Here is a 57,343-nt window from a genome sequence, read left to right as displayed (position 1 = left end):
TGGAGCAGCGCAAGCCGCGCACTGACATGCGCACCCGCGACCTGGTCAACCAGGCCGTGGCTTCGGTCCCGAGCCTGGGCCTGCAGCGTGCCGCGGAATTCCTGGCGGCGATGAATGTACCGGCCGAGATCGCCGTGCGCACGCTGGTCTATCCCCACCGCCGCCGCAACGCCTGAGCGACACAGGACGCGTCTAGCGCGGCTGCGGCTCCTGGGCGGCGATGTCGGCCAGCGATTCGCGACCACGCGCGGTGAGCGTGTAGCCACCTTCTTCGCGCGCGGCAATGTGCGACTTGCGGCTCAGGAACTGCACCACGTCGTCATCGATGGCGGCGGACGGATCGGCGTCGAGCGCGCGCAGCGCCTGCACGCAGCGGCGCAGGAACAGCACTTCCTGCCCCTTGGGCGTCAGCACCAGGGTGCCGTTGCGCTCGTACTGCGCCATCTTCAGGCCCGAGAGGCGCTTGGCATTGCGCCCGATGCAGGGGTTGGTGCGCGTACCGCGGCGGATCCATTCGAGGGCGTCGTATTCGTCGCCCGTCAGTTTTTCGTTCTTCATTACGGCTTTCTACGGAAACAAGCCCGCCATGGTAACGTCAGCGGGCTGGTCCGGCAACCTGCAAACTGCCCGGCCGCTCAGCGGAGGGCACGGCGCGCAAACCACACGAGGCCGGCACCGGCCAGGACGCCCAGCGTCAGCGCGGCCAGTTGTACCTGGCGCGAATCGAGCAGCGAGTTGCGGCCCAGGTAGATCTTGTTGTGCAAGGTGGTGCTCATTGCGGCTTTCTCCTCCAGTAAATGGCCAATAAGCCATTATAAAAACTCCGTCGCCGGCTTGTGTGCGCTGACGTACGAATATTGCATATTTTATCCATTCAGCAAGACTTCCGTCGCACGCATTGCGCATACCGTGACATCTATTGCGCGCCGGTTGCTGCGATGGACTGTTAGGATCAGGTCAACATGACAACGCAAGGAGCAAGCCATGAACACCTCGATTCCAAAACCCGACCCGGCCGCCAAAGGCAGCGGCATGCTGCATGAATCCGACATCGGCAGCGGCGAACGCTCGCCAGCCCAGCATGAAACCGATCAGATGATCAAGGAAATCCCGCCGCTGCACGGCAAGCTGCCGGATGACAAGGACGCACCAGCCAAGAGCTGATGCCTGTCCTCCCCGTCAGGCTGCCTGGGCGGCCTTGACGGGTGCCGTCGGCGCATCGGGCTCCTGCACCGGTGCGCGCGACGGTGCCGGCACATCGTCCGGATCCGGGCTCGGCGGCGGCGAATCCGGATTGGTCGGATCCGGGGATTCCGGGTCCGGCGTCGAATGGGCATGGATGCCGGCGTATTGCGGCCACCCTCGTTCTTGTAGGCTCATCTTCGTCCCTCCTAAATAAAACGCGGCAGCATGACGGCGCACTGCCATGCTGCCGGCGCACTCACGATTGCTCGATAGGGTCAGTGGTTCTGCTTCTGCTTGGCACCACCGCCGGCGCCTTCACCGGTGCTGGCCTTGACGCGCGACTTGTTGTCGTGGCTGCTCTTGTCCGCCTTGCCGGCGCGCTGCTTGGCCAGGTCTTGTTCAGACTGATTGTCGGACTGCTTGTTCTGGGTACCGCTGGATTTCGACTGGGTCATGGCGTTCTCCTGTGTGTGAAACCGTTGACGTTTTGCGCAGACTAGCATGGAAGATCGGGAGCGGTTTTCAATCGTGCGCGGCTGCTGTTCCTGGCGCCCCGCGATTGGTATAGTTGCGTTTTGACACCCTGGAGTCCCCCCATGCCGCGCCCCACCGCTTCTGCCCGCGCCCTGCTCCTGAGCGCCTGTCTTGCCGGCGCGGCGCCGGCCATCGCCGCCGACAGTGCCGCCGGCGCCCCGGTCCCGGCCGTACCAATGAAACTGGCCGGCTACATGGCCCTGAGCGGCCCGGCGCCGAGCGTCACCTTCGCCTACGGCAGCGCGCCTTCCCAATACGCTGAACTGTTCCTGCCGCCCGGCAAAGGTCCGTTCCCGGTGGCGGTGCTGGTGCACGGCGGCTGCTGGACGAAGGAATTCGGCGGCATCACGCAGCTGCGCAATATCGCCGGCGCACTGGCGGCGCGCGGCATCGCATCGTGGAACGTGGAATACCGCCGCGTCGACGAAGCCGGCGGCGGCTACCCCGGCACCTACCAGGACATGAATGCGGCGCTCGACACCCTCGCGGCCCAGGCCGGACGCTACCCGCTCGACCTCGAGCGCCTGGTGGCGGTCGGCCACTCGGCCGGCGGCCAGCTGGTGCAGTGGATGGCGGGCCGCTTCCGTGTCCCTGCGACCAGCCCGCTGCACCCGGCCGGCACGCTGCAGGTGCGGCGCGTGGTCAGCCTCGGCGGCCTGGCCGACCTGCGCCGCGAAGCGGCCCTGATCGAATCGAGCTGCGAGCGCACGACCGCGCAACTGGCCGGCAACCCGAGTGCCACCCGTCCCGACGTGTTCAGCGACACCAATGCCGCCGAGCTGCTGCCGAACGGCAGCCGCACGATCCTCGTCACCGGCGAGCTGGACAAGGTATCGCCGCCGCGCGTGGCGCACGCGTACGCGCAACGCGCCCGCGCCGCCGGCGATGCGGCCGAGGCCGTGATCCTGCCGGGCGCCAGCCACTACGACGAGGTCGCGGCCAGCTCGGCTTCCTGGCCGCTGGTGCTGCAAGCGATCGAATCGTCCCTGAAATAATCCGTCCTGGCCTCAATCGGGCCAGTTGATTTGCCTGGCCAGGCGCTGTTCCAGCGTCAGGTCTTCCAGCGCCACCGCGATGCATGGCAGGATAGTGCCGTCGCGTTTTTCTTCCAGGGACAAACCCGGCCATTCGACCAGGTGGCGCACCCGGCCCGCGCCCTCGGCCACGCGGCAGATGCAGGTGCGGCAGGTGCCGTTGCGGCAGGAACTGGGCAGCTCGAAGCCGGCCTGTTCGGCCGCGCGCAGCAGCGGCGTGTCGGCGTCCGCCTGGAAGGTCCAGCCGGACGGCTGGAGGGTGATGGTCGATGTCGGCATGTGTCGATTGTAGCCCCATCCATGCCGTGGCGGCCTGCGCCGGCCTGCCCAATCTTGGGTTCGTTCCCGCACAGACCATGCTTGAAGGCAGCTTTAGCCTGAAACTTCCGAAGCAAGAACAGCAGGTGCCCCATGAAGAATCAACATCTTTCCCTTCTCGCCGCCCTCCTGGGCGCGACCCTGTCCGCTGGTGCCCAGCCCGTTACCGCAACCCAGCCCGCAGCAAAGAAACAGCCCACTGGCATGACGGCGCCGGCCGCCGCGCCCATGGCCAAGCCGGGCTACACGGCGCCCACCGCGCAAGCCACGCTAGTCCCTGCCACGCCCGCCCCGGCAGCGGCGCAGGACAACCCATCCGCACAGGCACCCGCCGCCGCGGTGACGACTGCCGCGGTAACGACCGCCGCGGTAACGACCGCCGCACAGGATCCCGCCGCCAAACAAGCTGAATTCGAGCGCCTGCTGCGTGCCCAGGTGCTGCTCGACCGTGCCCACTTCTCGCCCGGCGAAATCGACGGCGCCTTCGGCTCCAACATGCGCCAGGCCCTGTCCGGCTTCCAGAAAGCGCGCAATCTGCCCGTTACCGGCAAGCTGGACGAGGCCACCTGGAACGCGCTGAACGCCGACACTGCCCCTACCCTGGTCAGCTACTCGCTGGCCGAGGCGGATGTCGCCGGCCCGTTCCGGCCGATTCCGGAAGAGATGATGGACAAGGCCAAGCTGCCGGCGCTCGGTTATGCGACCCCGGCCGAAGGCCTGGGCGAGAAATTCCACGCCAGCCCGGCATTGGTGGAAAAGCTAAACCAGGGCAAGAACCTCGGCCAGCTCGGCACCCAGATCGTGGTCCCGAACGTGGTCGGCACGCCGCCGCTGCCGCCGGCCGCGCGCGTGGTGGTCTACAACGACGCCCGCATCCTGACCCTGCAGGACGCTTCCGGCAACCTGCTGGCCCAGTACCCGGCCTCGACCGGCAGCGAACACGATCCGCTGCCGATCGGCGAGTGGAAGATCCAGGGCGTGCTGCGCAATCCAACCTACCACTACAACCCCAAGCTGTTCTGGGATGCCAAGGAAGGCGACAAGAAGGCCACCGTGCCTGCCGGTCCCAACAATCCGGTGGGCGTGGCCTGGATCGACCTGTCCAAGCCGCACTACGGTATCCACGGCACCCCGGTGCCGGGCATGGTGGGGAAAACCGAGTCGCACGGCTGCATCCGCCTGACCAACTGGAGCGCGGCCGAGGTGGCGGGCCTGGTCAAGGCCGGTACCCAGGTCGTGCTGCAGGATTGATGGCGAAACCGGTTCGGATATAGATATAACAAGGAGAATGCGATGAGATGGCTGATGACCTTTTTGCTGGGCATCGTGGTCGGCGCCGGTGGCCTGTTCGTCTGGCTGCGCCAGGTGCCGCACGACACGGCCCCTACCGTGGCCGCGAATACCGGTTCGCTGCCGGCGCCGGCGGCGGGGCACAACCTGGACGGCCAGCTGCCGCCGGCGCCCAAGGTCATGCCCGATCTCACCGAACTCGACTTGCCGCTGCGCCCGGGTACCATCGACCAGTCGGCGGCGCCGGCACAATCATCCGCAACGCCATCCGCACCAACGCTGCCGGCCGGCAAGCTGCTGGTGCCGGTCGACGGCATGGCGCTGAGCCAGATCCACGACACCTTCGACCAGCCGCGCGGCAACGAACGCCACCACGAGGCACTCGACATCATGGCGCCGAAAGGCACAAAGGTGGTGGCGGCGGCCGACGGCAAGATCGCCAAGCTGTTCACCAGCAAGCCGGGCGGCCTCACTGTCTACGTGTTCGACCCGAGCGAGAAGTACGCCTATTATTATGCGCACCTCGACCGCTATGCCGATGGCTTGCAGGAAGGCGCGACGGTCAAGCGCGGCGACCCGCTCGGCTACGTGGGCGTGACCGGCAATTCCGATCCGAACGCGCCGCACCTGCACTTTGCCGTGTTCGAATTGACGCCCGAAAAGCAATGGTGGAAAGGTACGCCGGTGAATCCCTTCCCGCTGCTGGGCCAGTGAGGTGCGCCTGCACTTCGACCACCATGTAGTGCCATGAACGGCACTCCAGCAAAATAAGCTGATATCCCGGCCCAGGCTGGGGATCAGGTCCGGCACAGTACCTCTCCGCAGGTGTGCACCCCGCGCCTCACAAGCCATCCTCCCGACATCTTTGTTGCGGCAGAATTTCCCAAGTGCATGTATACTGGCGGCAATACTTACCGTGTGACACATTGATCGCACGATGTCCTGACTTGCCAGATTTTCCAATGAAATTACGTAACCTTGCCGTTTTCCTGGGTGGCTACCTGGTAACGGTACTTGTCCTCGCCCGTCTGTACCACAGCTTTTCCGGGACTGCCTCGATCGACATCATCGCCACCTGCACCGCCATTGCCCTGCTGATCGGCTTCGGGGCCGGCACCTCGGAAACAGCCGCCAGGCATGCGACCAGCTTCTCGCTCGCCTCGTTCTGTGGTGCGCTCACGATCCTGCTGTCGTTTTCTAACGGCAAGGCCGGCATGGCCTTCGTCGCCCTGCCTTATGTGTTCCACTGGACTGCCGCTACGAGCATCGGCCTTTACGCGGCCCGGCTCTGCCGGACTACCCTGAACGCACCGGTGGCGCAGTAAGGCGCGTCAACAGCCGTGCGACACGGCTGGACGGTGTCCGGTCGCTGGCCGCAGTCTGCATGCCAACCTGCGCCTTCAATGAAAACACCCTGCGGGCCAGGGCTTCGCAGGGTGCGGGAACTTCGCCTCGGCCTCAGGCAGCGGCCTTGTCGAACCGGGACTACATGAATCAGGCGCGCTTGCGGCGGGCCGCGGCAGCTGCGCCGAGGCCGCCCAGCGCGAGCAGGGCCAGGCTTGCAGGTTCAGGCACTTCGGCGGCGGCGATATAGGTCGGCACGCGGTGCGGGACGAACTCTGCATAGCCACCGAGCGAATCCAGGGCGCTGGCATAGCTCGGCGCAATGGTGCCGGCGCTCACGGTGCCGGTCAGCGAACCCGAGAACGGCAGGAACTGCAGGCCATTGCCCGTATGGAACAGGAGGCTTGCCGAGTACTGCGTAGAGTAGCTGTATGTGCCATTCGCTGCGCGCGTGATGTCGAAGCGGAAATTCGCATAGCGATCGCTCCCGAAGTTATCGAAAACAGCGAAGCTGGTCGGTCCGCCATCGCGGAAATACGTCCATTCCGAAGTGATGGTATCCACACCTTCCGCCCCCAGGGGCTGAACGTTGAAGCCGAAGGTGTAGGCTGTCGGCGTGCCCGCGATCGGCACCGTCAACCGGTAATCCGCAATCGACTGATCGTCATCATGCTGGACGACATAGCCACTGATCGGGCCGGTAAAGTTATATTGAATGTAGCCTGCGGAGGCGTTCAGTGAGAACAACGCGGTGCAAGCAAGTGCCAAGACTTTTTTGAACATGATGGTCATGAGGTTGGTTGATAACGCAGGGTTATATCAGCAACTTGCGTGCCATCAAAAAAAGTGCAATTTAATCAAATACTTAAAAAAAATTCACATTGTTCAAATAATTTTTTGTAAATATTTCCGACAATACAAGATGTCGGTCGAGCGTCCTCCATATTGCCGAGCCAGACCGGTAATGAAAAAGCCGCCCGCAGGCGGCCCTGGTCCGGCACCGTCGGTTTCATTCGTCGACATCGGCCCCGACATTGATCGCAGCATACGCCCGCTGCACCGCAACCGACTCCTTGCTTCCCTTCCCGTACAACTCGTCGGCCGACTCGATCATCTTGGCACGCGCATCCGCATAGTTGGTGCTCGACGTGAACTTGGTCGTGTTGGCCTTGAACCAGATCCGGTAGGCCTTGTCGAGGCCGATACCGCTCATGGCCGCCGGCGTCTTGACCAGGTATTTGCTGTAGTAGTCGCCGGTCTTGTCTTCCTTCGATCCCTGCGCCAGGAAATAGAACATCCGGTTGTTGGGACCGCTGCTGTAGTGGACGTCGAGGCGCTTGATCGAACTGCTCCAGGCGTCCGGACTGCTGCCGTCCTTGCTGGGGCGGTACATCCAGCGCAGCGGCGTGCCGCTCTTGCTGATTTCCTTGCCCAGCATCCAGTCGTTGCCGGTGGCCGGAATGCTGTCGCCCTTGCCGCCGGCGCGCGCATAGGCCTCGACCGCTTCGCCGTTGATGTCCGAGCTCGATTCGTTGAGGCCGCCGGATTCGCCCGAGTAGGTCATGTTCGAGGTGGCGGCGGTGACGCCGTGGCCCATTTCGTGACCGATCACGTCGATCGAACCGAGACTGTTGAAGCTGGAGCCGTCGCCGATGAACATGCAGCGGCAGGTGTCGCTGTAATAGGCATTGTCGTAGGCGGTGTTGACGTGGGCCGCGATGTAGGTCGAGGTATTGTGGCCGTCGAGCGAGAGCCAGTTGAACACGTTTTTCAGCGTGTCGTAGGTGTTCATCAGGCCCCACATCGCGTTCACCGCGGCGGTCTGGCCGTTGGCGTCGGTGGTGGAACCGCCGGCGACGTACTGCTTGCCGTCGCCCCAGACGTTGTCCGCGCCTTCGCTGAGGTAGACGTTGCCGGCGCTGGTGCCGTGATTGGCGTTGGTGATCGCCATCGCACCGAAGGTGCCGCCGGTGCCTCGGGTGTCGTCGATCATCTTGTACTTGCCGTCGGCCAGCGTGGTGTTGATCGGCACCTCGCCGTTGTACTGGCTCTTGCCGACGCCGATCACGGTCTGCAGCATGTTCCACTGGTCGAGGATGCGGCCGTCGCGCGCGCTGACCACGGTGTCGTGGTAGAGCGGTTTCTCGCCCACGTGCATGCGGGTGTGCACCAGGTAGGCCAGTTCGTAGTGGTCGACGACTTCCTGCACGTCGAGCGCATTCAATTCCTGCTCGGGCTTGTCGACCGCGCCCTGCACGCGCTCGGTACGCATCACCGGATAGATGATCAGCTCGGCGCTGGGCGGCGCCACGTGGCGCGCTTCCGGCCCGAGCGACGCCAGCGCGGCGTCGATCGCGGCCTTCGAGGAAATGACCGGGACCACGCTGAAGTCACTGCCCGGTGCGGTGTTGGCCGCGACCATGCCGGCGCTGTTTGCATGGCTCAATCCGAGGCGGCGTTCGGAAGCGGATTCCGACCGGATGCGGCCGCCGCCGTCGAGCACTACCACCGATTCCGAACCGAACACGCGCACGCCCTTGTAGGTGTGGGCCATGCGTGCGACCTGGGTGCCCTGTGGCCCGGGATGCTGGGCGACGATGGCGAAGCCGTGGCGCGCATCCAGGCCGCGTTCGGCGCGGCGCGCCTCAAGCTGGGCCAGCAGCGCGGCGCGCGACTGCGGGGTCACTGCCACCGGGGCGCTCATCGTCAACGGGGAAGCCGGCGACGCTGCGCGCGGGGCGGCCACTGCGGCGGTGCTTGCGGCGCTGACCGCGGCCAGGGAGCAGGCGCCCAGCGAAGCCAGCAAGTTCGGCAAGGACAGCAAATTGGTGCGCTTGTTCATCTCGTCTCCATTCGGTAGGGGTGACCACCAAACTATGGACGAGCTCGCTTAAAGGGACTTGCTCAAGCGCAAAGGCCCCCACGGCGGTGTTGTACCACGGTGGGGGTAGCGTAAAACTGTGCTACAGGGATCGTGCCGCTTACCGCTCCTTGCGGCGCATCAGGTAGGCGACGGTGCCGACCACGGCGCCGGCGATCGCGACTTTCTTCACCAGCCCGGCCTTGTTGTACTGCCACTCGGACTTGATGCCCATCTCGGCCAGCACGTTCGGTACCTTGCCTTTGGCTAGGTCCTCGACCACGCCTTCGACCACGTTGACGCGGTCGGCTCCCAGCAGCAGCAGCCAGTGGCGCATGTCGTTTTCCGACCAGCGGAAAGCGGCGCGCCGCATCGCCCCGGATAAACCGCTGGGTGGCTGGGCGGTGCCGAAGATCGGCGTGATGCCTGGACGCTCGGTCGATACCAGCACTTCGACGTTCTGCTCCTGCTGGGTCACCTTGCCGCTGGGTTCAGGAATGAAACGCGGCGGGGTCCGCTCCATCGGCACGCCGGGCCGGTCCTTACGGTCGAGATCCGCGCCCCACCCATTGATGTGGGCCAGTTGCTCGCGCGTCGGGCGCGGCGGCGCTTCCGGATAATCGTTCTGAAACTTGTCGGTGTGGCCCGTATGGTGGTGCTGGTGCGAATGCGGATCGACTTCGTGCGATGTTTTCATGCTGACTCCTTAACTCTGTGCGTGCTGTGCGCTGGACTTGACGGTCTGGACCTCGCGGGCCGATGGCGGAATCAGGACGGTCTTGATGCACTCGTCCAGCTTGCTTGAGAAAATGTGATAAGCATCCGACACTTCTTCCAGCGGAATGCGGTGCGTGATGATTTCCTTCGGATTCAGGCGGCCGGCACGGATGTGTTCGATCAGGCGCGGCAGGTGGCGCTTGACGCTGGCCTGGTTGGCGCGGATCGTCAGTCCCTTGTTCAAGACATTGCCGACAGGGACAGCGTTGAAGGTCGGGCCATACACGCCGACGATCGACACGTTGCCGCCTTTTCTCACCGAGTTGATCGCCCAGTGCAGCACGATCGAAGAGCCGGCCTGAGCCTTCATCAGGCGGCCGGTCAGCGTTTGTGCGATTGAACCCGCGGCATCGCCGCCGACGCAATCGATGGTGACGTCGGCGCCCATCCAGTCGGTCATCTTCTTGATGTGCTCGGCCATGTCGTTGACCTCGCGGAAGTTGACCACCTCACATTGGGCGTAGCGCTTGACGAATTCCAGGCGGTAGTCGACTTCGTCGACGACGATCACGCGTCCGGCGCCCATCAACCAGGCCGACTTGGCGGCCATGATGCCGATCGGGCCGGCGCCGAAGATGACGACGGTATCGCCTTCCGAGATGTCGCCCATCTCGGCCGCCTGGTAGCCGGTCGGCACCACGTCGGTGAGCAGCACGGCGTCTTCGTCGTGGATATCGTCCGGGATCACCATGGGGCCGACGTCGGCCATCGGCACGCGCACGTATTCGGCCTGGCCGCCGTTGTAACCGCCGGCCGTGTGTGAATAACCGTAGATGCCACCGACGGCCGTGGCTTGCGGATTCGTATTGTGGCAATTGCCGTAAAGCTCATGTTTACAGAAGAAGCAGTTACCGCAGAACAGGTTGAACGGTACCAGCACGCGGTCCCCCACCTTCAGGTTCTTGACCTCGGACCCGATATCGACGACTTCACCGATGAATTCATGGCCAAAGGTATGGCCGACGCGGGTATCGGGCACCATGCCGTGGTACAGGTGCAGGTCCGAACCACAGATACACGCACGAGTCACGCGCACGATGGCATCGCCCGGGTGTTCGATGACGGGATCGGGCTTGTGGTCGGCGCGGACGCGGTATGGCCCGCGGTAGTTCATTGCCAGCATATAGTCCTCCTGAAATTGATCGACCGCAGATGAGTCGGCCTTTGCAGTCACGTTATGACAAAATCATGACGAAGGCGATACGCGCACGGAAATGAATTCCACATTTTTGAACAATAATTTAACAACTGCAGGTATTTGTTTTTAAAAGGAAATTTATTTATAAATAAATTTTCCAAACGAAAACGGCCGCGCAATGCGCGGCCGTTTTATGTCGATTACAGGTGATTACAGCTGGCGTGCTTCAAACGTATTGCACTGTTCGACCGAGCCGGAATCGAGGCCTTTCTTGAACCAGCGCATACGCTGTGCCGAGGTACCGTGGGTGAACGAATCCGGCACGACTTCGCCGCGCGCCTGGCGCTGCAAGGCATCGTCACCGATCGCGCTGGCGGCAGCCAGGGCGGATTCGACGTCGCCGTCCTGGATGATGCGCTTGGTCTCGTCGGTGTGATTGGCCCACACGCCGGCGAAGCAGTCGGCCTGCAATTCCACCCGTACCGACAGCGCATTGCCCTGGCTCTCCGACAGCTGCTGGCGTGCGTTGTCGACCTTGCCGGAGATGCCCAGCAGATTCTGCACGTGGTGGCCGACTTCGTGCGCGATCACATAGGCCTGGGTGAATTCGCCCGAGACATGGAAGCGCTGCTGCATCAGCTTGAAGAAGGACAGGTCGATGTACACCTTGCGGTCGGCCGGGCAATAGAACGGGCCCACCGCGCTCTGGCCGGTGCCGCAGCCTCCGGTACCGGTGCGGCCGGTGTACAGGACCAGCACCGGCGGCTGGTATTTGGCGCCGTTGGCCTGGAAGATCTGGCCCCAGGTGGTTTCCGTATAGCGCAGCACGGTCCTGACGAACTGGCTTTCGCGGTCGGTCGCGGGCGGCCCCGAAGGTGCCTGTTGCTGCACCTGGGCGGGCGAACCGCCGCCGCCCGACAGCACGTTCAGGATGGTGCTCGGCGAAACGCCGAAGAACCACGACCCCAGCAGTGCCACCACGACGGCGCCGATCCCGAGGGAACCGCCACCGAGACCAAAGCCCCCGCCGCCACCGCTGTCGCCGCGGCGGTCTTCCACGTTGCTGCTCTGTTCATCGCCTTCCCAACGCATACCGTCTCCTTCGTGTCAGCGCCCTGGCGCGCGCTTCAGATTCACCACACTCATGTTCTCGCGCGCATCCTTGATGCGGAAGTCCTCGTCGACGGCCAGTCCGGCTCGTTGTTCATCGTTGCGCGAACGTTCGCTGCGCTCGCGTTCGACCTCGCGCTCCACGCGCGCCTGTTGGGAAACCTTGGGCATTCTCGTCGTCATGACTATCCTTTTCGATCCGGACCGGCCTCCTCCAGCCAATCCACGTGCGAAGTATGCCACTACCACGCCGGCGGGTCTGTTCGCACTTGCACATAGCATGTTAAATCTGTGACATCACATCGATCCTTATGTGCGCTGGCGTACGGAGTGGCCCAGATAGGTACGACATGCTCCATCGCATGGCTCTCCACATCGCTTCCACCGCTGCCCTTGCCGACCTCGGCGCACTCTTGCGCGCCCGGGATTACCGCTTCATCACGGTGACGCCGGCGACCCACCGCCGCGTCAACCGGCGCCCGGAGAACGAATGGGCAAGCGACTTGCGTGGCGTGCTCGGCTGGAGCCGGCCGTTCCGGGAGGGCGTGCTGCCGCCGGATATCGAAGCCTTGCTGAACGAAGCCGGCCTGCTCGCGGATTGCCGCAATGGACAGATTCGCGGACGGCGTGCGCTGGTGCGGGCCTCGACCATCGGCGACCGCCTGTATTTCCACTCGGCCTGGCCGACCTCCGACGACGACGCCGTGTTCTTCGGCCCCGACACCTACCGCTACGCCGCCGCGATCCAACGCGCGCTGGAGTCGCCCTCACTCGGCCGTCCGCGCAGCGACATCCGGCGCGCGGTCGACATCGGCTGCGGCGCCGGCCCGGGCGCGATCGAACTGGCGCTGCAATGCCCGCAAGCGACCGTCTACGGCGCCGACATCAGCCCGGACGCGCTGGCGCTGGCCGCGGTCAACGCCGGCATCAACGGCGCGGGCCAGCTGGTGACCTGCCGCAGCAACCTGCTGGACGGCGTGGACGGCAGCTTCGACCTGGTGATGTCGAATCCGCCCTTCATCCTCGACCCCGACCAACTACCCTACCGCCACGGCGGCGGCGAACATGGTGCCCAGCTGTCGATCGACATCGTGCGCACCGCACTCGAACGCCTGAACCCGGGCGGCAGCCTGTTCTTGTATACCGGGATCGCGATCGTGGACGGCGAAGACCGCTTCCTGGCCGCCATCCGCAGCATGCTGGACGAGGCCTGCAGCGCCTGGGCCTACGAAGAACTCGACCCCGACATCTTCGGCGGCCAGCTCGGCTGCGACGGTTACGAGAACGTCGAGCGTATCGCGGCCGTCTGGCTGCATGCGGTCAAGCGCAGTTAGTCCTTCGCGGTGAGTCCTTATTTGCCGCTGGTAGCGTTGATGGCTTTCTCGTGTTCGCCGAGGCCGACCGCCTTGTAGTCATAGGTCGGATAGAACTCGGTGCGATAGGCGCCCCAGGCCGTGTCTTCCAGCACGCGGTTGACTTCGCGCAGGCGCGACGCCGGCAGCCGCACCGTGATCACCTGCCCGATCCCCATTGCCACGGTCCAGCTCACCACGTCGACGCCCTGGGGCGGAAAGGCTTTATAGAAACCCTGCTTGGCCAGCTGCGCGTTCAGTTCGGCCAGCGGGCGCGACTGATCGTGCTTGAGGAAGATGGTGAGCAGGATGGCGTTGTCCGGCGTGGCGGCTGCCGTGCCGCTGCCGGGGGCGGCGACGGTCTGGGCCTGGACAGTGGCCGTGTAGGCAAGACTTACTGCGAAGAGCGTGACGATGCGAGCGAAGCGGGTGGCGATCATGGGCGGGCTCCTGGTAGGTTGACAGCTTGGCGCGTTGGCCGTCGACAGTGAGCCTATCGACGTCGCCTCGCATGGGCGATACGTACATTATCAATTATTTAAGCCTTGCGTCATTTCAAACTTTCGACGTGCGATTTCACGCATGCCGACGGCCCGGTCAGGTACACGTTCAGGCGAGCATAGGGTGCGGCCAGGTCCGCCAGGCGTCCAGGACAGTAGAATATGGCGTTTTCTGCCCTTCAGCTCTCCATGCACACACTGGAACAACTACGCAGCGGCGCACTGGCCGGCACGGTCCGCCTTCAACTCGCTTGCGGCCTCACGGAATTCCCGCCCGAAATCTTCGACCTGGCGGACAGCCTGGAAATCCTGGACCTGTCGGGTAACGCATTGTCCACCCTCCCCGAAGACCTGCCGCGCCTGCACAAGCTGCGTGTCCTGTTCTGCTCGAACAACCGGTTCACCCTACTGCCTGCGGTCCTCGGCGCCTGCCCGGCGCTGAGCATGATCGGCTTCAAGAGCAACCGCATCCGCGAGGTGCCGGCCGCTGCGTTGCAGCCCGCACTGCGCTGGCTCATCCTGACCGACAACTGCCTGACCGCCCTGCCGCCAACCATCGGCCATTGCACAGGACTGCAAAAGCTAATGCTGGCAGGTAACCAGCTGGGCGCCCTGCCCGCGGAGTTGGCGGCCTGTACCGGCCTGGAATTGCTGCGCATTGCCGCCAACCGGCTGACGGCGTTGCCGGCCTGGCTGCTCGCCATGCCCCGGCTTGCCTGGCTGGCCTACGCCGGCAATCCCTTCAGCGCCGCGGACGAGGCGGCGGCTGCGGCGGAGGCGACACCGGACCCGATCGCATGGCCTCGCCTGGAGATGGCGCAGCGCCTGGGCGAAGGCGCGTCCGGCGTGATCCATGAAGCCGTGTTGCGGCAGACAGCGCCGCACGGGGACACAGCCGCTCAGCCGGTGGCGGTCAAGCTGTTCAAGGGAGCCATGACCAGCGACGGCCTGCCGCGCTGTGAACTGGCCGCCTGCCTCGGGGCAGGCAGCCACCCCAACCTGATCCCGCTGCTGGGCGAGGTGATCGGCCATCCCGACGGCCTGCATGGCTGCGTGATGGCGCTGATCGATCCGGACTTCCGGAATCTCGCGGGTCCGCCCAGCCTGGCAAGCTGCACGCGCGACGTCTATGCGGCCGGCAAAGCGTTTTCGCAGACAGCGCTGCTGCGGCTTGCCCACGGCATCGCGGCGGCGGCCGGGCACTTGCACCAACGCGGCATCATGCACGGCGATTTATATGCGCACAATATCCTGCATACCAGCCGAGGCGATGCCTTGCTGGGCGATTTCGGTGCGGCTTCGCTGTATGCGCCGGGCGGCGCGCAGGGGGAAGCGCTGGAGCGGCTCGAGGTGCGGGCTTTTGGCTTGCTGCTGGGGGAATTGGTCGAACGTTGCGCTGATCTGGATGCTTCCGTGCTGGCGCGTCTGGGGGAGCTGCAGGGGCGTTGCGTGCAGCCTGTTCCCGGGGCACGGCCGGTGTTTGAGGATGTTGCTCGGCAGCTAGCTTTGGAGCTTTAGGCGTTGCTGGCTGTTGGCTGAAGCCGGGTTCGGTTCAAGCAAGACAAAATTGGATCCCGACAGGGTCCTCGATGCTGGCGGTTTCTTTGGCGCTGCTAGGTTGGTGGCGTTTTGTTCGCGCTGCCGGGTTGCCGGCGTTTGGTATGCGCTTCGCGCGCCGTCCGCTTGCGCGGACGGCAGAGTGGCGATTCGGGCGGTTGGCGCAAGCATGCGCCAGACCTTCGAATCCCAACGCGAGGCGCGCAGGCGCCCCGCTCACTCTTCGCCAAAAACAAAAGGCTCCCCGAAGGGAGCCTTTTGTTTTGTTTTGGCGGAGAGGGTGGGATTCGAACCCACGGTACGGTCACCCGTACGCCTGATTTCGAGTCAGGTACATTCGACCACTCTGCCACCTCTCCTGGTAACCGGTCGCTTGCGTCGCGAGAGGCCGTATTATAGAGGGTGGTTGAGAATGTCACAAGGGTATTGTTTTTTGGGTTTTGGGTGCGGTGGGTTGATGGGCTTCTGGCGGTTGATGGGCCGTTGGCGGATTTAGCACCACTGCTGTATGCGCTTCGCGCGCCGTCCGCTTGCGCGGACGGCAGAGTGGCGATTCGGGCGGTTGGCGCAAGTATGCGCCAGACCTTCGAATCCCAACGCGGGGCGCGCAGGCGCCTCGCTCCCTCACCGCCAAAACAAAAAGGGCCCCCTTGCGGGAGCCCTTTTCTTTTTTTGGCGGAGAGGGTGGGATTCGAACCCACGGTACGGTCACCCGTACGCCTGATTTCGAGTCAGGTACATTCGACCACTCTGCCACCTCTCCTGGTAACCGGTCGCTTGCATCGCGAGAGGCCGCATTATAGCAGCCCTGCACGAAAACGGAAGAGCTATTTTGCCAACGGGCGCCGGTCAGGCCGACAGGCGCTCCAGGCCACCCATGTAGGGGCGCAGGACTTCCGGGACCACGACGCTGCCATCCGCCTGCTGGTAGTTTTCCAGTACCGCGACCAGGGTGCGGCCGACGGCCAGGCCCGAGCCGTTCAGGGTGTGCACGAGTTCCGGCTTGCCCTGGGCGTTGCGGAAGCGGGCCTGCATGCGGCGGGCCTGGAAGGCTTCGCAGTTCGACAGCGACGAGATTTCGCGGTAGGTGTTCTGGGCCGGCAGCCAGACCTCGAGGTCGTAGGTCTTGGCGGCGCCGAAGCCCATGTCGCCGGTGCACAGCGACATGACGCGATAGGGCAAACCGAGGTTCTTCAGGACGGTCTCGGCCTGGCCCACCATCTCTTCCAGCGCCTCATACGATTTTTCCGGATGCGCGACCTGGACCAGCTCGACCTTGTCGAACTGGTGCTGGCGGATCATGCCGCGGGTGTCGCGGCCGTAGCTGCCGGCTTCCGAGCGGAAGCACGGGGTATGGGCGGTGATCTTGATCGGCAGCTGGTCGAGCGCCACGATCTCGTCGCGCACCATATTGGTCAGCGAGACTTCCGAAGTCGGGATCAGGTAGAAGTTCTCGCCCTCGCCTTCCGCGCCACCCTTCTTGACCGCAAACAGGTCTTCTTCGAACTTCGGCAGCTGGCCGGTGCCGCGCAGCGAGTCGGCGTTGACCATGTACGGGGTGTAGCACTCGGTGTAGCCATGCTGTCCGGTGTGGGTGTCCAGCATGTACTGTGCCAGCGCGCGGTGCAGGCGCGCCATGCCGCCTTTCATTACCGAGAAGCGCGAGCCGGTCAGCTTGGTCGCGGTGTCAAAATCCAGGCCCAGCTTTTCGCCGATGTCGACGTGGTCCTTGGCTTCGAAATCGAAGCGCGGCGGCGTGCCGACGCGGCGCACTTCGACGTTGCCGCTTTCGTCGGTACCGGCCGGCACCGATTCGTGCGGCAGGTTCGGCACCGACTCCATGAAGCGCGCCAACTTTGCCTGCACGTCGGCCAGCGCCACTTCGTTGGCCTTCAGCTCGTCGCCGAGGCCGCCGACCTGCTTCATGACGTCGGTCGTGTCTTCGCCTTTGCCCTTGAGCATGCCGATCTGCTTGGACAGCGTGTTGCGCTTGCCCTGCAGTTCTTCGGTGCGGGTCTGGATCGCCTTGCGCTCTGCCTCGAGGGCGTTGAATGCGGCGACGTCGAGCTGGAACTTGCGTGCGGCCAGGCGCGCGGCGACGTTGTCGATGTCTTTGCGGAGGAGTTGGATGTCAATCATTATAGGTTTGGGCCAGGCGGAGTAATCGAAATCACAATTGTACCAAGCCGGGCGCCGGTGGCGAGGCGTTTCGCCGATTACGGAATCGATAGCAGATCGGGGGTAGTGCGATCGCTTTCGCCCTGGCCGGATGCCAGCGTGCGCGCAAAGCCTCCGTAGTTCGCGGCCGCGTCGAAGTGGGTTTCCCAGTGCAGGCGTGCCGACTTGCGCCAGGCGCGCGCGGCGCTACGGTCGCGGAAGCGCAGCATGGCGGCGGCGATCGTGGCGACGTCGGCATCGGCATGGATCAGCACGCCATTCGCAGCGTTGACGATCTCGGCGGTGCCACCGACATCGGTGGCGATCATCGGGATGCCGGCCGCGCCGGCTTCCATCAGGCTGACCGGGATGCCCTCGGTATCGCTGACGTTGACGATCGCATCGAAACCTTCGTCGCGGTACACCGCCATCAGTGCCGGCTGCGTCAGGTAACCCTTGAACACGGCCTGCCCGCGGGCGCCGAAGGCGGCGAAGGCGTCGGCGGCCCGGGCGCGCACGGCATCCAGCAGCGGGCCGTCACCGACATGGGTCCAGCGCACCTCGAGCGTCGGGTCCGCCGCCAGCAGGTGGGCGATGGCGTCGACGATCAGGTGCAGGCGCTTGCCGGGCACGGCGAAGGAGCAGGACACCAGCGACAGCGGCCCGCCGGGCGGCTGCACGTTCAGGAAACCCGGGTCGGCGACACCGAGCCGGGCCGTGTGGAACTTGGGCGCAAGGACGGGAAAGCGCCGGTTCAGGTAACGCAGGCCGTCTTCGGAAATCGTGTAGATGGCGTCGATGCCGGCCACGATGCTGCGCCGCAGCCCGGCGTACCCGCCCGGCTTCAGATATTCGTAGAGGTCGCCGCCGTGGGCGCGGCAGACGATACGCACCGGACTGCCGCCGGCCTTGCGGAAAGCCAGCGCGCCCTGGATTTCCGGCAGCAGCCAGTAGTAATAAATGAGGTCGACGCCCTCTCCGGCCCGCTCACGGTCCGCCAGGAAGCGTTCGAACATGCGCGCCCGGTACAGCGCGCGCACCAGTTCCTTGAGACTGTCCAGCTTGCGCGGCCCCGCCAGGACGCTACCGAGGTCGGCAACCCAGCGGTAGCGCAGCAGCGCGGCCAGCAGCGCGCCGGCGACACGCGGCAGCCGCAAGGCGCCCCAGCGCGCATCGGCATAGGCCAGGTCGACGCGCTGGCGCACCGGCCGGGCCGCGCCGCCCGGCTCATAGAAGATCGGCACCAGCTCGATGTTACCGAAGCACTGCGACAGATGTTCGAGTTCGGCCGCCACGAAGGCTTCGCCGGTGCCGTAAGGGTAGAGCGAGGTCACCATCAGCAGGCGCTGCGGCTTCATCGCGCGCCCTCCGCGCCGGCGGCCGCGATGCGCTCGGCCATGATGCGTCCGTACATCGTGATGGTGAACACCGCCGTGACCGTGAACGCGACGCTCGACGCCAGCGCCGCGCCCGGCATGCCGAACACCGGAATCGCCAGCAGGCAGCCGCCGCCGTTGAGGGTAAACGACAGCAGCGCCCCCTGGATGTTGACCCGTTGCAGGCCCATCCCGGCCAGGGAATTGGACACCACGCTCATGTAACTCCAGGTAATGATGCCGGGCAGGAGGATGACGAAGGGCAGCACCGAGCCGGCATAGTCGCGGCCGAACACCCAGGGAATCGCGACCACCGACAGGCTGCCTGCCAGCACGCCCCCGGCCAGCGTGATCTTGAATACCGAGAGTGCGATCTTGCGCACCATCTTCTGCAGGGCGGCCGGCGTGCTGTTGTGCGCGGCCGATTCCGGGAACACCACCACCGTGGCTGCGCTGGCGATCATCCACAGCACTTCGGCCAGCTGGATCGACAACGCATAGCGGCCGGCCGCGGCGGGGTCGAGCAGGAAGCTCACCAGGTACAGCGCCACCCGGTAATTCAGGAAGGTGATCACGTTGCTCAGGTGGGCGCGCAAGCCGAAGGCGATCGCCGTCCCCAGTTTCAGGCCCGGGGCCGGTCCGGATGCCGCCGGTGCGCCATAGCGGCGCACCCGCCACTCGCTGACGAGCCACAGCGCCGCCTGGCTGAGGATATGGCAGGCCAGCACCGCTGGCACGCTGACCGCACCGAATGCGCCCAGCAGCAGCACGCCGGCACAGAACACCAGCGGCTGGGTCAGCGCAGTCTTGTTGTAGGTGGCGTAATCGCGCGCACCCTGGATCAGCGCCGACGTCCAGGCGGCCAGCAGCATCATCGGGAACAGCAGGCTGGCGTACAGTGCAGTGCGCTTGGCGGTGCCGGGCAGGTAGTGGGCGATGGCGCCGTCGCCCGCCAGCAGCAGCACCAGCACGGCCGCGGCCCACAGCGCCAGCGCCAGCGCCCAGTTCATGCGGCGCATGGTGCGCGCGCTGCCGGTCCCGCTGCTCATGTGGAACACGTGGCTGGGACCGAGGCCGAGGTTGAGGAAGGCGTACAGGCTCTGCGGCAGCAGCAGGGCCGTGACCAGCAGGCCGTTGTCATGGGCGCCGAGCTGGCGTGTGGTGACCCACAGCGCCACGAAGTACAGGCCGCTTGAAACGACCTGGCGCAGCAGGGTCGAGCCGATCGCGGCCGACAGGTCGAACCGGGCATCCGGGGTGCGGCCGAGAGCAAGCGAGGCCAGCAGGCTTTTCATGTGGGTCATCATAAGTGAGCCATTATCGGGTGCCGCTGCAGCCCGGACCTGTGCCCGATCAATGCACGGCTCGCATGGCAAATCGGCGGCCGTCTCGCGCCAGCGCAAGGTCATGCAGCGTGGGTTCGGATAAGGTCGCAAGGTCGTTGCCGCTACTTCAATAGAGACAATCGCCCGGAGGACCGCCGTGCGCGCCCTGCCCTGCCTGCTCATGCTGTGTATGCCGTGTGCCTGCCAGGCGCCTGGCGGCACTGCCGCGGCCGCCGCCGGCAGCGGGCGCACGCTGTGGGTGGCGCCCGGCGGCGACGACGCCAATCCGGGTACGCGGCGCGCGCCGCTGCGCACACTGGGTGCAGCGGCGGCACGGGCTGCCGGAGGCGCGGCCGGCACCACGGTACAGGTCGCGCCGGGGGTCTATCCGGAAAACGTCAAGACCACCGCCAGCGGGCGTCCCGGCGCGCGTGTCCGCTACCTCTCCACAGTCAGATGGGGTGCGCGCATCATCGGCAACGGCACCGAGGCGGTCTGGATCAACCACGGCCGCCACGTCGAGATTGCCGGCTTCGATCTCAGCGGCAGCGGGCGCATCGGGCTGCTGAATTATGGATCGTGGGTACGCATGCGCGACAACCACGTGCACGACCTGCAGGTCTCGGGCGGCTGCACCGGGGATGGCGGCGGCGGCATCGTGAACGCCAACTACAAGGGTTCGCATGGCGAGATCGTCGGCAACGTGGTGCACGACATCGGCGTCCCAGGTGCCTGCCAGGGCGTGCACGGTATCTATTACTCGAACCTGCACGGCCGCATCGAGAACAATATTGTTTACCGCGCCGCGGCCTGGGGCATCCATCTATGGCATGCCGCCGACCAGGTCGTTATTACCAATAACACCGTGTTCGCCAACGGTTCGGACAGGATCGGCGGCGGCATCGTGGTCGGTACCGGCGACAGTCCCGGCGGCATGAGGCTGACCGGAACCCGCATCGCCAACAATATCGTCGCCTGGAACCCGCGCGCGTCGATCCAGCAGTACTGCAATCCCGACGAAGCCTGCATCGGTGCCGGGAACGTGGTGGCCGACAATGTGGTGTATGGCAACGGCCTAGGCATCCAGATGCGTGTCGGAAAGGCCACCGGCACCATTGCCGACGATCCGCACTTTATCGACTTCCGGCCCGATGGCAGTGGCAATTATCTTTTGAAACGGAATTCGCCTGCGCTTGGCTACGGGGCCGCAATCGATCTCGGCACCGATTCGAAACACTGATCCATTCCATACCTGCCTTTCATCACGCCGCACGCAAGCCATGCGCATGATGTGCGCTCGCGTTCCGCTTTCTTGCCTTCCCATATCGTTCAAACAATTCTATTTTCCAAAAGAAAATCTTTTGGAATCAATAGCTTGTCCGTTCGCATTTAATTACGGCGGATGCATCGTGATTTATCGATATATGTTCCCCAATATAAATTCCATTTAGGAAAACCTTATTAGGTAAGTTATATCCCAGGGAAAATTCTTTTTCAAAAAGATTGAACTTAGGAAGTTTCCACCGCTCAAAGCTTCCGTATTTCAATTTTTTGAGAAGGATTTTCCCAATGAAACGAATCGTCACTTTTGCTTCGAATGTTCACGCCAGCGCACTGCTCTGCTGCAGCGCCGCCGTCCTCCTGACCGCTTGTGGTGCTGATACCAGCGGCAGCAAGACCGACACCGCGACCCTGTCGCACGGTGTCCAGAGCGCGAACGTATCCGAAGCAACTGTTGCCGCCGCCGGCCAGACCGCGGCGTTGACGGAAGAAAGCGCAGGTACCGGCGCTTTCGAGCATGCCTCGGCCACTGCCACCGCACCGCAAACCACCCGCCTGCTGGCGACGATCTCGTCGGCCACCACCGGCACCGACGCCACCACCCAGGTCACCGACCTGTACCGCACCTTGCTCAATCGCGAGCCGGACAGCGGCGGCCTGCAGTTCTGGGTCCAGCAAGTAAACGCCGGCCTCCCGATCGACGGCGTCAAGAACGAATTCCTGAACAGCGCGGAGTACAAGAACCTGCAGGCGGCCACACCGGCGCCGGCAGCCGATCCGTCGGCCTATCACCTGTACGTCTCGACTACGGGTTCGGACTCGAACAGCGGTACCAAGGCTGCGCCGTTCAAGACCATCACCAAGGCCGCCTCGGTTGCCAAGGCCAGCACCACCGTCCACGTCGCCGCCGGCACCTATAACGGCAACGTCAGCACCAAGACCAGCGGCAGCGCATCGGGCAAGATCCGCTTCGTGTCCGACACCAAGTGGGGCGCCAAGATCGTCGGCACCGGTTCCGAAGCCATGTGGACCAACAACGGCAACTATGTCGAAATCAACGGTTTCGACATCACCGGTCCAGGCCGCCTCGGCATCCTGAACTACGCGTCGAACACGCTGGTTGCCAACAACCACATCCACAACCTGACCCTGTCGGGCGGCTGTACCGGCGACGGCGGTGCAGGCGTGGTCAATGCCACCTACGGCAGCACCAACGGCGACATGATCGGCAACGTCGTGCACGACATCGGCAAGCCGGGCGGCTGCAACGGCGTGCAAGGCCTGTACTCGTCGAACACCGGCGGCACCATCGCCAACAACGTCGTCTACCGCGTCTCGTCCTTCGGTATCCACCTGTGGCACGCCGCCAGCGGCACCACCATCGCCAACAACACGGTCTTCGCCAACGGCTCGGCCGGCATGGGCGGCGGCATCGTGATCGGCGTGGGCGACTCGCCGGGCGGTGTCCTGCTGAACAACGTCAAGGTGATCAACAACATCGTGTACAACAACCCGCGCGGCGGCATCCAGCAGTATTGCTACTCGGGTGCGACCTGCATCGGTACCGGTAACGTGGTGTCGAACAACCTGGTCTACGGCAGCACCACCAACGTCGGCATGCTCAAGGGCAGCGCGACCGGCACCATCAGCGCCGATCCGAAGTTCGTCAGCTACAACCCGACCGGCACCGGCGACTACCGCCTGCAAAGCGGCTCCCCGGCCGTGAACAAGGGTACCGCCAGCGGCGCCCCGGCGGTCGACATCCTCGGCGTGGCCCGTCCGAAAGGCGGCGCCTTCGACCTCGGCGCCTACGAGAGCTTCTGATCGCCCGCTAGCGCAAGCTCGGCACACGACGTCCGGCACCTGCTGCCGGACGCCGACTACAAGCCCTGCCACGGTGATGCCGTGGCAGGGCTTCTTTATTTGGCCAGGCACCTTGGATAGCAGGCAAAGGCGGCTCACGCGGCGGCGTCCGCCAATGAACTGAACAATATGCGGTGTTCCATTTCATATTCGAAATCAGACCTTGCAATTTCATTCATACGGAAAATTTTTTTACGAAAAGATTGAACTTAGGAAGTTTCCTGGGCTCAAAAGCAGTATCAATGACTTCTTGATTCAAGGAACTTCCCTAGATGAAACACGCAATCGCTTCTCTCTTCGCCCACCGTACCAACACCCTCGTCGCCTGCAGCGCAGCCGTCCTGCTCGCCGCCTGCGGCGGTACCGACGCCGGCAGCAGCGCCGCTGCCCAGACCGCGGCCAAGCTTGCCGTCGCCAATGCCGACAAGGGTGCCGTCCTGGTCGACGCCGCTGCGACCGCAGCCGCTGCCGCACCGCTGAGCGCCGCCAGCTTCAATGTCGACGGTTACGAAAAAGAAGTGCAAGCCGCATCCGCCGTGTCGGCGGCCCCGGCCCAGATCCAGGCCGACAGCGCCGCAGCCGGCGCTGCCCAGGCCGACGGTGGCACCAAACTGCTGGCCACCCTCACCAGCGCGACCCCGAACGCCACCACCAGCACCTACCATCTGTACGTGGCAACCACCGGTTCGGATTCGAACACCGGTACCCAGGCCGCGCCGTTCAAGACCATCAACAAGGCTGCCTCTGTCGCCAAGGCCGGCACCACCGTCCACGTCGCCGCCGGCACTTACAACGGCAACGTCAGCACCAAGACCAGCGGCACCGCAACTGCCCGCATCAGCTTCGTGTCCGACACCAAGTGGGGCGCCAAGATCGTCGGCACCGGTTCCGAAGCCATGTGGACCAACAACGGTAACTACGTCGACATCAGCGGCTTCGACATCCGCGGTCCGGGCCGCCTCGGCATCCTGAACTACGCGTCGAACACGCTGGTTGCCAACAACCACATCCACAACCTGACCCTGTCGGGCGGGTGCACCGGCGATGGCGGTGCGGGCGTGGTCAATGCCACCTACGGCAGCACCAACGGCGACATGATCGGCAACGTCGTGCACGACATCGGTACCCCGGGCAGCTGCAACGGCGTGCAAGGCCTGTACTCGTCGAACACCGGCGGCAAGATCATGAACAACGTCGTCTACCGCGTCTCGTCCTTCGGTATCCACCTGTGGCACGCCGCCAGCGGCACTACCATCGCCAACAACACGGTCTTCGCCAACGGCTCGGCCGGCATGGGCGGCGGCATCGTGATCGGCGTGGGCGACTCGCCGGGCGGTGTCCTGCTGAACAACGTCAAGGTACTGAACAACATCGTGTACAACAACCCGCGCGGCGGCATCCAGCAGTACTGCTACTCGGGTGCGACCTGCATCGGTACCGGTAACGTGGTGTCGAATAACCTGGTCTACGGCAGCAAGACCAACGTCGGCATGCTGAAAGGCAGCGCGACCGGCACCATCAGCGCCGATCCGAAGTTCGTCAGCTACAACCCGACCGGTACCGGCGACTACCGCCTGCAGAGCGGCTCGCCAGCCGTGAACAAGGGTATCGCCAGCGGCGCCCCCGCTACCGACATCCTCGGCGTGGCGCGTCCGAAAGGCGGCGCCTTCGATATCGGTGCCTACGAAAGCTTCTGAATCCAAGCACGCGCTGGTCGATAGGGCGTAAAAAGTAAAAGCCCCGCGACGGCCGGACCTTCGCGGGGCTTTTTTTATATCAACGGCGCGGATCAGTCTTCGCCGGCGTCCGCATCCAGCTGGCGCAGGAAGGCCAGCTTGTCGGCCACCTTGCCCTCGATCCCGCGCGGCACCGGCTGGTACCAGCGCGGCTCCGGCATCCCGTCCGGCAGGTAGGTTTCGCCGGCCGCGTACGCATGCGGCTCGTCGTGGGCATAGCGGTAGGCATGGCCGTAGCCGAGTTCCTTCATCAACTTGGTCGGCGCATTGCGCAGGTGCACCGGCACCTCGCGCGACTTGTCCTTGCGCACAAAGGCCATCGCGGCATTGAAGGCGTTGTAGCCGGCGTTGCTCTTGGCCGCGATCGCCAGGTAGATCACGGCCTGGCCCAGCGCCAGTTCGCCTTCGGGCGACCCCAGGCGTTCGTAGGTGGTCGCGGCGTCGTTGGCGATCTGGATCGCGCGCGGGTCGGCCAGGCCGATGTCTTCCCAGGCCATGCGCACGATGCGGCGCGACAGGTATTTGGCGTCGGCGCCGCCATCCAGCATGCGGCACAGCCAGTAGAGCGCGGCGTCCGGGTGCGAGCCGCGCACCGACTTGTGCAGGGCCGAGATCTGGTCGTAGAAATTGTCGCCGCCCTTGTCGAAGCGGCGCGCGTTCAGGGTCAGCGCGTTCTCGACGAATTCGCCGGTGATGCGGGTGATGCCGGACGTTTCCGCCGAGGTCTTGGTCTGCTCCAGCAGGTTGAGGAAACGCCGCGCATCGCCGTCGGCGTAGCCGACCAGGGTCTGCACCGCCACCTCGTCGAATTGCAGGTGGCCCAGCACCCGCTCCTGCGCGCGCGCCAGCAGCTGGCGCATCTCGTCGTCGTCCAGCGCCTTGAGCACGTAGACCTGGGAGCGCGACAGCAGTGCCGAATTGACTTCGAACGAAGGGTTTTCAGTGGTGGCGCCGATCAGCGTGACCAGGCCGCTCTCCACGAAGGGCAGCAAGGCATCCTGCTGCGATTTGTTGAAGCGGTGGATCTCGTCGATGAACAGGATGGTGTGCTTGCCGCGCGCCAGGTACTGCTCGGCCTGCTCAATGGAGGCACGGATGTCCTTGACGCCGGACAGCACCGCCGACAGCGCGATGAATTCGCAATCGAAGGCGTTGGCCGTCAGGCGCGCCAGCGTGGTCTTGCCCACGCCCGGCGGCCCCCACAGGATCATCGAGTGCGGCCGCCCCGATTTGAAGACCAGGTTGAGCGGCTTGCCCTCGCCCAGCAGGTGGCTCTGGCCGATCACCTCGCCGATGGTTTTCGGGCGCAGCGCTTCGGCCAGAGGCGCCGCGGGTTCGGTCCGGAACAGGTCGTCAGTGTTGTGCTTATCCATCTTGCGTATGTGTGGCCGGATAACGAAAACGCAAGTGTAATGGATGAGGACGATACCCCGTTAGCGCAGGCTTACTGGTGCGAGACTTCGGCGCCCTTCGGTACCTCGAACTTGAAGGTTTGCGCGCCCAGCGACGGGTTGCGCTGGAAACTGGTGAACTTCAGCAGCGTGGTCTGGCCGAAGTTGTCCTTCAGCTCCATCGCCTGGGGCACGCCGTCTTTCAGGCCGATGCCGATCTGCTCGAAGGTGGTGTCCTTGGTTTTCGGGGTGGCGCTCAGCCACTCGAGGCCGTCGCGGGTGCCGGCTTCGGCCAGCGTGAAGTTCTTTTCCAGGTCGTTGCTGCCGAACAGGATCGCAGCCGGCGAGCTGCCCAGCGCGTTGCCCAGCTTGCGGGTGGTCACCTGGTTGAGGTCCTTGTCGTACAGGTACAGGGTGTCGCCGTCGGCCTGCAGCACCTGTTCGAAGGGCTTCTGGTAGGTCCAGATGAACTTGCCGGGGCGGGCGAACACGAAGGTACCGGTCGAGGGCGGCGCGGCCTTGCCGGCGGTGGTCTTGCGGAGCTGGGTCTGGGTGAAGTCGCCGCGGGCGGACTTGGTGCCGGCGACAAAGGATTTGAACTGGTCCAGTGCGGCGGCGGAAGCCTGGGTGCCGATGGCCAGGGTGGCGGTTGCGATCAGGGTGGCAAGAGTCGTTTTCAGCGTCATTGTTGTGTTCCTGTTTTTGTTGGCCGAAGGGGTTTGGCTGAGGTGGTGGCGGTAGGGTGGACGGGTCTCCCGTCCACGCTTTCATACGGCGCTTGCACTGACTGAACGCGCGAACGGCGGAGCGGTCCACCCTACGCGCAACATTAACGTTGCCGGTTTTACTCGGCGCTGGTCGCCGGCACGAGAATGTCGCGGTTGCCGTTCGACTGCATCGGCGACACCACCCCGCTCTGCTCCATCTGCTCGAGCAGGCGGGCGGCGCGGTTGTAGCCGATGCGCAGGTGGCGCTGCACCAGCGAGATCGAGGCACGGCGGTTCTTGAGCACCACCTGCACCGCCTGGTCGTACATCGCATCGGATTCGCCGCCGCCCTCGCCGGCCGCCGGGCCCTCGCCGGCGCCGCCTTCTTCCGCCACGCCCCCTTCGAGGATGCCTTCAATGTAATTCGGTTCGCCGGTCGATTGCAGATGTTTTACAACTCGATGCACTTCGTCATCCGACACGAAGGCGCCGTGCACGCGCACCGGCAAGCCGGTACCCGGCGGCATGTACAGCATGTCGCCCATGCCGAGCAGCGTCTCGGCGCCCATCTGGTCGAGAATCGTGCGCGAGTCGATCTTGGACGACACCTGGAACGCGATACGGGTCGGGATGTTGGCCTTGATCAGGCCGGTGATCACGTCGACCGACGGACGCTGGGTCGCCAGAATCAGGTGGATGCCGGCGGCACGAGCCTTCTGTGCGATACGGGCGATCAGCTCCTCGACCTTCTTGCCGACCACCATCATCAGGTCGGCCAGCTCGTCGATGATGATGACGATGGTCGGCAGCTTTTCCAGCGGCTCGGGATTGTCCGGCACGATCGAGAACGGGTTCGGGATGTGTTCCTCGCGCTTGGCCGCATCCAGGATCTTGCCGTTGTAGCCGGCCAGGTTACGCACGCCCAATTTAGACATCAACTTGTACCGGCGCTCCATCTCGTTGACGGCCCAGTTCAGCGCGTGGCCGGCCTGGCGCATGTCGGTGACGACCGGCGCCAGCAAGTGCGGAATGCCCTCGTACACCGACATTTCCAGCATCTTCGGGTCGATCAGGATCAGGCGCACGTCGGCCGGGTCGGCCTTGTACAGCAGCGACAGGATGGTGGCGTTGATGCCCACCGACTTGCCGGAACCGGTGGTACCCGCGACCAGCAGGTGCGGCATCTTGGCCAGGTCGGCCACCACCGGCTTGCCGGCGATGTCCTTGCCCAGCGCCACGGTCAGCGCCGAGGCGCTGTCGGCGTACACCTTGGAGCCGACGATTTCCGTCAGGCGCACGATCTGGCGTTTCGGGTTCGGCAGTTCCAGCGCCATGTAGTTCTTGCCGGGGATGGTCTCGACCACGCGGATCGAGGTCAGCGACAGCGAGCGCGCCAGGTCGCGCGCCAGGTTGACGATCTGGCTGCCCTTGACGCCGGTGGCCGGCTCGATTTCGTAACGGGTCACGACCGGACCCGGGTAGGCGGCCACGACCTTGGCTTCGACGCCGAAGTCGGACAGCTTCTTCTCGATCAGGCGGCTGGTGAATTCCAGGGTCTCGATGGCGACCGATTCCTGGGCCGGCGGCGCTTCATCCAGCAGGCCCAGCGGCGGCAGCGTGGAATCGCCCGAGACTTCGAACAGCGCGGTCTGGCGTTCCTTTTCGGCGCGGTCCGAACGCGGCACGCTGACCATTTGCGGCTCGATCTTGATCGCGGACGGTGCCGGTGCGGCAGCCGCCGGCTGCGGCGCGGCAGCAGCGGCACGCGCGGCCGGGGCTGCCCGCGCCGGCGCCGGCTGCTGGAAAGGCTCGTCGTCGAGCGCCGGTTCGGCCGGCGCCTTGGCCAGCGAAATCTGCGGCTCCTGGCGCGGCTCGCTATGCGGCTCCACCCTGCCCTCGCCGGCGGCCGGCTCGGTTTTCGTCTTCGCCTTGACCTTGGCCATGGCCTTGGCCAGGAAGCCCGGCTGCGCAGCCGGCTCTTCGAAGCGCTCCTCGTCGAGCACGTCGTCGGGCGTACGGGTGTCGACATGGCGGCCGACAGCGGGCTCGTGCTTCAGCACCGGCGCATTGCCGTGCTTTTCGACGAACTTGGCACGCTCGTGCACCACCGCCTCGTCGCGCCGGTGCGCCGCGACTTCGCCCAGCGCACGGTCTTCGCGGTCTTCGTAGCGCAGGCGGAACCAGTCCCAGCCACGCTCGACCGATTCGCCGATGCGTTCGGCCGTCGCCAGCCAGGACACCTGGAAATACCAGGAAAAGCCGAGGCCGAACAACAGCAGCAGCAACAGGGTGGCCCCGGTGAAGCCGAAGGCGGTATGGGCGGCGTGGCCGATCAGCTGGCCCAGCACGCCGCCGGCCGCGCGCGGCAATTCGACCTTGAGCGACCACATGCGCAGGTACTCGAGTCCTACGCTGCCGGCGAACATCAGGGCGAAGCCGACCCAGCGGATCACGGTCTCGCCCTGGTGCTCGGGCTCGGGGAGCGGCTGCTCGACCACGAAGCGGCTGTGCAGGCGGCGGTAGCCTTTATACACGGCGCGCGTGAAACAGACGCACAGCCACCAGGCCGAAAAGCCGAAGATGAACAGCAGCAGGTCCGCCAGCCAGGCGCCGGCGCGGCCGCCGAGGTTGGCGACGTGGGCTACCGCGTTTTCGTGCGACCAGCCTGGATCGGCTTTGTTATAACTGAGCAGGATGAGGACGAAATACAACAAGGCGACGGCCGTGGCCAGCCAGCGCGCCTCGGAGAGCAGGCGCACGAGCCGGTTCGGCAGCGGCTGCCGGGGTGCCCGGGGCTTGTGGGTATAGGTCGAACCGGTCGAAGTACTATTCTTGCTCATACGAGATGCTACTGAATGAAGCCGATACAGCGAAAGATGTTCATTCTAAGCCATATATGGCCGGGAAGGCCCCACGATTCATGCTTGTTTGCATCATCGAATATAATCTCCGGTCCGATTCCCCTTGATTCCGATGACCGGCGCCCCCACTTGCCGCCCATCATCACCTGATAAGACGTTCAACATGACCACTCGCAAACACGCCAAAGTCCTGATCCTCGGTTCTGGCCCCGCCGGCTACAGCGCCGCCGTTTACGCTGCACGCGCCAACCTCAATCCGATGCTCGTGACCGGCGTCGAGCAAGGCGGCCAGCTGATGACCACCACCGATGTCGAGAACTGGCCGGGCGACCCGCTGGGCGTGCAGGGCCCGGAACTGATGGCGCGCCTGCTGCAGCATGCCGAGCGTTTCAATACCGAGATTGTTTTCGATCATATCCATACCACTTACCTGAACGAAAAACCGATTCGCCTGGTCGGCGATTCGCACGAGTTCACCTGCGACGCCCTGATCATCGCCACCGGCGCGTCGGCCCAGTACCTCGGCCTGCCGAGCGAACAGGAATTCATGGGCAAGGGCGTGTCCGCATGCGCCACCTGCGACGGTTTCTTCTACCGCAACCAGGAAGTGGCGGTGATCGGCGGCGGCAACACCGCGGTCGAGGAAGCGCTGTACCTGGCCAACATCGCCACCAAGGTGACCGTGATCCACCGCCGCGACAAGTTCCGCGCCGAACCGATCCTGATCGATCGCCTGATGCACAAGGTTGAAGAAGGCAAGATCGTGCTGGAACTGAACCAGACCCTGGACGAAGTCACCGGCGACGCCAGCGGCGTGACCGGCCTGCGCCTGAAAGCCACCGGCGACGGCGCCATCAAGGAACTCAAGGTGCACGGCCTGTTCGTGGCGATCGGCCACAAGCCGAACACCGCGATCTTCGATGGCCAGCTGGACATGCACAACGGCTACATCAAGACGCGCAGCGGCACCGAGGGCATGGCGACCGCCACCAGCGTGGCCGGCGTGTTCGCGGCCGGCGACGTGCAGGACCATGTGTACCGCCAGGCGATCACGTCGTCGGGTTCGGGCTGCATGGCCGCACTGGACGCCCAGCGCTACCTGGAAGCACTCGAGTAACTCTTACAATTTTCGATGGCAGGCATGAAAGACTTCGGCGACCTCAAATCCTTCCGCGACCGTCTGAAGGTCGAAGAACGCCTGCGCGCCATCGAAAAAGCCGAGCGAGAGAAGCGCGAGCGGGCCGAACGCGAAAATGCAGTCGAGTTCCGCACGGCGGTCAAGGACGTCAACCCGATGCCAGAGTCCGACCGCTACGTCTGGCGTCCGGCCCATGAAGCCGAGCTGCGGCGCCAGGCCGCGGCGCGCCGGCCGCCGACCGACGACGAAGTCCAGGCGATCCTGGCGGAATCGATGCTGTCCGACCAGTTCGACGTTGACGGCCTACTCGACGAAGAGCCGACCCTCAGCTGGGCAGCGCCCGGCGTCGGTCCAGATGTCGTGAAAAAGCTACGCAAGCGTCACTGGCCGGTCGAGGACGAAATCGACTTGCACGGCTTGACGCGCGACCTGGCGCGGCGCGTGGTCGATGCATTTTTGCGTAGAAGCAACAAAAACGGGATACGCTGCGTGCGCATCATCCACGGTGTCGGCTACGGCTCGGCCGGCGGCGAACCGGTGCTGCGCGGCATGGTCCACAGCTGGCTGGTGCAGACCGGCGAGACGGTCGCCTTCTGCGTGGCCAACCGCGCCGACGGCGGCAACGGCGCCCTCATCGTACTGCTGCGGCCGGCGCTCGACGAGCGCGAACGCTGACCCTGTTGCACTAATTTACAAGCTTTGTTCCTGAGTCTGCTCAATACGGATTCGCCACAATCCACATTGACATTTCCTTGTGTCAAAATATGCGTAATATGCGCAATTTGAGCATGAAAGCTTGTAAGATGCTCTCCAAGAAACCCGAGTAGCCAACACGTAAAGGAATGAGTCGAGAGTGATGTCCAGTACGCCTGAACCGATGGCGATTCCGCAGCGTGTCGACTTGCTCAACTGCGCGGACGAACCCATCCACCTGCCCGGATCGATCCAGCCCCACGGTGCCCTGTTCTTCCTCGACAGCGACGGCGCCGTCGAAGGCTGGAGCGCACACGCCGACACGCGCCTCGGCCTGACGCTGACCCTCGGCCGCAACTACGAACAGCTCGGCTTGCCGGCCTCGGTGGCCGAACTGGTCCACGAGACCTTCGACACCATGCACGAAGGCGGTGCCGCGCCGCTGGTGGCCGCGGTCGTCATCGGCGCGTCCGAATACGATTGCGTGGTGCATGCGCACAAGGGCCGGGTGATCGTCGAATTCGAAGCGCGCGAGGAATCCACCGACGCGGTGGCGCTGTTCGCGATCAAGGCGCACGGCTCGATCGAGCGCCTGCGCCGCCAGAAGAGCATCGACGGCCTCTTGCGTACCGCCGTGCGCCAGGTGCGTGAATTCACCGGCTTCGACCGCGTGATGGCATACCGCTTCCGCGGCGACGACAGCGGCAATGTCGTCGCCGAAGCGCGCCAGGACGAACTGGTGGCGTATCTCGGCCAGCGCTACCCGGCCGGCGACATCCCGCCGCAGGCGCGCCGCCTGTATGTGCTGAACACCCTGCGCATGATCGCCGACATGACCTACGACGCCGTCCCCCTGCTGGGCGCACCCGGCGCGCCGGCGCTCGACATGAGCTATAGCGTGCTGCGCAGCGTGTCGCCGATCCACGTCGAATACCTGCAGAACATGGGTGTGGCGGCCTCGATGAGCGTCTCCATCGTGATCAATGGCCGCCTGTGGGGCCTGATCGCCTGCCACCACATGAGCCCGAAGCGCGTGCCCTACTCGATCCGCATGGCGGCCGACGTGCTGGCGCAAGTGATCGGCTCGACCGTGCAGAGCATCGAATCGAACGACCAGGCCGCCCTGGTCGAGCGCAACGCCAAGGTGCGCACCAGCCTGGTCGAATCGCTGCTGCTCGAGGAAGACCCGCTCGAAGCGCTGGTCAAGCACGGCGAGGGACTGATGGCCTCGAGCCAGTCGCAGGCCATGGTGGTGTGCCAGTTCGAACGCGTGGTCTGCCTCGGCATCGACCAGGACGCTGGCGAACGCATCGTCGCTTCGCTGCCGGCGGACGCCCACGACCTGCTGCTGCGCAAGGGCGTGCACGACTGGCCCGAACAGGACCGCGCGGCGCTCGGGAAGTGGGTCGGCCTGCTCGGCCTGCCCTTCGATCCGCCCAGCAGCGGCTGGTGCCTGCTGCTGCGCACCGAGCAGGTGGAAAACGTCGCCTGGGGCGGCAGGCCCGAAAAGAGCGAACAGGTCGGCCCGATGGGCGCGCGCCTGACCCCGCGCGGCTCCTTCGACGCCTGGCACGAGACGGTGCGCGGTTGCGCCCATCCGTGGGAAGACGTCATCCTGACCCATGCGCGCCTGACGCTGGGCGAACTGATGCGGGTATCGAACGCGCGCCGCGCGCAGACCGAAACCACCCGTGCGCAGTTGCTGGCGATGCTGGGGCACGACCTGCGCGATCCGCTGCACTCCATTAACATGGCCGGCATGGTGCTGGAAAAGACCGGCGGCGCCAACAACAAAGGCACGCTGGGACGGCGCATCCAGTCGTCCAGCAACCGCATGCAGCGCATGATCAGCCAGGTGCTGGACATGAGCCGGATCGACCGCGGTCTCAGTCTGGGCGTAGCGTTGGCGCCGGTCGACATGGCACCGCTGGTCGAGGACATGGTCGAGGAGGCGCGCCTGGCCTACCCGACCATCGTCTACGACCTGCACACGATCGGCCCGGCCTTCGTGCAGGGCGACGATGCGCGCCTGGGCCAGGTGGTGTCCAACCTGCTCAGCAACGCGCGCCACCATGGCGAACCGAACCAGCCGATCAAGATCCGCCTGACGGTGCAGGACGGCATGGCGGAAGTGTGCGTGTCGAATGCCGGCGCCCCGATCCCACCGGAGGCCGAGGCCACGCTGTTCAATCCGTACAAGCGCAGCTCGTTGAACAACCCGCGCAACCGCACCGGCATGGGCCTGGGCCTGTACATCGCCCAGCAGATCGTGCGCGAACACCAGGGCGAAATCGTCTACCACCACGAGAACGGCCGCGTCATCTTCACCGTAAAGCTGCCGCTGGCGCCGCGCCAGGCTGCGCAGCCTTGAGGTCGTAAGCACCGCGCATACTTACGCAGCCGGGCCCGGCATGTTAGTCTAGCAACTAGTCTAGCAATAGCGCCACAAGCCCGGCTGCCGCATGCATCTACTCAAATTCATTGAAATCATGGCGATCCTGGTGGGCGCCTTTTCCGGCTTCATCGAAGCGCGCCGCAAGCGGATGGACCTGGTCGGGGTCTTCACGGTCGCCTTCATCGCCGCTTTCGGGGGCGGCACCCTGCGCGACATCCTGCTCGACAAGCGGCCCCTGTTCTGGGTCATCCACCAGGAATACGCGATCCTGATCTTCGTGCTGGCACTGGTGGCCTCGCCGCTGATCCGCACCATGCGCCACATGGTGTCGGAACGCCTGATCGTGATCGCCGACGCCTTCGGCCTTGGCTTGTTTTCGGTGGCCGGCGTGTCGTCGGCGCTGGATGCCGGCATGCCGCTGTTCATCGCGTCGATGATGGGCGTCATCACCGGCATCTTCGGCGGCGTCCTGCGCGACATCGTCTGCAACGAAGTGCCGATGGTCTTCCGCGACGGCAAACCCTATGCCCTGTGCGCCTTTGTCGGCAACTGGATCTTCCTGATCATGGGCATCTATGGCGTGGACAAGGACATCGCGCTGTGGTCGAGCGCGCTGTTCATCGTGCTGTCGCGGCTGCTGGCGTGGAAATTCGATTTGACCCTCGGCCGCTGAACCCCAATTCGGGGTCAGAGCAGAATTTTGCCGGAATTCGGGGTCAGAGCCTTTTTTGGGAAATTGACAGATAACACTACTGGCGCAGGATCGGCCGGGATGACGACGTGATCGCAACGGAACACGCGTCAAAATAAACACGTGCCATTGCCCTTAAAAGCGCTCTGACCCCGAATCGTCCCGAATCGTCCGCAAATTGTGCTCTGACCCCGAATTTAGCGGAATGGTCAGACCGCGTCCGGCCCGGTCTCGCCGGTGCGGATGCGGATCACCTGTTCCACGTCCTGCACGAAGATCTTGCCGTCGCCGATCTTGCCGGTGCGCGCCGCCTTGATGATGGCGTCGACAACCTGCTCGGTCATCGCATCGTCGACCACCACCTCGATCTTCACCTTCGGCAGGAAATCGACCACGTACTCGGCGCCGCGATACAGCTCGGTATGGCCCTTCTGGCGGCCAAAGCCCTTCACCTCGGTCACGGTCAGGCCGGTGACGTTGACATCGGCCAGCGCCTCGCGTACTTCGTCCAGCTTGAATGGCTTGATCACGCAGGTAATTTGTTTCATGTAAAGCTCCTTTCAGGTTTTCTTGTTGGGCGCACGGCGGCGCCTTCGATCATCGGCCGGGCTCAGTTATCCGGAATCCGGGCCAGCTGCTCCATCCACACGGTGGCCTCGGAATCGCTGGGGGCGCGCCAGTCGCCGCGCGGCGACAGCGAGCCGCCATTGCCGACCTTCGGTCCGTTCGGCACGCACGAGCGCTTGAACTGGCTGGTCTTGAAGAAGCGCCACAGGAAGATGCCGAGGTTTTTCTTGATCGCCGCCAGGTCGTACTGGTTACGCGCCGGATTGCCGCCTTCCGGCCACGGGCCGAGGTCGCGGTCGCGCCAAGCCGACCAGGCCAGGAAGGCCACCTTGGTCGGCGCGAAGCCGTAGCGCAGGATGTAGTACAGGTTGAAATCCTGCAGTTCGTAGGGACCGATGAAGTTCTCGGTGACCTGGGCCGGTTTGCCGGCCGCCGTGTCGCCGGCCTCTTTGCCGGTACCGGTCTTGGCGGGCACCAGTTCCGGGCTGATCTCGGTTTCCAGCACCTGGATCAGCACGTCGGAACCGGTGTCGCCGATCTGCTTGGTATCCGCCACCCAGCGCACCAGATGCGAGATCAGGGTCTTGGGCACGCTGGCATTCACGTTGTAGTGCGACATGTGGTCGCCCACACCGTAGGTGCACCAGCCCAGCGCCAGCTCGGACAAATCACCGGTGCCGATCACGATCGCGTGGTTGTGGTTGGCGAGGCGGAACAGGTGGCTGGTGCGCTCGCCCGCCTGCACGTTCTCGAAGGTGACGTCGTATTCTTCCTTGCCCTCGGCGTACGGGTGGCCGAGGTCCTTCAGCATCTGGATGCAGCTCGGGCGGATGTCGATTTCGCGCGCGGTGCAGCCGACCGCCGCCATCAGGTCGCGCGCCTGGCGCAGCGTGCGTTCGCTGGTGGCGAAGCCGGGCATGGTGTACGCCAGGATGTTGGTGCGCGGCAGGCCGAGACGGTCCATCGCCTTGGCGCAGACCAGCAGCGCGTGGGTCGAATCGAGGCCGCCGGAAATGCCGATCACGACCTTCTCGTGGCCCGAGGATTGCAGCCGCTGCAGCAGTGCCTGTACCTGGATGTTGTAGACCTCGGTGCAGCGCTCGTCGCGCCGCGCGCTCGATGCCGGCACGTAGGGGAAGCGCTCGACCAGGCGCTGCAGCGGCAGGTCGCGGTCCAGCGGCAGCGCCAGCGGGAAGCGCTGGATGCGGAACCTGGCGACTTCGTCGGCGTGGCGGCGCACCGATTGCGCGAAGGTGGTCGCGTGCATGCGGTCCTGCGCCAGCCGCTCGAGGTCGACGTCGGCGAAGATGATGTGCGAATCCTGCAGGAAACGCTGCGACTCGGCCAGCATGTCGCCTTTTTCATAGATTAGCGACTGGCCGTCCCAGCCCATGTCGGTGGTCGATTCGCCCAGGCCGGCCGAGGTGTACAGGTAAGCCGCCACGCAGCGTGCCGACTGCTGGCCGACCAGTTGGTGGCGGTAGCCACTCTTGCCCACCACGATGTTCGAGGCCGACAGGTTGACCAGCACCGTGGCCCCGGCCAGCGCCGCGAACGAGGATGGCGGCACCGGCACCCAGACGTCTTCGCAGATCTCGACGTGGAAGCGGAACAAAGGCAACCCTTCGACCTCGAACAGTTGGTCCGGACCGAAGGGCACGTCCTGTCCCAGCAGGCCGATCCGCGTCACGGCGGTGTTGTCCGCGGGACTGAACTGCCGCATTTCGTAAAATTCGCCATAATTGGGCAAATAGCTCTTCGGCACCACGCCCAGGATGCGTCCGCCGGCCACGACCACCGCGCAATTGAACAGCGTATGGTTGAGGCGCAGCGGCACGCCGACGATCATGGCCAGCGGCAGTTCGCTCGACGCCGCGACCACGTCGGCGAGCGCGGCCAGGCAGGCGTCGAGCAGCGCGCGCTGGTGGAACAGGTCGTCGCAGGTGTAGGCGGACAGTCCCAGTTCCGGGAAGGCGACCAGGACCGCGCCCTGCCCGGCCGCCTGGCGCGCCAGCGCGATCGTCTGCTGGGCGTTGAACGCCGGGTCGGCGACCTTGCAGCGCGGGCTGGCGACAGCGACACGGGCGAAATCGTGCGAATAGAGGTTGAAGAATGGCTTATCCATCATGCATCTTTCCTTGGGTGAGCTTCGACCACCATTTGTTTGCCGGGCAGCGCGGCGCCGCGCAGTACCCGTTACTCCTTTGATATGGAAGTCATCTTGAATTATCGCACGCATATCGTTTCTTCTCTGTCCGAGATCGGCCAATCAGCGTGGGACGCGCTGGCGTCCAGCCAGGACAAACCGAATCCCTTCCTCTCGTATGCCTTCCTGCACGCCCTGCACGAGTCCGGGAGCGCCGCGCCGGATGCCGGCTGGCAGCCGCAATTTCTCACGCTGTACGATGGAGAAGACCTGGCCGCCGCCCTGCCCCTTTACGTCAAATACCACTCCTACGGCGAATACGTGTTCGACTGGGCCTGGGCCGACGCCTACGGGCGCAATGGCCTGGAGTACTACCCGAAACTGCTGTCGGCGATCCCGTTCACGCCGGTAACGGGCCCGCGCTTGCTGGCGCGCGACGAGACCGCCCGCGCCGCCCTGATCGAGGTGCTGCGCCATGTGCAGCAGTCGACCGAGGTCTCGTCGACCCACATCCTGTTTCCGCCCGAGGAACATGCGCGCCAGCTGGGCGAAGCCGGCTTCCTGTTGCGCAGCGGAGTGCAGTTCCACTGGGTGAACCAAGGCTATGCGGATTTCGACGCCTTCCTGGCGACGCTGGAGCAAAAAAAACGCAAGAATATACGCGCCGAGCGGCGCAAGGTCAGGGAAGCCGGCGTGACCCTGCGCCGGGTGCGCGGCGTCGACGCCACCGACGACGACTGGCGCTTCTTCACGCGCTGCTACCGGCATACCTATGCCGAACATTACTCGAAGCCTTACCTGAACCTGGATTTCTTCCGGCGCATCGGGCGCGAGATGCCGCACAATCTGCTGCTGGTGATTGCCGAGCGCGAAGGAACGCCGATCGCCGCATCGCTGGTGGTGCACGACGAGAACACCTTGTACGGCCGCTACTGGGGCGCGCTCGAACACGTGCCCTGCCTGCATTTCGAGACGGCGTACTACCAGCCGCTGGAATTCTGCATCGAGCAAGGCATCGGGGTGTTCGAGGGCGGCGCCCAAGGCGAGCACAAGATGGCGCGCGGCTTCCTGCCGACGCGGACCTGGTCGGCGCACTGGCTCAAGCATCCGGCGTTTGCGGATGCGATCGAGCGCTTCCTCGAGCAGGAGGCGGGCGGGATCGACGATTACATCGACGAGTTGAACGACCGGAATCCGTTCCGGGACGGGGCTTGACCCGGGCCGGCGCAGCGAAGCGTCCGCATATTGACTTGACGACAAGCGGGACGCTGCCCGATGATTGCCGGGCGGTACGGCATGAGGCCGCTACCACCGACCTTGGAGAAGACATAATGAAACGATTCATCCTGGCCGCCCTGCTGGCGAGCGGCGTGGCCGGCCTGGCACAGGCCGCCGACAAGGCCGACGATGCCCAGCTGCGCGCGGCGATCGCAGGCAGCCACCGAAGCAGCGCCAACGCGGCGCGCGACAACTGGCGCCATCCCTACGACACCCTGGCCTTCTTCGGCATCAAGCCGAACATGACCGTGGTGGAGCTGTCGCCCGGTGGCGGCTGGTACACCGAGATCCTGGCGCCCTACCTGCGCGACAACGGCAAGCTGATCGCCGCAGGCCCAGCATTTGATCCGGCCAAGCGTGGCACCGTGGCCTTCAAGCAGAAACTGGACGCCAATCCGGCGGTCTTCGGCAAGGTCGTGCAGGGCGTGTTCGCGCCGCCGTCGACCTACAACTTCGCCGCCCCCGGCAGCGTCGACATGGTGCTCACCTTCCGCAACCTGCACAACTGGATCGACGCCGGCGGTGACGACGAACTGAAGGGGGTATTCAAGGCTGCTTATGCCAGCCTGAAGCCGGGCGGCGTGCTCGGCATCGAAGAACACCGCCTGCCGGAAGCCATGCCGCAGGATGCGAAGACCTCGAGCGGGTATGTGCACGAGTCCTATGTGATCAGGATGGCGGAAAGCGCCGGCTTCAAGCTGGCGGCGAAATCCGACGTCAACGCCAATCCGAAGGACAAGGCCGACCACAAGGGTGGCGTATGGGCGCTGCCGCCGACCCTGGCCAACCGCGACCAGGACCGCGAGAAATACCAGGCGATCGGCGAGAGCGACCGCATGACGCTCAAGTTCGTGAAGCCATAAGCCGTACCGTACCGGCTGCGAGTAGTTCGCGGCCGGTCATGGCGCGGTCAAGCTGCGCAGGCGTTCGGGACCGGGGTGCCACTGGCGCACGGGGCTTGCCCGGCCTCGGCCGGGACCCCATCGGCGCCTTCCCATTGAGCACCGTGGACCCGGTTGCGGCCACTGCGTTTGGCGGCATACATCAGTTCGTCCGCGCGCGCGATCAGGGCGTGGCTGGCAATGCCCGGCAGGCAGGAGGACAGGCGCGCGCTCACCACGCCGAAGCTCGCCGTGGCATGGCTGCGGACGTCGGCATGGGGGCCGCTTGTTTCGGCAAGACGTGCGCGCATGCGTTCGGCAAGGGCAAGGCCCTCGTCCAGGTTGGTGTCGGGCAGGATCAGGAGGAATTCTTCGCCGCCGTAGCGCACGACCGTATCCTTGTCGTCGCGGATCATCGACAGCAACAAGCGTGCGAAATCCTGCAGGAGCGTGTCCCCGGCCTGGTGGCCGTAGGTATCGTTGATGGTCTTGAAATTGTCCAGGTCGCACACGACGATCGTCAGCGCGGCATGGTCGCAACGGGCGCGCTCGATTTCACGCTCGAGCAGGCCGGCATTGAGGTGGCGCCGGTTGAAGGCCCCCGTGAGCGGATCGCGGATCGACTGGTCGATCAGCGTTTGCTCGGTCCAGTACTGGCGGCGCGACGCACGGGCATCGCGGCGCGCGGCAGCGGCGCCGAACAGGTTCGCGAGCAGCAGCAGCATCGCCATGGTCCCCAGCTGGCGCGGGCTGACCGTGCCGATGGCATGCACCAGGCCCAGGAAACCGGCGCTCGCGCCGAGCGCCACGATACCTGCGTTGACCAGGCGGTTTGGAATGAACAGGTAGACGATGACCAGCATGATGGCCATCGACATGCCATGAAGCAGCAGTTCGCCACGCGAATACGTGACCAGCAAGAACGCCAGCATCGCCAGACTGGTGAAGACGGTGGCCGAGCGATAGGCAGTTTGCCCGGGATTGGCGCTGCGGCGGGTCAGCACGATACCCGTCACGGCCACCACGGCGGTTGCCAGGCGCACCGCGAACAGGATCAGTGTCTGGCTGTTCAGGCCGAGGTGCGCCACGTCGGCAAGTGCGAAGCCCAGGTAAAAGACGCTGCAAAATGCGAGCGACCGCGTCAATTCATGCCGGATAACGTCACCCTGGGCGCGCAGAAACGCGGCTTCGATGCTGGCCGATGTGAATTCACCGCGCCAACGCGCAATGGCGCCGGGAGACTGCTGCGTGGACATGGAAGAACGAATGGACGTGAACGTGCCCGACTGTAACGATATGCTGCATTTCTGTAAAGAAATTTATACGGAAATTCACACAATGGTTGTGTCGATGCTGCATCAGCCCATCCGAGGACAGGAAGCATGTCATCGCGAGGGCACAGTTTTGCGACCATGCCAATGTTATTCTGCAAAAGCATGGTTACAAAAACGTCGACACGCGTCACTCATGAGACATGTGATCTACGCAGACATACGCTGCAAGATATCGACCAGGTTTTCCGGCTTGCCAGTGATCCCGCCGTACTTCAGTCCATTGGCGGCGCTCCTCCCTCGCGTGAAGACGCCTGGCATCGGCTGCTTCGTTATGCAGGTCATTGGAGCTTGCTGGGCTTTGGCATGTTCGCGGTATTCGAGCGGGCCACGAATCAGTTTATTGGCGAAGTGGGCCTGGCCGATTTTCAGCGCGACTTGGGCGACCACTTCGATGGCGTGCCTGAAGCGGCATGGGTGTTCACCGGGCGTTCACATGGCAAGGGCTTTGCCCTGGAAGCGATGACAGCAGCGCTGGACTGGTTCGATCGACAAGCGGTTTCGTCACGCAGTGTGTGCATGATCGAACCTCGCAATACGGCCTCGACCAGGCTTGCAGAGAAGTTGGGATTTACTTATTACGCCCGCGGGTGTTACCGGAGTCACGACGTTTACCAATACGAGCGCATGCGACCGGATCATCAACCTCCTGAGCGCCCGTCCGCGTGCAAGGCTGCGCCCGTAGTGGCGGACGAGAGCGGATTGGCAACGTAGCCACGACGGCGGAGCCAGTAATGTTCAGGCCCTTTCCCGTCTTCATCGACGCCATGCGATGTCGTTGTAGGCGCGCAGCTGCAGCTTCCCGGTCTGGCTGCTGGCGGCGACGATGGTGAGGTCGGGTCGGCCTCGAGCGCCATCGTGCCGCTGGCGCTCAGCTGCGCCTGGCGGTCGGCTGACAGGTCGCTGCCCTCCGTTACCGCATTCATCGCATCATCGACCCGATCGATAAAACCTGATCGATCGAGGGCCAATCTAAACGTGCCCTTGCAAACGTACCGTTCATGAGTTCGTCTGATACAAAGCCCACTTGCTCTTCAGGCAGAATGTCAAATGGGGCATCCATTAACGGGTGATTAATGATTGGATTGCTTAGTCCGACAAATTCACGCAGACGCAAAAGCGTCAATATTTCAATCGGTGTACGAGCAAGCGCTGGACTACTGAAATCGTAAAACGTATTGGAGATTTCTCTGGCAGCCTGGTGCGTATGACGATCACAGGCAGCCAACAACCAAGGCACAAGCCATTCAGAATCGGGATTACGCCAGTGTTCGAGCAGACCTTCATATATTGGCTCATCATAAGCATAAGACGGCCAGCTATGAGACACATCCCCCGCCAGTCCGCAAAAAAACGTAGCATAAAAGCGTGAGCGCACCTATGCCTTTCCTCGTACGACAAAGCCAACTGGTATTCATGCTTTAATGCAGAGTGGATTAAATATCCTTGATATATCGCCTCTTCTTTCCATCCCAGAATAAAGGCATAACCCAAGCCTATCACACTGGACTTCCAATTAAACATCTGTAAAGGCGAGGGTGATCCGCGAATATTAAACGGAAATTATGATGCCAAAAATAGTCCAGCTCATCAGTAAACAGTCGACAAGCCGTTGAATAGGCTAACGTTAGTAGCCAAGGTTTCCCAAGAAGAGCGTGACATATAGCGAACGCCTCTTGTTGATTCGCTATAATACTAAATGTGCTTCTATTCACAACGTTTCTGAAATTTTTTACATCAACTCGACAAATATAATTTTTTATCTTGGCGACGCTCTCTTGAGAGGTTCCTTGCAGTGCTTTAATCACCGTTTTACGACTAGGCCAGGCCGAGCTAATACCCACAGCAGCCGGCAACTGATTTGATTTCATCTTTATTTCGATTCATTACTTTGAATCGTCACACGCCAACCTTGCTGGGTTCAGGTACCGCAACTTTGACATAAACTCCTTTTACCGAGTAACCATTGTCTAAAGCTTCTTGCAACCCCTATCCTAATTCTTTCACACCCGGAGCTTGGTTTGCCACTTTGGTCCCTATTATCCCGCAAATTTCGCCTAGCCAGTAACCTTTCGTGTTGGTTTTCCTTCGGCCGTCAAATGTTGTAGCACCGTTATTTTTCCTGCGGCGATCAGCGATAAATAATTGTCGCTGCAATTTTTTTTCGACAGGTAGCATCAACACTGAGAATGATCGATGCTAGCTATTTATTAAAGAGTTCATATACCCATTTCGCCAACACATCTGGCGACTTGGTTTCTTTCCTTAGAATTTCTATACCGCGCTCTTTTGCAACAATTGCCAGTTTTCCAGAATCAGAAATTTCGATGTAAGGTGCACTAAATTCATCCACATCAGTTCCCAACGGGAAGACATTGTAAGTATGACCTTGCTCGCTTGCGTATTTAAAAAATAGTTTAGCTATTTCTTCGAGTCTCACTCGCATAGTGGCGCGTTCCTTAAGCTAAACCGACCTCTGCACACAAATTATTGTCGATGCCTGCTCATTCATCAAAAAGGGGGCACCCCTCAAAAAACTGCGATTACATATTTATCATGCATCTATTCCAACGCTCTTGCATTTCTTCTGTTGGCTCATTAGCCAAGAGAGGCAATTTAATTAACGACGTAGAAAATATTCTTCTCCCAAACCGCCGTAGCAGACTTAAAGCAAATGCAATTGACTGCCTTTTCTGCAAAGATTTTACCCCCAACAAATCAAAATCCATTTCGTTGATGAGTATAGACGCATCATTACTCACCAATGCCTTTTCGCCTGCAGTCAAGAGGAAATCTTCTATTCCGTACATGTTGTATGTATATGCATTGCAATTGCGGTCATATAAGAAAATATCAACCTCAAATTCCTGTATGAGATCAGTAAATAGTATTGCAACATCGTTTGTATACAAAAAAATCGTTGCATCACACCACGCCACCTCAGCTGTGAGGTTTTTAGTCAAATCCGTAAATATTTCAAAACCGCAAAGAGTGCGTAAATTTCCATTTGAAATCATTATTGAAACCACTCTTAATCATTTTCCATTTTTCATTGCCAATATTTACTGGCTTCGCATTTTTCTTAACTAAGTATTCGATCTCCTTCCCAAACATTCTGGTCGATTGACCATTACGTTTAACGTCGGACATAATACTTGGAATAGTACTTAATTGAATAGGATCCCCCCGCGCTATTGCAGCATCGAGAAACGGCTTATTGTAGCATCCCAAAAATCTTGGCCGCTCAAGGTGGTATCCACGTTTAGAATATTAAATTCGCCGGTTTTTGCTCCAAGATCTGCAGTCTTTGGCATCTGTGTTTGCTCTTCACTAATATCCTTCATAGCGGGAGTCCACCGACCTATGGTCGTCACCTTCTTCGACAGGAAACCGCTCTTCGAGGTCTGGCTCGACTGGTCCAGCGAATAGGTCGCGGAGCCGGTCGTGATGTCGATGTTGTTGCCGGCATTGACACTCAAGCCGGTGCCGGCATCGGCCTGCCCTGCCCTCACCGTAAGGTTATTGCCGGCGTCGAGCACGACGCTGCCGGCGCCGTTGATCACGGTACCTACCTCGCTTGTCGAACTCTCCTTGCGGTAGTTGTTGGCGTTCTTGACCGTGTCGTCACGGGCGGCGATGCCGACCGTGCCCAGGTTCAGGTCGCGCAGCGCGCTGAGGGCCGTGCTGCCGCCGACGCCGGCGTTGCTGATGTCGGCCGCCGCCAGGTTGATGTCGCGCCCCGTCGAGACCAGCAAGCTGCTGCCCGCGCCGCTGCCGGTGACCGACAAGCCGGCCACCTTGTCGAGGGTCGTGCTGTCGGTACCGGAGCGCGTCGTCCCGAGGCTGACCGAGGTCGTGGTCGTGCGCAGGTTGATGTCGCGGCCGGCCGAGGCGATCAGGGAATTTTCGGCCGACAGGGTGTTGCCGATATTGTTGATGTCGTTACCGGCGCGCAGCTGCAGCGTGCCGGCCTGGCTGCTGGCGGCGAGGATGTTGAGGCTCCTGCCTCCTTGAGCGCCATCGCGCCGCCTGCGCGTTTCTTTACGCGGTGCTACCGGCATACTTATTCCGAGCATTATTCGAAGCGGTACCTGAACCTCGATTTCTTCCGGCGCATCCGGCGCATCCGGCGCAAGATACCGCACAACCTGCTGCTGGTGCTTGCGGAGCGGAATTGAACGCCGATCGCGTCATCGCTGGTTCTGCATTACGAGACGATCTTGTATGGGCGTTATTAGGGGGTGCTGGAGCATGTGTCCTGCCTATATTTCGAGACGGCTTATTACCACCCTCTGGAATTCTGCATCGAACAAGCGGTCGAGGTCTTCGAAAATGACACACCTCCTGTTGAACCATCCCTTTTTGGCAAATCAAACCCATTCACTTTTTCTAATTTCAATATTCTGCTTTCAAGCAGATCTATTTTAAACATTAACCATCATTAACCAAGAACTGGACATGTGACTTTCGGCATATCCTCGTACGCTTTTAAAATGGTTCTCAATGGGCTATTTTCTATTCCAGCGTCCCAATACACAATTTTAAGCCATATAGCTGCGCGCGTACATTCGCCACGGCCTAACCAAATTTCTTGCAGATTAGAGCGAAGCATTTTTCGTCCGGCCGCAAGCAACTCAGCCTGAGCAAACTTCCCTTTCAACTTATGAAGGCAATGCGCATATGCAAACTCGCGAGGCTGCACAACGTTTTTTATAACAACATTTTCCCCGTCGTAAAATTTCTCAAATTCCGAAATACCCTCAGCATATTGCCCCGCCCCAATACAGAACGACATATAGTCATCTAAGCGCACTGTCGCAATATCCGATAAATCGTAAAAATTTGGCTCAGCAGCCGAAGCTGCATTATATAGGCGAGCTTGGCTCCAAGACTTCTGCGCAAGTTCACGATTAATGAGCCACGAATAAACCGCATTCGCGCAATGTAATCTCTGCCTGTGAAAATTATCACTATCCCCGAAATCTTCATTCGCATTTGTTGCCATTTGCAACCATTCTTGCAATCGCGGCAAAATCACTTCAACTCTAGAATAGGCGCCAACCAAAGTTAACTTGATGATATCATCAAGATAATGCGATATAACATTCCCCTTCGGTCTTGATTCATTATATTCAGCATTCATTAAACGGCGAACCGTGCTTTCCTTTGCTCTTTCATTATATATAGAGGGATTAAATAGCATAAATTAACATTCCCTTCCATTGCAATACCTAACGGTCACGGAGTTTTAGCCTCACCATTTTGACTGATGTAGTGAGGACGACCAAGAAACCGAAGGCACCCAAACTTGACGAGCGCTTCACTAGCGCAATGCCCGATGATTTTTTAAACCGACCTCTGCACACAAAATTCCTGATACCCCCGCTGCCCTGCCGGGTGCGTTCCTTTGGCTCTGACAGCTTCGTCCATGTACGTTTTTCGGCACTGTCTCCCGTGCCGCCACTTCTTCAATTTCCTTTAATGTCTCGCAATTTATAACGTCCATGGTAAGACATCGAATAAAATTCAATAACTGATGGCTCCGCCCCAGCGTCGGTCAACTCCTCGCCCAGTCGAGCAAACGATTCGCGAGGGCCGTAAAGCTCAAGATTTGATACTGACGATGCACGATTGGCTAACTGACCGCTAAACAATCGCTGTGCGGACCAATTTTCTAACTCTAGCCAACAAGATTTAATCTTCTCAAAAAGATTGGCTGCATCGCCTCGGCCGCTCCATTTCTTTCAGATCGCCCGGCCCAGTCTGCGCGTCATGTGCAGGATGTCATTGCGCGCATCGGCTCCGCAGTGGTTCGTCTTCCAGGGTTTGCCGTTCTTGCGAGTCGGGAGTATGGCATGAGCGGCGCGTAAGGCGATGGCCTCGTGACAGTCTTTCGTATCGTAGGCGCCGTAACCACTGACGCTGGCAATATTTTCTTCAGGAGGAATCTGATCAAGTAGAGTTGGCAGGACAGGTGCGTTGCCAATGCTGTTTTCGGTGACCTCCATGGCCCGGATCTCGAGTGTAGACGCGTCGATCCGAGGTGCACCTTGCGCCAAAAACTGGAACAATCGACCGAGATTAAAAATCTCACCTAAGTAGAAATATCGACCCTAAGATCCATTGTCAATCGGCCAATTCTTCAGCGAATAAGATTGACTTAGAATTAAATTTGGCGCGCTTAAATATTCCAAATGTCAATGCATTGTCAACGCTCACCTAAAATCCGATAGCGCGTGCTGGAGAATATTCATCCCAAATCGACAGATCTGGCTTCGATATTTACCTGTTACGCTTTTCTGCCCACCAAAGTCCTGTCCCAAAGAAAAATCCATTAGCTACCGATCCTATTGAGAGCCTAATAATTTTCCCGAACGACGGCAGCTCAAAAGGTACATTATTGAAGATCAAGCTCGCAAGTGGGCCAATTAATAGTAAAGAAAGAGAAAAAATTATTCCCGTCAGAATTGACACAAATATAACCGATCGTATCCAAAAAAAATCTCTTGCAACAAAGAAGGTCTCATTTATTTTTTTCCACGTTCTCCTGGATTTTAGAACGGACAAGGTCAACAAGTTACTTGCCGTTAGTCGATATTTGACTATTAAAAATCGGCAATTTTGTGTAGACCACCCTTGTCGCGTACCGCGTATATGGTGTCGTATTGAAACGAAAGTAAAAAATTTGCATTAGAGACATTAGCCAGGTTCGATATAAATGCTTTGAGTTGCGATGTGCACTCATCGAAATTTTCGTTAACATATCTAAACTTAATTCGTGTTCCGACGGGCCAAGCGAACTTCTTATCAGCACCTTCGGCGAGTAATTGCGGAATCACGGTGCATTTTTCCTTCTGAAACACATAAAAAGCCATTCCCGAGATTGGAAATAGACCACTAAAGCCATATTCCTCCTCTTCAAAATCATGCACTCCAGTCTTATTAAAAGCCAGCACTAGCGCCTCAAACCGCAAGACGTCTTCGGCTTCAATACACATCTCAATACTCATTACACCTCCCTATTTGACAACAAAAACCTTACCATCTTTAATAAGGATAAGCGAATGCAAGCCTAACACAGGATTACGTTGTATGTAATGCGCGACGTCACTAATTGAAAGTCCGCTATCAACTAGATTCACCACGACATTTGGAGCTTGCAGCCTCGCTTTGTCCTGAACAGTATCCCGTATCGTAAGCACATTATTACCACTAGGCGAATATACATCAGCAATCTCACCATTTATTCGAAGATCAGGATTTTTTGTTTTTTTGCCATTGTTAGGAAGATATTCTACATCCAATCCGTATTCCGATAAAGTCTTGCCAGCTTCGTTCTGACGCTGAATAGATCGCACCATTTCTGCGTTTGCGTTATCAGGCGGGAGTTCAGGTTTTCCAGTTAGCTTGCCTGTACTTTTTTCCAATTGTGTTCGCTCAATAGAAGCTGATGGTCGTCCCCTAGCCCCCCTCCGCCGACCCCTCCCTTTGGTGGAACCGAATTGGCAGGGACTTCTACGATCTTTTCGGACCGGCTTGGTAGTGGCTTCCACCCTTCACCAACTATCCATGTCGCTGCTTTGCCTCCTGCATAGGAAACAATCCCTAATGCCGCGTCGAATACTATCTCACCAGTATCATAAGTTGTCTTAAAAGAGAGATTATCAATACTTCGATCAACTGCGAAGGCAGGGATTGGGTCAGTTATAGCTGCCTTACCGAACGCATAAGCGGTTTTCGCGCCAGACCAGACTCCGTTTGCACCGTCTTTTACCCAGTCCGAGAGCGTAGTCTTATTTATATAATTAATGCCATCCTTAGTAGCAAGGATTGCCCTATCGAGCTTTTTATCTGCCGCGTTAACAAACCCGTCTGTGACTAAGCTGAGTTCTAGTAGTCTGTCCGGATGGTAGCCATCAAATGTTATAGTGCCGTTATTTTTTCCTGCCGCGACCAGCGATAAATAATTTATCGCCGAAAGTTGTTTCGATTGATATCCATCCACGCAAGCGCGATCGTCACACTTTTGAATCTGGTATTCCGCATTTTGCGCGATACGAGTTGCTTCTCCAATATCCTTATCACGTTCAGCGTCAAGCTCCTGCATCTGTTCGATAATTTTTTTCTTACAAGCGTCAACGTCCCCACCCTTTTTAGCGCACTCTCCCAATGCCTTATTAGCCAGTGCAATTTCTTTGTGTGAAAGGTAATTATTTTCGACCTCATTTGTCGCCGCAACGGCACCGCCTCCTCCGCCTGCTACTGCACCGACTGCTGTGCCAGCGGCCAAGATCAAAGCGCTCTGTACCTGTCTAGGAATATCGAGGCTGCGAATTTGCTCGGCGACCAAGGGTGTCATCACGCTTGCCGCCCCGGCACCTAACGCCCCATTGAAGTTCCCTGCCAGTCCCCCAACCATCGTATGTAGAGCAACGCGTGCTTTACCATCTTCAGCCCAGTCACTTGCGAGTTGATTCGCCTGCCTAATTTTTTCTTCGGCTTTGTCCGGATCGGTTTCGCTCGCAGCCTCGACATAAAGCTGTTGCGCTTCCTTCAGTTTGTCGCTCGCATATGTGCCTACTGCGTTGCTCGCGGCCGCAGCAAACTGAGCAGTAACATCGAGCGTTGTCTTTACCTCAGCCAAATCGGAGTTGTTGCCAATCTTGCCGCTTGTATCGACCCCTGTACTGACCGCACGATTGATCCCAGCAACAGTCTCTTCTGCACTTTTCCCCGTAAGCGCTGTCTGCGCGACGCTGTCCGTAATAGTGATCGCACCCGCACTGATCCCGCTTTTGGTCATGCTGGAATCGTGCGAGCTAGTGGCAGCCAGCCCGGATACACCACCTGCTACCCCGCTTTCACCCCTATCATTCCAATGAATGGTTCCCGGTCCGGTCGCTCCTTTATCTCCAGTACCACCGACAGTCCCACCGCCACTTAAGCCAATACTCGTCCCCTCCATCGTTGCGTGATTTTCGATCTCATTTTGTGTCAGCGTTTTCGTGACCAAGCTGTTGGCTGCGGTTCCCGCGTCGGTGCTACTAATCAACGCCCCTTTCAGGTCAGTGTTCCCGGCAACCGTAATCTGGAACCCACCATCGCCAGCCCTGATACCGCTCTGCTCCTGCACGCTGGCGTAATCGCTCTTGATCGTGGTCTGGCTCGCGCTGCCACTGACACTCGCCCCATAACCGTAGGTACCGCTGACGCTCACGCTCTGCGTCTTGCTGTCGAACTTGGCCGTGTCCTGCAGGCTTTCGAGATTCAGGTTGCCGCCGACGTTGGCGACGACCTGATTACCGCTGGCGACAGCGCCCTTAATATTGGTATCGCCGCCGCTGACGATTGTCAGCGTCTGGCCAGCGTTGACTTTGGTGTTGACCTGGGTCGTACCCTCGCCATCGTCGTGTCCCTTGCTGCCACTGACAGAGGCAGTAAGGCCGACTGCCATCCCGTCCTTGGTGCTGTAACTCGCTGCGACGCCAGCCTCTGCACTGATGCTCTTGCTCTCGCTGTGCTGGCTCTCCAGGTCCTGCGCCGCAACCATATTGACTTGATTGTTCGCAGCCAGCGTCACGTTGCGGCCGGCATTGACGTCGCTGGCGATGACGTTAATGTTGCCACTGCCCTCGCCGCCTTTCGCAACGATGCTGATGTCACGCCCCGCCGTGAGCGCGCTGCCGGTGTGCAGCATTTCGCTGATAGTGGTGGTCTGCACCGATTCCGAGTGCCCGGCAGTCAGGCTCAAACTGACGCTCAAACCGTCCTTCGCCTGCGCGGCCGCGTCCTTGACTGCCAGAGCCGCGGTGGCCGCCGCCATCGCCTGCACCCGCTTGTTATCGGTCGCCTGGACCGTCTGCTGCACGCTCTGCACCGACTGGATCGCATTCACGACGCTGCCGCCTACCCGCAATGAAATCGCGTCCTGCTCCACCCGCGTCTTGAACCTGGTGTCGATCTTGTCCTTGCCGGCATCGATCGTCACGTCCTTGGCCGCCAGGCCCATGTCGCGGCCGGCCGACATATCGGTGCCGCTGACCTTGATCGCGTTGCCGGCGTCGAGCGTCAGGTCGCCGCCGATCGAGCCGACCAGGCTGCGGGCCTGGCCGCTCTGGGTCACGGCGTCGCGGGTCTTGTCGGTGGTCGTGGTGCGCGTGCCGTAGCTGATGCCGAAGCCGCCGCCGCCTCTCAGCAGGCCGCTCTGCTTCTGTTCGACGTGGTTCCATTCGCTGTTGGTGTCGATGGCCGCCGCGATGTTGATCTCCTTGCCGGCGGCCATCTTGACGGCATCGTCGCCCACCACGGCCGAGTCGGTGATGTTCAGGTCATTCCCCGCCTTCATCGACACCGTACCACCCGTCAGCGAGCTGGCGATCGAGGTCACCGCGTCGACCGTGTCGCGCGTGGTCGTCACCTTCTTCGACAGGAAACCGCTCTTCGACGTCTGGCTCGACTGGTCGAGCGAATAGGTCGCGGAGCCGGTCGTGATGTCGATGTTGTTGCCGGCATTGACACTCAAGCCGCTGCCGGCATCGACCTGCCCTGCCCTCACCGTCAGGTTGTTGCCGGCGTCGAGCAGCACGCTGCCGGCGCCGTTGATCACCGTACCTACCTCGCTTGTCGAACTCTCCTTGCGGTAATTGTTGGCGTTCTTGACCGTGTCGTCGCGTGCCGAGATGCCGACCGTGCCCAGGTTCAGGTCGCGCAGCGCGCTGAGGGCGGTGCTACCGCCGACGCCGGCGTTGCTGATGTCGGCCGCTGCCAGGTTGATGTCACGCCCCGCCGAGACCAGCAAGCTGCTGCCCGCGCCGGTGTCGGTGACGGACAAGCCGGCCACCTTGTCGAGGGTCGTGCTGTCGGTACCGGAGCGCGTCGTCCCGAGGCTGACCGAGGTCGTGGTCGTGCGCAGGTTGATGTCGCGGCCGGCCGAGAGATCCAGGGAATCCTTTGCCGACAGGGTGTTGCCGATATTGTTGATGTCGTTACCGGCGCGCAGCTGCAGCGTGCCGGCCTGGCTGCTGGCGGCGAGGATGTTGAAGTCGGTGCCGGCCTTGAGTGCCATCGTGCCGCTGGGGCTCAGTTGCACCTGGCGGTCGGCCGACAGGTCGCTGTCCTTCGCCACGGACACGTTCAGGTTGCGCTGGGCGATCAGGGCGCTGGTGACCGCCGCGGCGTTGTTGCTGACGATGTTGCCGAACAGATTGATGTCGCCGCGAACGGTGGCGGAAGTGGAAGCGTAAGCGTAAGCGTAAGCGAAGCGTACGCAAGGTCAGGAAAGCCGGCAAGCTAATGCAGCTTCTCCTGCACGCTGCTGCAGTTGCTTTTGATTCACACTTCACAGATCGTCAGGCCAATCTCGACCCACGTCACGATTCTGAATAAATCGATAATTTCCTCGCTGATCCACTAAATCGCACAGCTCTTCTTCATTAATTCGTATCTCCTCGAATTCACCATTATTCCCGCTCCGATCCACACACAGTTTCTTTACAAACACACTCGGTAAAATCCCCGAAATAAATTCTCGATCCAACTCACATTTGTGGAATAACGATTATTTTCCACCACCATAAAAAGAAATCTTCTTTTAGATAAGATACATAATGTTTTCATTAACGATTTTCACTTGCAAAGGAAAATCCCAATTTAAAGGCGCGTGATCAGCAACAAGATAAAGTCCATCATTTCTGTCAATTAACCATCCTATTAACTCTACAAGCCCCGAGTCCTTTGAGGGCTCAAGCCTCAGCAATTTCGCCACGTCCATGTCAATTCCCTCCAATTCGGTTGTGTACTTTCGTGGATTAAGGCAAACTGAGACTGGTAGTGCAGACGCGCCTGAACGTTAGCGAAAACTAGCGCGAGCCAGATGAGGCCTCGCGCCCGACAAAGATAGATGAAATAAAAACTAGGATATAAACTATAACTGACAATACAAATCGAGATGGGCGTCTTGTGCTGTCTTTAGCATGTCGATTAGTGGACCTAATTCCCGACTAATAGTTTCATTGTCAACCCTGCAAATCAGTTCTTTTCCGTCGCCGCTCCATCCATAACGAAACTCAGAAATATCATAAGAACTGCTATCAGTGCGCTCCTTGATATCTTGAAGTGTACCTAATGCATAACTTATCATGCTGGTCGTTAAAGTCTCTTCCTCATATTCGGAAAAATCAGTTTGACAATAACTATTAATCGCCTCCCAAAATTTAATGTGAAAAAGCCATGCTGAAACTCCTTCAGAAAGTACCAGTTCCCCAACCGGACTTTGTCCATTTGCAGCCACGATCGCAAAATATGATGAATGCATTTCTAATCCGAATCCGTGAAATGAGTTAAGGCCTTTCTAACATCGGAGGGCACACCTGTTTGAGAAGTCCCGCGCTTATTAAGCAGTGGCACATTATTAGGGATTGGCTGTCCAAACTGATCAGTATATCTCAATGGACCATTAACGTTTGTATCCTCAACCCGGAAGTATCTCCCTGCATTGTCGTAAACAACTTGTAGTCCGCTTTCCGGATTACGATACAGAGTTTTTCCAGATTCCGTGTATGAAATTATCGGGTTTTCACCTGCGATCATAAATATAGTTTCTTTAGCTGAAACTTTTTGTTGATAGTCCGAAAATTTCTCGGCACGTACCGCACCCGCTGGATTAAAAACTGGAAAATCAGCCACTTTTACACTATCTGATACTCTCCCAGTCAGCTCATTGGAATTGCTCGGCAGCCTTTCGCTAGCAGTGCTTGACGGTTGCGCCGAGCTAATACCTTTCGAGAATTGTGTTTCTGAGGCGGGTTTAATACTCGAAATACTCTGAGGTATATCTGGCGAAGCAGTCACTACACTAGGGTTACCTATTTCTGCGCGAACGGGTACTACAACTTTACCTACTTCAAGTTCAACCCCAACACGACCTGCATTTGTCAAAGCCTGCGAGGCCGATGGCGCCGTAGCGACTACGCCATTTGACGCGATTTTACCACCTTCTCCCTCAATACCTACTTCAGGCAATCCAAACATGATCATCGGTTGAGTAACTACACCGAATATGCCAAGGGCCGACTTTGCAGTGTTACTTGCATCCGCACGCTGCTTCGATGTGAGCGGCGTTGTCTCAGGCCCTCCGAGAGAAGAGTCAGCCAGAAAGTTATTAGTAGCCTGATAGATGCTCTCCCACCCCTGCAATGACGATATCCCATCCACCATGCTTTTTGCATCTTGTGCTACTTCAAAGATGCTACGAGCGTGCACAGGTGCCGGATTCCAATCATCGGGATTGAGCGCAGGCGTTTGATTGGAGTATGGCGAGGACTGTGAACCATATTGAGACGCAACCGAGTTTCCAACAGCGACGATCGAGGCAGTTTGTCCTTGCGTTAGTGAATTGTTATAAAACGGGAAGACACCACCATTAGCTGATCCGCCCTTGCCAGCCGCTTGCGTATTGGCTGCATTGCTTGCGGCTTGGACAATTTTGACTTCTCGAATTGCATCGTCAAGATCCTTACGCTCTTCACCAGCGAATTTATATGTGTCGGTTATCGCGGCGGACAATGCTGGATCAACCGATGCCGCCATGCCTTCCTTATATAGCTTAGCGCCCGATTCGGTGCTGCTTAGCTTGTCTTTGAATGCACTGACGGGATCATCTATGTTCGAAACAACGCTGTTTGGGTTCTTTTCTGCATTGGAACCCGCAAGAAATTCAAGCCCCTCCTCTGCAACACCTTTTTTCACATCGTAGTGGGCATTCGTCTTTACGTATTTATCGAGAAAACTAATGTCTCTGGAAGCCAGGCCATCTTCTGGTGCAAACAATTGAGCGCCCTGTATCGTGAAAAAGGCTTGCTGTTTGCCGTCGCTATTCGTAAATGTGAGATTTCCTGCGCTTTTCAAAAAGGCTTCCGCCGCCGGATTGTCCACGTCATCGAGGCGACTACGCCACATGAAATCCGTGTCTTTGGCTGCCTGTTGCGCAAGCTGTTTCGCCGCTTCTTCAGGCGTGATATCTACGCCGGAAGTATCTCCACTTGCACGACGCGCAGCGTTTACTTGATCTGCAAAAGCAACCGCATTTTCACGGATCCAAGCCGTCTCTTTCTCATGGAGCTGGCGATTATTGACGTCAACAGTCATCCCAGTCGTGGCAGATTGCACGGCATTTGCAAGCATCCCGGCATTACTCGTTCCGGAACCTGCCGCAATGCCAGCGACTGCACCACCTAGCGTTGCCATCGTCTGCTGATAGGTATTGACGAGCTCTTTACGATCAGCTTCACTCAATCCCTCCGCCTGCGCATCAGCGAGGAATTTACCTACCTGTTTGCCGACATTTCCGCCGACAACCCCTACAACGCCCCCAACGGCACCCGCATTACCGCCGGCCATACTGCCGATTGCACCTTGGGCGGTGGCATGCAAAGCAAGACGATAAATGCCGTCGTCCCCCCACGCGGCGGCAGTGACTCCTGCAGCTTTCGCCTGCGCGTCGTAATCCTTTTCCGCAATCTTGTCACCGGCATTCCGTGCCTCAAAGGCAAGCTGCTTATAGTTGGCTTCGGCTGCTTTTGCATCAGCTTCTTTCATGCCGGCAATATCACCAACCAGCTTCGCCGCAACCGGGGCAGCGGTGGCAACGACGGTCTGGGTGAATTGCTCGGTGACTTGCAACGCCGTTTGCGTTTCTGCTGCGTTAAATTTATTGTCGAGCTTGCCGCTGGTATCAGTACCAGTAACGGCGGTCCGGTCCAGGCCAGCCAAGGATTGCGCCGCATCGCTGGTAATCGTGATCGCACCTGCGCTGATGCCGCTCCGCGTCGTGCTGTTGGCGTTAACTGAAATTGCAGTCGCGCTTGGCGTGGCGCCCGTCGCATTTGTAGCCGCAACGTCGACCGCGTTCGTTCCGCCAAGTCCTTTTCCTGCGCCCGGATTTTGCCCAAGCTTACGCTTTTCGTTATCTTCCTTATCGTTTCCGCCGCTCGATGTAATCGAACCACTCAAGCCGATACTGCTCGCCTCCATTTTCGAGTAGTTCTCGATCTCGCTCTGCGTCAGCGTCTTTGTTACCAGGCTATTCGCAACGGTACCGGCCTGGGTACTGCTGATCACCGCCCCCTTCAGGTCAGTATTCCCACCTACCGTAATCTGGAACCCACCATCGCCAGCCCTGATACCGCTCTGCTCCTGCACGCTGGCGTAGTCGCTCTTGATCGTGGTCTGGTTCGCGCTGCCACTGACACTAGCCCCATAACCGTAGGTACCGCTGACGCTCACGCTTTGCGTCTTGCTGTCGAACTTGGCCGTGTCCTGCAGGCTTTGCAGATTCAGGTTGCCGCCGACGTCCGCAACGACTTGGTTGCCGCTTACGACAGCGCCCTTGATATTGGTATCGCCGCCGCTGACGATCGTCAGCGTCTGGCCGGCATTGACCTTGGTGTTGACCTGGGTGGTGCCCTCGCCGTCATCGTGGCCTTTGCTTGCGCTGACAGCGGCAGTGAAGCCGATTGCCGGCCCGCCATTGGTGCTGTAGCTCGCTGCGACGCCCGCCTCAGCACTGATGCTCTTGCTCTCGCTGTGCTGGCTCTCCAGGTCCTGCGCCGCAACCATATTGACTTGATTGTTCGCAGCCAGCGTCACGTTGCGGCCGGCATTGATGTCGCTGGCGATGACGTTGATGTTGCCACTGCCCTCGCCTCCTTTCGCAACGATACTGATGTCACGGCCCGCCGTGAGCGCGCTGCCGGTATGCAGCGTTTCGCTGGTAGTGGTGGTTTGCACCGATTCCGAATGCCCGGCAGTCAGGCTCAAACTGACGCTCAAACCGTCCTTCGCCCGCGCCGCCGCGTCCTCGACGGCCAGGGCCGCCGTCGCCGCCGCCATCGCCTGCACCCGCTTGTTATCGGTCGCCTGCACCGTCTGCTGCACGCTCTGCACCGACTGGATCGCATTCACGACGCTGCCGCCTACCCGGAGTGAAATCGCGTCCTGCACCACCCGCGTCTCGAACTTGGTGTCGATCTTGTCCTTGCCCGCATCGATCGTCACGTCCTTGGCCGTCAAGCCCATGTCGCGGCCGGCCGACATGTCGGTGCCGCTGACCTTGATCGCGTTGCCGGCGTCGAGTGTCAGGTCGCCGCCGATCGAGCCGACCAGGCTGCGGGCCTGGCCGCTCTGGGTCACGGCGTCGCGGGTCTGGTCGGTGGTCGTGGTGCGCGTGCCGTAGCTGATGCCGAAGCCGCCGCCACCGCTCAGCAGGCCGCTCTGCTTCTGTTCGACGTGGTTCCACTCGCTGTTGGTGTCGATGGCCGCCGCGATGTTGATGTCCTTGCCAGCGGCCAGCTTGACGGTGTCGTCGCCCACCACGGCCGAGCCGGTAATGTTCAGGTCATTCCCCGCCTTCATCGACACCGTACCACCCGTCAGCGAGCTGGCGATCGAGGTCACCGCGTCGACCGTGTCGCGCGTGGTCGTCACCTTCTTCGACAGGAAACCGCTCTTCGACGTCTGGCTCGACTGGTC

At 61.0% G+C, this 57,343-nt stretch carries 49 protein-coding genes, 2 tRNA genes and 2 pseudogenes (1 of these 53 cut by a window edge); 19 read left to right on the top strand and 34 right to left on the bottom strand.

Translation table 11 applies throughout. From position 1 onward, the window contains the following. Window positions 1–176 carry the 3' portion of a hypothetical protein gene (locus U1H99_RS23745; RefSeq protein ID WP_323144174.1) on the top strand. The gene continues 22 nt to the left of window position 1, outside the view, so 176 of the gene's 198 nt are visible here — the last part of the coding sequence; the start codon falls outside the window, past its left edge; it ends in the stop codon at window positions 174–176. Window positions 177–192: 16 nt separating this feature from the next. Here the strand turns inward: U1H99_RS23745 and U1H99_RS23740 are convergent, their stop codons facing one another. Both U1H99_RS23740 and U1H99_RS23735 read right to left on the bottom strand, forming a co-directional pair. Further along, window positions 193–558: a hypothetical protein gene (locus U1H99_RS23740; RefSeq protein ID WP_141828904.1), complete on the bottom strand. Its 366-nt coding sequence runs from the start codon at window positions 556–558 to the stop codon at window positions 193–195. Between the two features lie 77 nt (window positions 559–635). After that, a complete protein-coding gene (locus U1H99_RS23735) occupies window positions 636–776 on the bottom strand; it encodes a hypothetical protein (RefSeq protein ID WP_185748463.1) in 141 nt (46 codons plus the stop codon). A 208-nt stretch (window positions 777–984) separates the two neighbouring features. On the opposite strand from U1H99_RS23735, the gene U1H99_RS23730 reads away from it, so the two are divergent. Continuing rightward, window positions 985–1,164, top strand: a complete 180-nt coding sequence (locus U1H99_RS23730; protein ID WP_323144173.1) for a hypothetical protein — start codon at window positions 985–987, stop codon at window positions 1,162–1,164. A 15-nt stretch (window positions 1,165–1,179) separates the two neighbouring features. Here the strand turns inward: U1H99_RS23730 and U1H99_RS23725 are convergent, their stop codons facing one another. Together U1H99_RS23725 and U1H99_RS23720 are read right to left on the bottom strand one after the other, a co-directional pair. Beyond that, a complete protein-coding gene (locus tag U1H99_RS23725) occupies window positions 1,180–1,380 on the bottom strand; it encodes a hypothetical protein (RefSeq protein ID WP_323144172.1) in 201 nt (66 codons plus the stop codon). A gap of 80 nt (window positions 1,381–1,460) precedes the next feature. Next, window positions 1,461–1,640: a hypothetical protein gene (locus U1H99_RS23720; protein WP_323144171.1), complete on the bottom strand. Its 180-nt coding sequence runs from the start codon at window positions 1,638–1,640 to the stop codon at window positions 1,461–1,463. Window positions 1,641–1,781: 141 nt separating this feature from the next. Between U1H99_RS23720 and U1H99_RS23715 the strand changes: the two genes are divergently transcribed. Then, window positions 1,782–2,714, top strand: a complete 933-nt coding sequence (locus U1H99_RS23715) for an alpha/beta hydrolase family protein (protein WP_323144170.1) — start codon at window positions 1,782–1,784, stop codon at window positions 2,712–2,714. Window positions 2,715–2,726: 12 nt separating this feature from the next. Here the strand turns inward: U1H99_RS23715 and U1H99_RS23710 are convergent, their stop codons facing one another. Continuing rightward, window positions 2,727–3,032 (bottom strand): 2Fe-2S iron-sulfur cluster-binding protein, encoded by a 306-nt coding sequence (locus U1H99_RS23710; RefSeq protein ID WP_323144169.1) that lies wholly within the window; start codon window positions 3,030–3,032, stop codon window positions 2,727–2,729. 132 nt (window positions 3,033–3,164) lie between these two features. Here U1H99_RS23710 and U1H99_RS23705 point away from each other — a divergent pair, with 132 nt between their 5' ends. From U1H99_RS23705 to U1H99_RS23695, 3 genes are all read left to right on the top strand, one after another. Continuing rightward, window positions 3,165–4,322 carry a L,D-transpeptidase family protein gene (locus tag U1H99_RS23705; RefSeq protein WP_323144168.1) on the top strand — a complete coding sequence of 386 codons (1,158 nt, stop codon included), beginning with the start codon at window positions 3,165–3,167 and terminating at the stop codon, window positions 4,320–4,322. Window positions 4,323–4,364: 42 nt separating this feature from the next. Further along, window positions 4,365–5,075, top strand: a complete 711-nt coding sequence (locus tag U1H99_RS23700) for a M23 family metallopeptidase (protein WP_323144167.1) — start codon at window positions 4,365–4,367, stop codon at window positions 5,073–5,075. A gap of 248 nt (window positions 5,076–5,323) precedes the next feature. Next, complete coding sequence (locus U1H99_RS23695; RefSeq protein WP_323144166.1) at window positions 5,324–5,686, top strand: hypothetical protein; 363 nt, start codon at window positions 5,324–5,326, stop codon at window positions 5,684–5,686. 169 nt (window positions 5,687–5,855) lie between these two features. Here the strand turns inward: U1H99_RS23695 and U1H99_RS23690 are convergent, their stop codons facing one another. From U1H99_RS23690 to U1H99_RS23665, 6 genes are all read right to left on the bottom strand, one after another. Further along, the gene (locus U1H99_RS23690) at window positions 5,856–6,497 is read right to left on the bottom strand and encodes a PEP-CTERM sorting domain-containing protein (RefSeq protein WP_323144165.1); all 642 of its coding nucleotides are present in this window, start codon (window positions 6,495–6,497) and stop codon (window positions 5,856–5,858) included. A 217-nt stretch (window positions 6,498–6,714) separates the two neighbouring features. Then, entirely contained in the window at window positions 6,715–8,547 is a 1,833-nt protein-coding gene (locus tag U1H99_RS23685) for a M4 family metallopeptidase (RefSeq protein WP_323144164.1), read from the bottom strand. Between the two features lie 139 nt (window positions 8,548–8,686). After that, window positions 8,687–9,262 carry a hypothetical protein gene (locus tag U1H99_RS23680; protein WP_323144163.1) on the bottom strand — a complete coding sequence of 192 codons (576 nt, stop codon included), beginning with the start codon at window positions 9,260–9,262 and terminating at the stop codon, window positions 8,687–8,689. Window positions 9,263–9,271: 9 nt separating this feature from the next. After that, the gene (locus U1H99_RS23675; protein WP_323144162.1) at window positions 9,272–10,465 is read right to left on the bottom strand and encodes a zinc-dependent alcohol dehydrogenase; all 1,194 of its coding nucleotides are present in this window, start codon (window positions 10,463–10,465) and stop codon (window positions 9,272–9,274) included. 225 nt (window positions 10,466–10,690) lie between these two features. Beyond that, on the bottom strand, window positions 10,691–11,572 hold the full coding sequence (gene ypfJ, locus U1H99_RS23670; RefSeq protein ID WP_323144161.1) for a KPN_02809 family neutral zinc metallopeptidase: 882 nt from the start codon (window positions 11,570–11,572) through the stop codon (window positions 10,691–10,693). 15 nt (window positions 11,573–11,587) lie between these two features. Beyond that, window positions 11,588–11,773: a hypothetical protein gene (locus U1H99_RS23665; protein ID WP_323144160.1), complete on the bottom strand. Its 186-nt coding sequence runs from the start codon at window positions 11,771–11,773 to the stop codon at window positions 11,588–11,590. A gap of 179 nt (window positions 11,774–11,952) precedes the next feature. Here U1H99_RS23665 and U1H99_RS23660 point away from each other — a divergent pair, with 179 nt between their 5' ends. Then, entirely contained in the window at window positions 11,953–12,924 is a 972-nt protein-coding gene (locus U1H99_RS23660; RefSeq protein WP_323144159.1) for a methyltransferase, read from the top strand. 17 nt (window positions 12,925–12,941) lie between these two features. Here U1H99_RS23660 and U1H99_RS23655 read toward each other — a convergent pair whose 3' ends face one another. Continuing rightward, entirely contained in the window at window positions 12,942–13,382 is a 441-nt protein-coding gene (locus U1H99_RS23655; protein ID WP_323144158.1) for a hypothetical protein, read from the bottom strand. A 222-nt stretch (window positions 13,383–13,604) separates the two neighbouring features. Between U1H99_RS23655 and U1H99_RS23650 the strand changes: the two genes are divergently transcribed. After that, complete coding sequence (locus U1H99_RS23650; RefSeq protein WP_375341641.1) at window positions 13,605–14,960, top strand: protein kinase; 1,356 nt, start codon at window positions 13,605–13,607, stop codon at window positions 14,958–14,960. A 308-nt stretch (window positions 14,961–15,268) separates the two neighbouring features. On the opposite strand, the gene U1H99_RS23645 is transcribed toward U1H99_RS23650, so the two are convergent. From U1H99_RS23645 to U1H99_RS23625, 5 genes are all read right to left on the bottom strand, one after another. Then, a tRNA-Ser gene (locus U1H99_RS23645) sits at window positions 15,269–15,358 on the bottom strand. Between the two features lie 314 nt (window positions 15,359–15,672). After that, window positions 15,673–15,762: transfer RNA gene (locus U1H99_RS23640), tRNA-Ser, on the bottom strand. A gap of 86 nt (window positions 15,763–15,848) precedes the next feature. Further along, a complete protein-coding gene (gene serS / locus U1H99_RS23635; protein ID WP_323144157.1) occupies window positions 15,849–17,138 on the bottom strand; it encodes a serine--tRNA ligase in 1,290 nt (429 codons plus the stop codon). 77 nt (window positions 17,139–17,215) lie between these two features. Then, window positions 17,216–18,514, bottom strand: coding sequence for a glycosyltransferase (locus U1H99_RS23630; RefSeq protein ID WP_323144156.1), 1,299 nt, complete (start codon window positions 18,512–18,514; stop codon window positions 17,216–17,218). After that, complete coding sequence (locus U1H99_RS23625; protein ID WP_323144155.1) at window positions 18,511–19,827, bottom strand: lipopolysaccharide biosynthesis protein; 1,317 nt, start codon at window positions 19,825–19,827, stop codon at window positions 18,511–18,513. Before U1H99_RS23625 ends, U1H99_RS23630 begins: the two co-directional genes overlap by 4 nt. A 187-nt stretch (window positions 19,828–20,014) precedes the next feature. Between U1H99_RS23625 and U1H99_RS23620 the strand changes: the two genes are divergently transcribed. The 3 genes from U1H99_RS23620 (at window position 20,015) to U1H99_RS23610 (ending at window position 24,698) form a co-directional block, all read left to right on the top strand. Then, complete coding sequence (locus tag U1H99_RS23620) at window positions 20,015–21,097, top strand: right-handed parallel beta-helix repeat-containing protein (protein WP_323144154.1); 1,083 nt, start codon at window positions 20,015–20,017, stop codon at window positions 21,095–21,097. Window positions 21,098–21,426: 329 nt separating this feature from the next. Continuing rightward, the gene (locus U1H99_RS23615) at window positions 21,427–22,962 is read left to right on the top strand and encodes a choice-of-anchor Q domain-containing protein (protein ID WP_323144153.1); all 1,536 of its coding nucleotides are present in this window, start codon (window positions 21,427–21,429) and stop codon (window positions 22,960–22,962) included. Between the two features lie 311 nt (window positions 22,963–23,273). Further along, window positions 23,274–24,698, top strand: coding sequence for a choice-of-anchor Q domain-containing protein (locus tag U1H99_RS23610; protein WP_323144152.1), 1,425 nt, complete (start codon window positions 23,274–23,276; stop codon window positions 24,696–24,698). Window positions 24,699–24,790: 92 nt separating this feature from the next. Here U1H99_RS23610 and U1H99_RS23605 read toward each other — a convergent pair whose 3' ends face one another. The 3 genes from U1H99_RS23605 to U1H99_RS23595 form a co-directional block, all read right to left on the bottom strand. Further along, window positions 24,791–26,110 (bottom strand): replication-associated recombination protein A, encoded by a 1,320-nt coding sequence (locus U1H99_RS23605; protein ID WP_323144151.1) that lies wholly within the window; start codon window positions 26,108–26,110, stop codon window positions 24,791–24,793. Between the two features lie 71 nt (window positions 26,111–26,181). Continuing rightward, a complete protein-coding gene (gene lolA, locus U1H99_RS23600; RefSeq protein WP_323144150.1) occupies window positions 26,182–26,814 on the bottom strand; it encodes an outer membrane lipoprotein chaperone LolA in 633 nt (210 codons plus the stop codon). Window positions 26,815–26,972: 158 nt separating this feature from the next. Further along, on the bottom strand, window positions 26,973–29,675 hold the full coding sequence (locus U1H99_RS23595; protein ID WP_323144149.1) for a DNA translocase FtsK: 2,703 nt from the start codon (window positions 29,673–29,675) through the stop codon (window positions 26,973–26,975). A gap of 184 nt (window positions 29,676–29,859) precedes the next feature. Here U1H99_RS23595 and trxB point away from each other — a divergent pair, with 184 nt between their 5' ends. The 4 genes from trxB to U1H99_RS23575 all read left to right on the top strand — a co-directional run bounded on the left by trxB (window position 29,860) and on the right by U1H99_RS23575 (window position 34,595). Beyond that, on the top strand, window positions 29,860–30,813 hold the full coding sequence (trxB, locus tag U1H99_RS23590) for a thioredoxin-disulfide reductase (protein WP_323144148.1): 954 nt from the start codon (window positions 29,860–29,862) through the stop codon (window positions 30,811–30,813). Window positions 30,814–30,837: 24 nt separating this feature from the next. After that, window positions 30,838–31,509: a Smr/MutS family protein gene (locus U1H99_RS23585; protein WP_323144147.1), complete on the top strand. Its 672-nt coding sequence runs from the start codon at window positions 30,838–30,840 to the stop codon at window positions 31,507–31,509. Window positions 31,510–31,690: 181 nt separating this feature from the next. Then, window positions 31,691–33,898 carry an ATP-binding protein gene (locus U1H99_RS23580; RefSeq protein WP_323144146.1) on the top strand — a complete coding sequence of 736 codons (2,208 nt, stop codon included), beginning with the start codon at window positions 31,691–31,693 and terminating at the stop codon, window positions 33,896–33,898. A 91-nt stretch (window positions 33,899–33,989) separates the two neighbouring features. Next, window positions 33,990–34,595 carry a trimeric intracellular cation channel family protein gene (locus tag U1H99_RS23575; protein ID WP_323144145.1) on the top strand — a complete coding sequence of 202 codons (606 nt, stop codon included), beginning with the start codon at window positions 33,990–33,992 and terminating at the stop codon, window positions 34,593–34,595. 227 nt (window positions 34,596–34,822) lie between these two features. Here the strand turns inward: U1H99_RS23575 and U1H99_RS23570 are convergent, their stop codons facing one another. Together U1H99_RS23570 and U1H99_RS23565 are read right to left on the bottom strand one after the other, a co-directional pair. Then, a complete protein-coding gene (locus U1H99_RS23570; RefSeq protein ID WP_141828877.1) occupies window positions 34,823–35,161 on the bottom strand; it encodes a P-II family nitrogen regulator in 339 nt (112 codons plus the stop codon). Window positions 35,162–35,223: 62 nt separating this feature from the next. Then, window positions 35,224–37,305: an NAD(+) synthase gene (locus U1H99_RS23565; RefSeq protein ID WP_323144390.1), complete on the bottom strand. Its 2,082-nt coding sequence runs from the start codon at window positions 37,303–37,305 to the stop codon at window positions 35,224–35,226. A gap of 84 nt (window positions 37,306–37,389) precedes the next feature. On the opposite strand from U1H99_RS23565, the gene U1H99_RS23560 reads away from it, so the two are divergent. Then, window positions 37,390–38,541, top strand: a complete 1,152-nt coding sequence (locus tag U1H99_RS23560; protein ID WP_323144144.1) for a GNAT family N-acetyltransferase — start codon at window positions 37,390–37,392, stop codon at window positions 38,539–38,541. Window positions 38,542–38,657: 116 nt separating this feature from the next. Further along, window positions 38,658–39,467: a class I SAM-dependent methyltransferase gene (locus U1H99_RS23555; RefSeq protein WP_323144143.1), complete on the top strand. Its 810-nt coding sequence runs from the start codon at window positions 38,658–38,660 to the stop codon at window positions 39,465–39,467. Between the two features lie 47 nt (window positions 39,468–39,514). Here U1H99_RS23555 and U1H99_RS23550 read toward each other — a convergent pair whose 3' ends face one another. Continuing rightward, entirely contained in the window at window positions 39,515–40,741 is a 1,227-nt protein-coding gene (locus U1H99_RS23550) for a GGDEF domain-containing protein (RefSeq protein WP_323144142.1), read from the bottom strand. A gap of 180 nt (window positions 40,742–40,921) precedes the next feature. Between U1H99_RS23550 and U1H99_RS23545 the strand changes: the two genes are divergently transcribed. Beyond that, window positions 40,922–41,530: a GNAT family N-acetyltransferase gene (locus tag U1H99_RS23545; RefSeq protein ID WP_323144141.1), complete on the top strand. Its 609-nt coding sequence runs from the start codon at window positions 40,922–40,924 to the stop codon at window positions 41,528–41,530. Between the two features lie 208 nt (window positions 41,531–41,738). Here U1H99_RS23545 and U1H99_RS23540 read toward each other — a convergent pair whose 3' ends face one another. From U1H99_RS23540 to U1H99_RS23525, 4 genes are all read right to left on the bottom strand, one after another. Further along, entirely contained in the window at window positions 41,739–42,194 is a 456-nt protein-coding gene (locus tag U1H99_RS23540) for a hypothetical protein (RefSeq protein WP_323144140.1), read from the bottom strand. 825 nt (window positions 42,195–43,019) lie between these two features. Next, window positions 43,020–43,262, bottom strand: coding sequence for a hypothetical protein (locus U1H99_RS23535; protein ID WP_323144139.1), 243 nt, complete (start codon window positions 43,260–43,262; stop codon window positions 43,020–43,022). A 97-nt stretch (window positions 43,263–43,359) separates the two neighbouring features. Further along, window positions 43,360–43,833, bottom strand: a complete 474-nt coding sequence (locus tag U1H99_RS23530; protein WP_323144138.1) for a hypothetical protein — start codon at window positions 43,831–43,833, stop codon at window positions 43,360–43,362. Between the two features lie 174 nt (window positions 43,834–44,007). Beyond that, entirely contained in the window at window positions 44,008–44,877 is an 870-nt protein-coding gene (locus U1H99_RS23525) for a hemagglutinin repeat-containing protein (RefSeq protein ID WP_323144137.1), read from the bottom strand. Here U1H99_RS23525 and U1H99_RS23520 point away from each other — a divergent pair. After that, window positions 44,851–45,147 (top strand): annotated as a pseudogene (locus U1H99_RS23520) (peptidogalycan biosysnthesis protein); the annotation flags it as partial. The gene U1H99_RS23525 and the pseudogene U1H99_RS23520 overlap by 27 nt on opposite strands. 110 nt (window positions 45,148–45,257) lie before the next feature. Here the strand turns inward: U1H99_RS23520 and U1H99_RS23515 are convergent. From U1H99_RS23515 to U1H99_RS23485, 7 genes and pseudogenes are all read right to left on the bottom strand, one after another. Further along, window positions 45,258–46,019 (bottom strand): hypothetical protein, encoded by a 762-nt coding sequence (locus tag U1H99_RS23515; protein WP_323144136.1) that lies wholly within the window; start codon window positions 46,017–46,019, stop codon window positions 45,258–45,260. Window positions 46,020–46,563: 544 nt separating this feature from the next. Next, window positions 46,564–46,874 (bottom strand): annotated as a pseudogene (locus U1H99_RS23510) (transposase); the annotation flags it as partial. 547 nt (window positions 46,875–47,421) lie between these two features. Next, a complete protein-coding gene (locus U1H99_RS23505; protein WP_323144135.1) occupies window positions 47,422–47,826 on the bottom strand; it encodes a hypothetical protein in 405 nt (134 codons plus the stop codon). A gap of 9 nt (window positions 47,827–47,835) precedes the next feature. Next, the gene (locus tag U1H99_RS23500) at window positions 47,836–48,243 is read right to left on the bottom strand and encodes a CdiA C-terminal domain-containing protein (RefSeq protein ID WP_323144134.1); all 408 of its coding nucleotides are present in this window, start codon (window positions 48,241–48,243) and stop codon (window positions 47,836–47,838) included. Further along, on the bottom strand, window positions 48,219–51,941 hold the full coding sequence (locus U1H99_RS23495) for a hemagglutinin repeat-containing protein (RefSeq protein ID WP_323144133.1): 3,723 nt from the start codon (window positions 51,939–51,941) through the stop codon (window positions 48,219–48,221). The genes U1H99_RS23500 and U1H99_RS23495 overlap by 25 nt, the downstream gene beginning before the upstream one ends. A 798-nt stretch (window positions 51,942–52,739) precedes the next feature. After that, window positions 52,740–53,129, bottom strand: coding sequence for a hypothetical protein (locus U1H99_RS23490; protein WP_323144132.1), 390 nt, complete (start codon window positions 53,127–53,129; stop codon window positions 52,740–52,742). A 2-nt stretch (window positions 53,130–53,131) separates the two neighbouring features. Then, a complete protein-coding gene (locus U1H99_RS23485) occupies window positions 53,132–57,268 on the bottom strand; it encodes a hemagglutinin repeat-containing protein (protein ID WP_323144389.1) in 4,137 nt (1,378 codons plus the stop codon). Window positions 57,269–57,343 lie beyond the last annotated feature (75 nt).

Origin of the sequence: Massilia phyllosphaerae (genome assembly GCF_034659755.1) — a bacterium.
Lineage (GTDB): Bacteria > Pseudomonadota > Gammaproteobacteria > Burkholderiales > Burkholderiaceae_D > Telluria > Telluria phyllosphaerae.
The sequence above is the reverse complement of the archived record's forward strand: the minus strand, read 5'-3'. Positions and strand labels throughout refer to the sequence as shown.

Bases quoted from the DNA above. Each gene is read 5' to 3' on its own strand.
- U1H99_RS23740 (WP_141828904.1), bottom strand. From the start codon at position 558: ATGAAGAACGAAAAACTGACGGGCGACGAATACGACGCCCTCGAATGG.
- U1H99_RS23735 (WP_185748463.1), bottom strand. From the start codon at position 776: ATGAGCACCACCTTGCACAACAAGATCTACCTGGGCCGCAACTCGCTG.
- U1H99_RS23730 (WP_323144173.1), top strand. From the start codon at position 985: ATGAACACCTCGATTCCAAAACCCGACCCGGCCGCCAAAGGCAGCGGC.
- U1H99_RS23725 (WP_323144172.1), bottom strand. From the start codon at position 1,380: ATGAGCCTACAAGAACGAGGGTGGCCGCAATACGCCGGCATCCATGCC.
- U1H99_RS23720 (WP_323144171.1), bottom strand. From the start codon at position 1,640: ATGACCCAGTCGAAATCCAGCGGTACCCAGAACAAGCAGTCCGACAAT.
- U1H99_RS23715 (WP_323144170.1), top strand. From the start codon at position 1,782: ATGCCGCGCCCCACCGCTTCTGCCCGCGCCCTGCTCCTGAGCGCCTGT.
- U1H99_RS23710 (WP_323144169.1), bottom strand. From the start codon at position 3,032: ATGCCGACATCGACCATCACCCTCCAGCCGTCCGGCTGGACCTTCCAG.
- U1H99_RS23705 (WP_323144168.1), top strand. From the start codon at position 3,165: ATGAAGAATCAACATCTTTCCCTTCTCGCCGCCCTCCTGGGCGCGACC.
- U1H99_RS23700 (WP_323144167.1), top strand. From the start codon at position 4,365: ATGAGATGGCTGATGACCTTTTTGCTGGGCATCGTGGTCGGCGCCGGT.
- U1H99_RS23695 (WP_323144166.1), top strand. From the start codon at position 5,324: ATGAAATTACGTAACCTTGCCGTTTTCCTGGGTGGCTACCTGGTAACG.
- U1H99_RS23690 (WP_323144165.1), bottom strand. From the start codon at position 6,497: ATGACCATCATGTTCAAAAAAGTCTTGGCACTTGCTTGCACCGCGTTG.
- U1H99_RS23685 (WP_323144164.1), bottom strand. From the start codon at position 8,547: ATGAACAAGCGCACCAATTTGCTGTCCTTGCCGAACTTGCTGGCTTCG.
- U1H99_RS23680 (WP_323144163.1), bottom strand. From the start codon at position 9,262: ATGAAAACATCGCACGAAGTCGATCCGCATTCGCACCAGCACCACCAT.
- U1H99_RS23675 (WP_323144162.1), bottom strand. From the start codon at position 10,465: ATGCTGGCAATGAACTACCGCGGGCCATACCGCGTCCGCGCCGACCAC.
- ypfJ (WP_323144161.1), bottom strand. From the start codon at position 11,572: ATGCGTTGGGAAGGCGATGAACAGAGCAGCAACGTGGAAGACCGCCGC.
- U1H99_RS23665 (WP_323144160.1), bottom strand. From the start codon at position 11,773: ATGACGACGAGAATGCCCAAGGTTTCCCAACAGGCGCGCGTGGAGCGC.
- U1H99_RS23660 (WP_323144159.1), top strand. From the start codon at position 11,953: ATGGCTCTCCACATCGCTTCCACCGCTGCCCTTGCCGACCTCGGCGCA.
- U1H99_RS23655 (WP_323144158.1), bottom strand. From the start codon at position 13,382: ATGATCGCCACCCGCTTCGCTCGCATCGTCACGCTCTTCGCAGTAAGT.
- U1H99_RS23650 (WP_375341641.1), top strand. From the start codon at position 13,605: ATGGCGTTTTCTGCCCTTCAGCTCTCCATGCACACACTGGAACAACTA.
- serS (WP_323144157.1), bottom strand. From the start codon at position 17,138: ATGATTGACATCCAACTCCTCCGCAAAGACATCGACAACGTCGCCGCG.
- U1H99_RS23630 (WP_323144156.1), bottom strand. From the start codon at position 18,514: ATGAAGCCGCAGCGCCTGCTGATGGTGACCTCGCTCTACCCTTACGGC.
- U1H99_RS23625 (WP_323144155.1), bottom strand. From the start codon at position 19,827: ATGAAAAGCCTGCTGGCCTCGCTTGCTCTCGGCCGCACCCCGGATGCC.
- U1H99_RS23615 (WP_323144153.1), top strand. From the start codon at position 21,427: ATGAAACGAATCGTCACTTTTGCTTCGAATGTTCACGCCAGCGCACTG.
- U1H99_RS23610 (WP_323144152.1), top strand. From the start codon at position 23,274: ATGAAACACGCAATCGCTTCTCTCTTCGCCCACCGTACCAACACCCTC.
- U1H99_RS23605 (WP_323144151.1), bottom strand. From the start codon at position 26,110: ATGGATAAGCACAACACTGACGACCTGTTCCGGACCGAACCCGCGGCG.
- lolA (WP_323144150.1), bottom strand. From the start codon at position 26,814: ATGACGCTGAAAACGACTCTTGCCACCCTGATCGCAACCGCCACCCTG.
- U1H99_RS23595 (WP_323144149.1), bottom strand. From the start codon at position 29,675: ATGAGCAAGAATAGTACTTCGACCGGTTCGACCTATACCCACAAGCCC.
- trxB (WP_323144148.1), top strand. From the start codon at position 29,860: ATGACCACTCGCAAACACGCCAAAGTCCTGATCCTCGGTTCTGGCCCC.
- U1H99_RS23585 (WP_323144147.1), top strand. From the start codon at position 30,838: ATGAAAGACTTCGGCGACCTCAAATCCTTCCGCGACCGTCTGAAGGTC.
- U1H99_RS23580 (WP_323144146.1), top strand. From the start codon at position 31,691: ATGTCCAGTACGCCTGAACCGATGGCGATTCCGCAGCGTGTCGACTTG.
- U1H99_RS23575 (WP_323144145.1), top strand. From the start codon at position 33,990: ATGCATCTACTCAAATTCATTGAAATCATGGCGATCCTGGTGGGCGCC.
- U1H99_RS23570 (WP_141828877.1), bottom strand. From the start codon at position 35,161: ATGAAACAAATTACCTGCGTGATCAAGCCATTCAAGCTGGACGAAGTA.
- U1H99_RS23565 (WP_323144390.1), bottom strand. From the start codon at position 37,305: ATGGATAAGCCATTCTTCAACCTCTATTCGCACGATTTCGCCCGTGTC.
- U1H99_RS23560 (WP_323144144.1), top strand. From the start codon at position 37,390: ATGGAAGTCATCTTGAATTATCGCACGCATATCGTTTCTTCTCTGTCC.
- U1H99_RS23555 (WP_323144143.1), top strand. From the start codon at position 38,658: ATGAAACGATTCATCCTGGCCGCCCTGCTGGCGAGCGGCGTGGCCGGC.
- U1H99_RS23550 (WP_323144142.1), bottom strand. From the start codon at position 40,741: ATGTCCACGCAGCAGTCTCCCGGCGCCATTGCGCGTTGGCGCGGTGAA.
- U1H99_RS23545 (WP_323144141.1), top strand. From the start codon at position 40,922: ATGGTTACAAAAACGTCGACACGCGTCACTCATGAGACATGTGATCTA.
- U1H99_RS23535 (WP_323144139.1), bottom strand. From the start codon at position 43,262: ATGCGAGTGAGACTCGAAGAAATAGCTAAACTATTTTTTAAATACGCA.
- U1H99_RS23530 (WP_323144138.1), bottom strand. From the start codon at position 43,833: ATGATTTCAAATGGAAATTTACGCACTCTTTGCGGTTTTGAAATATTT.
- U1H99_RS23525 (WP_323144137.1), bottom strand. From the start codon at position 44,877: ATGCCGGTAGCACCGCGTAAAGAAACGCGCAGGCGGCGCGATGGCGCT.
- U1H99_RS23515 (WP_323144136.1), bottom strand. From the start codon at position 46,019: ATGCTATTTAATCCCTCTATATATAATGAAAGAGCAAAGGAAAGCACG.
- U1H99_RS23505 (WP_323144135.1), bottom strand. From the start codon at position 47,826: ATGAGTATTGAGATGTGTATTGAAGCCGAAGACGTCTTGCGGTTTGAG.
- U1H99_RS23490 (WP_323144132.1), bottom strand. From the start codon at position 53,129: ATGCATTCATCATATTTTGCGATCGTGGCTGCAAATGGACAAAGTCCG.